This is a genomic window from Staphylococcus sp. ACRSN (assembly GCF_022346615.1).
GTDB lineage: Bacteria > Bacillota > Bacilli > Staphylococcales > Staphylococcaceae > Staphylococcus.
The window spans coordinates 57672-115342 of sequence record NZ_JAKRNS010000005.1; the positions used below are offsets into that span (position 1 = coordinate 57672).

Below are 57671 nucleotides of genomic sequence, written 5' to 3' on the forward strand. Positions count from 1 at the left end.
AGTAACATTAATAATTCAGCATCGGTATTCCAAAATTGAATTGCTTTATAAAAGAAATCGGATAAAGATAAATCATTTACAGTTTCGAGTATGGGTTGTATTTTGTTCATTGTTTCAATTTGATATTTATAAGCTAAATCATATTTATCTTTATAATGGAGATAAAATGTCCCCCTGCTAATATGACCTTCTTTACAGATATCTTTAACAGATATTTCGTCAAATTTATTCTCTTTTAATAAGTTTTTAAGTGCATTAAGTGTATTACGTTTAGTCTTTAAGATACGAGCATCAGTCATGAGTTCTTCATTCATTATATTCACTCCTAAAATATTAATAGACACTATTTGAAAAGTGTCTAATAGCGATGGATTCGGTGTTGATTTTACAAATTACGGGTATATAATCACATTATGCAACGAAATTGACACCGTGTCTAATAAAGGAGAGGTAATATGAGTAATCATGTAATAGAGTTGAAAAATGCTACGAAATATTACGGTGATAAAAAAGTTTTAAATGATATCAATATAGAATTATCTTCTGGAAAAATTTTAAGTTTAATAGGACCGAGTGGATCAGGAAAGACGACAACAATTAAATGTTTAATGGGTATGGAAAGTTTAAATGAAGGTTATGCCAAAATATTTGATACTGATATACCTAATAGAAAATTATTAAATAATATTGGTTATATGGGCCAAAGTGATGCACTTTATGAATCTTTATCAGCACGTGAAAACTTAGTGTTTTTTGGTAACTTAATGGGTTTGAAAGGTAAAGAATTAAAACAAGCAATTACAGATAATATGAAACTAGTTAATTTAGAGAATGAATTAGATAAAACTGTATCTAACTTTTCAGGTGGTATGAAACGTAGATTGTCACTTGCAATTACGCTGCTCGCTAATCCAAATTTAATTATTTTAGACGAACCAACTGTTGGTATAGACCCAAGTCTTCGAAAAGAAATTTGGAAGCAATTACGTGAATTAGCAAGTGAAGATAAGTCAGTGATTGTAACTACACATGTTATGGACGAAGCAGAACGTTGTGATTATGTTGGTTTAATCGTAAATGGTAAATTATTTACAATTGGTACACCACAAGAATTGAAAGAGAAATTTAAAGTTGATTCTATTGAAGAGGTATTTATTAAAGCAGAAATGGAGGTGAAATCATGAGATTTAAAGCAATATTTTTAAGAGTGACGAAAGAGTTACTGAGAGATAAGCGTACATTAGCACTGATGTTGCTCGCACCTGTATTGGTACTGACTTTGATGTATTTCATTTTCGATACGAATAATGATGTAAATTTAAAAATTGGTGTAGATGAAAATGTTCCAAATAAAATTGTAGATGCATTACCTTCAGATAAAGTTAAAATTAAAGAATATGACTCACCAAGTTCGATTAAAAAGACAATTGTCAAATCAGACTTAGATGCATATATTGAGAAAAAAGATGACAAGCTTGATGTTACTTACAAAAATGAAGATCCTTCAAACACTGGAACAACAAAACAATTACTAGGTAGCGCAATGCAAAAAAATAAATTACAAGATATGGCTAAAGTAATTAATAAAATACCAAGTAATTTGAAACAAGGTAACTCAGCCCAAGGAGAACAAATTACAATAGATAGCCATTATTTATATGGTGATGCTGATAGCACTTATTTCGATAAGATGTTCCCAATTCTAATTGGATTCTTTGTATTCTTCTTCGTATTCTTAATTTCTGGTATTGCGTTACTTAGAGAACGTACGAAAGGTACTTTAGAAAGATTGTTAGCTACAGCAGTTAAAAGAAGTGAAATTGTGTTTGGTTATCTAGCTGGATATGGCTTATTTGCAGTACTCCAAACATTAATTATCGTATTTTACGCTATTTATTTATTGAAAATTGAAGTTGCTGGTAGTATTTGGTGGGTATTACTTATCAATATACTCATTGCTTTATCAGCACTTGCTATAGGTATCTTTGTATCAACGTTTGCAAACTCAGAATTCCAAATGGTGCAGTTTATTCCATTAGTCGTAATACCTCAAGTATTTTTCTCAGGAATTATTCCATTGGATAGCGTTGCTGATTGGGTAAGTTCAATTGGTTATATCTTCCCATTACGCTACGCAGGAGATGCGTTAACAAATGTTATGATTAAAGGTGAAGGATTTAGTTATATCTGGTTCGATATATCAATTTTATTAGTGTTTATTATTGGCTTTACGATTTTAAATATTATAGGACTGAAACGCTACAGAAAAGTGTAAGAAACGTATTTTGGTAAAAGGATTTTAATGATAATATGCAGCCTATCATTACTGAAAGATCTACAACAGAAAATTTCCAGTCAATAAAAACCAGTAAATGAGATTTAGATCATTTACTGGTTATTTATATGCAATATTTCTTATTGTTTAATCGCTTTCTTAGGATGCATTGTTTCTACAGGGTTTTCACAAAATACTACACAAATAAGTATAACTTTATTTTGAGAATGGTGATTTTTATCCCAGTCACTTTAACTTTGACTAAGAAAAATTAGACTCTAATTGATGAATTTGATATGTAAGCATTTGATTGATAGGTGTAGCTATACCTAATTCTTGACCATATTTAACAATTTGACCATTTAGGTAATCTATTTCAGTAGGTCTACCATTATTTAAATCTTGATACATAGATGGGAAATGTAATCCTTGTGCAGAATTTGGATACATTGCCGTAATAATATTTAATAATGTGTCTGCTTCAATTTGTATATTTTTGGCATGTGCAACTTCGACAATTTCATTAATAACCAAGGAGACCATGTTGTTAATTTGAGCATATGCACCAAATTCACCGATACGTTGATTTAATATTGTACAAAGTGGATTCAGTACACAGTTAACAGTCACTTTTGTCCAAATTGCTTCAAAGACATTTTCACTGATAACAGCATTTAAATTGGCATCGTTTAAGACCTGTGAAATGGTCTCGCTAATTTTATTATTAACGCCATTTGCGCATTGAAAATTGATTGATCCCGTGCCTTCTAATAGTAAATGACCCGGACCTTTCAATCCTGCAGACCACATCGTTACAGCTAAATAAATTTGATGAAGTGGCACAATTTTCGATAAACGTTCCTCGTGGCCTAAACCATTCATCATACTTAAAATTGCCGTATCTTCATGAATAGCGCCACCATTTTTTAAATGTTTTAACATTGATTCGGATTGCATTGACTTCGTTAATAAAATAATTAAATCATATGTATCGGTTACATTTTTAGATAAGATGGCCGGAATTTCTACAGAATATAAATCTGTTTCAGTTTGAATTTTCATGCCGTTTTTATTTATATTTTGCACATGCAGTTCCCAATCATCGATCAGTGTTACATTGTGACCAGCTTGATGTAAAGCGACGCCAATCCTACCGCCCATGGCTCCTGCACCAGCTACTGCAATTCTATACATAATTGAACACCCCTTATAATAAAATGTTGATTTCAGAAAAATTAGATAACTATATATAAAATAATAATAATATAGTGAAGTTTATTTTTGAAATAATTGGTTTGCTAATTGGGATAATAGTGAAAACGAGTATAAAATGATTTAATAGCAAAATATCATTAATAGCGTATATCTAATGTTAAATTAAAAAAAGTTTCATGTGAAACCTAATATAAAAAATATTAGTACTTTGAGGTTTATTGAGTTGATATAGAAATTTGACACTGTATGAAAAAAGTAATAAATTGTACTTGTAACTAAAAACGATACATGTAAAAGGGGAGCGCTAAATGAATATTTTACTAACAGGTGCAACTGGAAATCTGGGTACACATATAACGGAACAGGCAATTGAAGCAAAGTTAGCGAATTTTAAAATTGGAGTTCGCAACATGGATAAGGTTCCATTGCAGTGGCAAAAAGAAGTGTCAGTTAGACAGTTGGATTATTTTAATGTGGATAGCATGGTAACAGCATTTAAAGAAATAGATTTAGTGGTATTTATCCCAAGCATTATCCATCCATCATTTAAAAGGTTGCCCGAAGTTGAAAATTTAGTAACTGCGGCGAAAATAGCAGGTGTGTCTCATATTTTATTTATTGGATATTATGCAGACCAACACAATAATCCGTTTCACATGAGTCCATACTTTGGATATGCCGAAAGATTACTTGCATCCAGTGGCATTCCATACACATATGTCCGAATGGCAATGTATATGGATCCGCTTGTCCCATACCTTACAGAACTTAAGAAAATTGGTAAGTTAATCTATCCTGCAGGTAATGGAAAAATCAACTATATTGCTAGAAATGACATTGCTAAAGGTGTTGTTGCAATACTGAAAAATAAAACGTATTTAGGCTCAAGATATTTACTTTCAGGTTATAGCTATACGATGGAAGAATTAGCTAAAATATTAACGCATGTAAGTGGAACAAAAATTAGTTATGATCCAGTTTCATTAGAAACATTCGGAGAAATGTATGACGAACCAAAAGGCTTTGGTCCTTTACTTGCATCAATGTATCAAGCTGGAGCAATGGGTCTGCTCGATCAACAATCAAATGATTTAGAACATTTGACTGGTGACAAACCAGAAACATTTGAAAGTTATTTAGAGAGAAATTATAGAGAATAGCAAAAGCAATTTTTCATCATAATTTAAGTCAATGATTTGCCTAAATATGATATAAAGTAAATCAATATAAATAATCTAATTGTTTATAATTTTAGACTATAATGTAGAAAAATATATAAGTTAAGACATATAAAAAAGCTAGTGATGAATGTTTCCATCACTAGCTTAATTGTATTTATATCTTAAAATTTATCTTTTAAATCTTTCGCTTTATCAGATGCTTGATCTTTTAATTGTTCTTTTTTCTCATCGTCATTTTTAACCTCTTCGGCTTTATCTTTCGCTTGATCTTTGAATTCATCAAATTTACTCATTATAAATGCCTCCTTTAAAAGTTATACTAATGTGTTTCCACTTTTAAAAGAAGTTAAACATTTTATATTAAAAATTAAATTAAAGTTTTTAAAGTTAGTCTTTTTGATTATCTATAATATAAACCAAATATGACAAATGTCACATTTAACTAATGACATATGGGACTAATATATAAACGTTAATCTTGATAAAGTTAAAGCGAATTAAGAAAGGATGATTATGTATGATATATGTTGAAAATATATCTAAACGCTTTGGAGAGCATATAGTATTAAGTGATATAACGTTTAATATACAAAAAGGTATTTGTACAGCTTTTATAGGTAAAAATGGTGCTGGAAAATCTACATTACTTGATATTATCGTAGGTAACAAACAGCTAGATACTGGAAAAATAAGAGATGAATATAATTTATTAAATCCAGAACGTATGGCGATACTTTTCCAAAAATCACAATTTCCAAAGATGTTAAAAGTAAGAGAGTTGTTTAAACTGCATCAGTCTTTTTATAAAAAAGTAATTTCAATCGCGAAATTTCAAGAAATTACACAATTTGATGAACGACAATTAGATCAAATGGCGGATAGTTTATCTGGAGGGCAGAAACGTCTTTTAGACTTTGCATTAACTTTAGTTGGTAGACCAGATTTTTTGATTATGGATGAACCAACAGCAGCAATGGATATAGAAACTCGTGAACATTTTTGGGATGTTATTGCAGATTTAAAAAGTAAAGGTATGACGATTTTATATACCTCTCATTATATAGAAGAAGTAGAGAGAATGGCAGATCATGTGGTATTACTGGACAAAGGTATTATTCAAATTAGTGATACTCCAGAAAATATAAGAAAGAATGGTAGTCATTCAATAATCAACATACCAAACCATTATCATAAAGCATTAGAAAATGTAGAGCATGAATGTCAAATCATAACAAATGGTCATTACTATAAAATTGAAACAAAGGAAGTGGATAAAATAATCCATTATTTAATAGGTGAAAATGTTAATTTAAATGATATTGAAATTCATAAATCGTCACTATTGGATGTTATGTTTAATAATAAAGATGGAGTGATTGAATTATGATGTTAGCGTATCTACAGACTGAAATAAAAGTATTGTTTCGTAAGAAGTTGTATTTAATCATGTCGATATTTTTGCCAGTAGCATTTTATTTATTATTTACTTCCTTATTAGATTTACCATCATCAGAAGCACAGAAATTTTATAAAGAATATATGTATAGCATGACAGTTTTCAGTTTAATGAGCTTTTGTTTAATGTCTTTTCCTTTAGATATGATAGAGGAGAGATCAAATGGTTGGTTTAAACATTTAATGTCCACTCCATTAACTACCACTAAATATTTTATAGTTAAAATATTACGAGCTATGATTCAATTCGCTTTAGCTATAATGGTTATTTTTATGGTGGGACATTTTTATAAAAATGTCACGATGAGCATACAACACTGGATATTATCGGGATTAATATTATGGCTTGGTGCAAGTCTATTTTTAACTATTGGTTTAGTTATAGCACAGTTTAAAGATACCCAAAAAGCCAGTAGCTTTGCGAATTTACTTAATTTAAGCCTAGCAATAGTAGGTGGTTTATGGTTTCCAGTCAATACGTTTCCAGAGTGGTTACAACATATTTCAACTAAAACACCAACATATCATTTGAAATTAATTGCATATGACTTAGGTAAGGGAAAAGGTGTTAACGTTGAATCTTTCAGTGTATTGATTATCTATAGTATAATTTTTCTGTGCATAGCATTATATATTAATAAAAAAAGAGATGTGGAATAACTATGAAAAAAAGAGGTTGGGGGATACGTCTAAGTGAAATATCTACATTGATTTATTTACTATTTCCTATTCTATCAATATTTGATGAAAAAAGAGGATTTCAAGTAGTTTATATAGGTGTGCTATTAATATTTAGTATTACTTATTTGATTTTAGTGCTGTGTCATCACAAATTAAATAGAAATAGTATATATATCATGTTAATTATCCATTATCTAGGAATTATGTATTTTGTATATAGTGTTAATCCGATGAACAGTTTATTCTTCTTTTTTAGTGCATTTGCTTTACCGTTTATGATGGAAGTATCTGTGAAATCTAAAGAATTCTACACTTTTATAGCCACAATGGTGAGTAGTTTAGTAATAACTTACTATGTAATACCAACTATGGTTATCTTATTATTTGTATTCTACTTAGTCATTTTAATTGTTACTTTAGGTAATTTTAAAGCGAAAGCAGATCGGAAAGTTAGAGAAGAATTAGAAGAAAAGAATAAATATATTAATGTTTTAATCGCTGAACAAGAACGTAATCGTATCGGGCAAGACTTACATGACACGTTAGGACACGTATTTGCGAGTATAACCTTAAAATCAGAATTAGCGGAGAAACTGATAGATAAAGATGTGGAAGCGGCTAAAAAAGAAATGACATCTGTTACTGAATTATCTAGAGATGCTTTGGAAAAAGTAAGAAGTATTGTTGAAGATTTGAAAGTGCAAACTTTTGAGGAAGAAGTCAAATCAGTAGAAACGATTTTAAATAATGCTAACTTAAAATTTGTTTTTCATAATAAAGGTGGAGCAAAATCACTCAATCCAGCAAAACAATCGATACTTTCCATGATTTTGAGAGAGGCAATCAATAATATTATAAAACATGCACAAGCGACTGAAGTTGTTGGCGAATTGCAAGAGGAACAAGATACATTGAAAATGACGATTCATGATAATGGGGTTGGCATAGATAAAGGAAAAGTACAAAAGTTGCAGAGTATCGAGGAAAGAGTGAATTATTTGAATGGTAATTTAGAATTTCACTCCAACAATGGCACGACACTATTGATAGAAATTCCTAGGGGTGATATAAAGTGATATCAATTGTAATTGCAGAAGATCAATTAATGCTCAGAGAGGCTATGGTTCAATTACTCAATTTAAATGATGGTTTAAACGTATTGGCCGATGTTGATAATGGTAAAGCTGTTATGGAATATGTTAAAGATGAAGTGCCAGATGTTATTATACTAGATGTGGAAATGCCTCAAATGACAGGGTTAGAAGTATTGGCGGAGATTAGAGAAAGACAAATTGATACTAAAGTAATAATTGTAACGACTTTTAAACGACCCGGTTATTTTGAAAGAGCTGTAGCAAATGATGTTGATGCATATGTATTAAAGGAGCGCTCAATTGAAGATTTAGCATCGACTATCCATAAAGTAGTCGCAGGGGAAAAAGAATATAGTACATCACTCATGACTTCACTATTTTCAGATTCTAATCCACTGACACATAAAGAGCAAATTGTATTACGAGAGATTGGTGAGGGTCTTAGTAGCAAAGAAATCGCAACGAAACTGTATCTATCAAATGGAACGGTTCGAAATTATACTTCTATCATTATTGAGAAATTAATGGCTGAAAATCGCTTTGATGCTTGGAAAAAAGCAATTGATAAAGGTTGGATATAATTAAATATAGAATGATTTGAAAACTGTACATCTAACTATGTACAGTTTTTATTTTTTTGGTTAGTTTTGCTATGCTTAATAAATTTATTAAAAAATAATGTAGTAATTTTCTTGTGTTAGTATTAAAATATTAATGGTCTTTTTAAATTGATGATAATGATAGTTATTTGATGGTGTTGGAATATTTGATTTAACAAAAATAGGAAATTACAAATGAGGAGGGAATATACATATGAAATATTGTTCGAATTGTGGAAATAAAGTAGAGAATGATCAAGTGTTTTGTAATAAATGTGGGAAAAAAGTAAGCGGTGATGTTGATACAAATCAAAATAATAGTAGACCAAATGATAACAGTGGTTCTTTTTCAAATAGAGAAAAGGGTCATTATTACTTAAAAGAAGATAAAAATAAGTCTAATGTTGTTGTTATCGTATTATCTATCATTGTAGCAATTATATTGCTTGGAGCATTAATTGTAGGTAGTTATTTTCTTTTTAAAAATTTAAATATTAATATAAATAATGGAGATAGTTCAGAGAGTAATGCGAACAATCAAAGGATTTCTATAAATGTATTATCAGATCAATTTAGTTCTGATTTTATGAAAAGTGACAATACTGATGGATATGATAGATTTAATGTTGGAATGTCGAAGAATGATATAAAGGAAGAATTTGGAGAACCTGAGAATGTTGAAAGTATGGACTTTGGTGAAGTAGAAAAATATGGAGATATAGGTGTTGTTTATGACAGCGATAATACGGTTTCTAGTGTTTATGTCTTACCTGAAGATATTTCAGTAAATGCTTTCAAACAATTCCATGGTGAACCAACGATGCAATCTAAAGATCAATTAATATATGATGACAATACTGATAATGGTTTCACAATTTTTATAAATGTAAAAGATGGTGAGATTCAGTCTATTGAAAATGGCTATCAGATGGATAGAAATTAGATGAATATAGAGTAGCTATTAACTTTAAATGATTGTCAATTTTTAATTATGAAGTGCCAGAAAGTAGTATTGTTTTATGATTTGTTAGGGAGAAGGGTAACTAAATGAAATGTGGAAAATGTGGCAGTATTGTCAGTGAAAAAGATAACTTTTGTAATAGTTGCGGTCATCAATTAGTACACAATAATAAAAAACAAAGTGATGAAAATTTTGTTAATCAATGTCCAAAATGTAAATCGGAAGTGGGGAAGCAAGATAAATTTTGTATGTCCTGTGGGCAATCATTAGAGCAAAATCAAATCAAAGATAATGTTAGTAATTCAGAAATAGCATATGATTTTGAGAAAATTGATAAAAACGATTCAAAAATATATACAGATGGTACAGCCAAGTCATTAGAGAAGAAGTCTGTCGATGAAATTGATTTAAAATCTGAAGCTAAAAATTTATTTAATAATACTACAAAGTCGATAGGAAAATTAGCAGGTAGTGAAGAAAGTTTAAAATTGAATTTGAAAGACATGTTTTCTGAAGTATTTAAATCTCATACAAAAGATGAATCAGATGAAGTATTTATAGCTGGTACGAAATCTACGACACCTGATTTAAATGAAGTATCCCAAGAATGGGGTAAGCCGTGGGTATTTTCCAGGGTATTCTTAGCTTTTTCAATTACTTTTGCAGCGTTATTTTTCTTTTTTGAATCTAATGCTTTCAAGAATATTAGTTTATTTGAAGTATTGAAGATGTTCTTTATCGGTGGTGTATTTTCATTGATAAGTACTATGATTTTATATCAATTTATATCTTTTAGTGATGATTATTATTTATTTGGTACAATGACCGTAACGGATGCAATTTTAGTTGGTCTCGTTGAAGAGACAGGAAAAGCATTAATCATTATATATTTTATAAACAAATATAAGACAAACAAGATATTAAATGGTTTATTAATTGGTGGCGCTATTGGTGCAGGATTTGCTGTATTTGAATCTGCTGGATACATATTGGAGTTTTCTTCAGATGTTGAAAATGAAATGATTCATATGGTTTTTCTTCGAGGTTGGACAGCAATAGGAGGACATTTAGTTTGGTCTGCGATTGTTGGTGCAGCAATTGTAATAGCGAAAGAAGACAAAAATTTTGTATTTAGTAATGTAATAGATAAAAGGTTTTTATTTTTTTACTTTACTTCCATTATATTGCATGCCATTTGGGATACGTCATTCTCATTCGAAGAAACAGGCATTTTAAAATATATAGTATTAATAGTAATAGTGTGGACTTTTATCTTCATATTGATGAAGGCGGGATTGGATCAAGTAAATGTCTTACAAAATAAAGTTAAAGAGAGCTAATCTATTAGATTAGCTCTCTTTATTATTAAAATCTTTTGAATGTGTATGCTTATCTGTGAATATGTGTCGAACCTATATGCTCTCACTAATACTACTCTTTCGGGTGTTAACTCCCTTAAAAATTTTATTTTTTAAATGACTACGTTGAAAGGTGCATATAGATAACAACACATATACTGGTTACTTTTCTATGATTTATGTCCCCGAATACTGAAATTAAAGATTATAGTGATTTAAAAAATATTATTCTGGATCGCCATTTTCATCATATTTAGTTACGTCACCATCTGAATCGATAATATAAGAACCTGCAAGTTCTCCATCTTTATCAGTGAATGAGAATCCCCAGTCGCCATTATCTTGTTGTTCCGGTTCTTTGTAGGTATATTCTGAAGTATCTAAAGTATGTCCTTCGTAATCTTCAACCTTATCAATTACATTTTCTCTAGTTACACTTCCGCTATCACTATCGTTACTACTGTCATCTGAACTGCTACTTTCACTAGAACTATTAGACTCTGAAATAACACTTGTCCACGCATTTATTTCATTTTGAGATAGATCTTGGAGTTTTACAGTTTTAGGATTATTTAATATACGGTTAGATTCACTTTGGGAATAATCATCCTCATCCCAACGCTTATCTTGGAAATGACTCGGTACATTGTAAACATCAACAGTACCATCGTTGTTATCTTTATAAATAACTTGTCCAGCAGCAGTTGGTGAACCATATAATGCTTGTGTACCATTTGGATATGTAGCAGAAGCACTTTCGTTGTAAGGGTTTAATACCTCACCCGATACATCTTTATGTTCAATTTTAGTTTTTGAAGCATCTACACTGCCACCTTCATTTTCAAGTACGGACACCCATACTTTTGCAAAATGTTGTGGAGAATTTGTACTTTCATTACTATTAGTATTTGATGACTGGTTATGATCATTATTCTTAGTATGACCACTTTTCTGATTTTGCTTGTTTGCGCTTTTAGAATCATCATCAGACCCCATATTAATATTGATATCACAGGCAGATAATATTAATGAAGCAGCAATTGAACCTATTGCCAAATATTTTAGTTTCACAAATTTGTCCTCCTTATTTATTTGAACTATTCACTTATTTATTATACACAAATAGTTGTGCGAAATCTTATATATATGAATATATTCGAAAAATAAAACAATAGCTTGGATTTGTGGTGGGAGAATATAACAAACACCTACACAAGAAAACTTTGTGTAGGTGCTTTATCGCATATTGTAGTTATAATTAAGACATTTCCTGGAAAATAATTTAGTTTTCCGTTTTTACAATGAGTTTCTCCAATGAATTTCAGATTTAATAATGTTTGGCATATCGATTTTCTCTAATGGTTTTCCGTTTAAAATTTGATTGAGGGATGCGGCTACGGTTTCTCCTATTAATTTAGATGGCTGGTTGATGCTCGTAATACCAGGGCTAATCATTTCCGTCACATTAAAATCATCGAATCCTGTGATGCCGATATCATTTGGAATGTTTAATTTATTGTCGTTTATTAATTTAATTGTATCTAATAGAACAGTACCATTCAGTGCAAATATTGCAGTTTTTCCCGTTTGAATAAGATTTCTCACTTGTTGAATATTTATGTGATGTGCGTCATTCACTTCAATTAAGTCAACGTTGAGATTGTTTGATTTCGCTATATCGACAATCGTGTTGTAACGCTTTTCTCTTGTGTTGACACGATGGATAGGTTGGGAAATAACAATGATATTTTTGTAGTGTTTTTCAATAATTGAGTGCATCAGTTTTGTCACAATAGCTTCATTATCTGTTGTAACGGACAACCAAGGACTATCCTCAATTTCACGGTCTACTAATATCATAGGGATTTGATTATTTGCGATAAATTGATAGTTTGATGGATTATCATTCGAAGGTTGAATAATAATACCTTCTACATTTTGGTCCACAAGTTTCTGTAATATTTTTTGTTCTTTAATTTCTGAGTTAGCTGCTTCAACAATAATTAAATGGTAATTCGTATGTTCGAAATATTGGCTAATACCTTTTAGTAATAATGAAGAATACATATTGGATATATCAGCCACAACGACACCGATTAAATTGCTCTTTCGTGTTGTTAAAAATTGTGCCTGTTTACTGGGTCTATAATTTAATTTTTCAATAGCATGTTTTATCTTTTTACGTGTATCGACTGACATTTTTTGATGGTTGCCATTAATATACTGAGATACGGTGGATTTAGATACACCGACATATGTTGCGACATCTGAAATTGTTGTTTTTTTCTCCATTTTACGTTCAATCCTTCCAATGGAATCTCTTCTAATCATACCAAAGTTTAACATTGTTATTTATAAATAACTAAATGTAAGCGTTGACATTTATGGTAAACCGGTTTACTATAATACACAAGTTTAGAAAACCGGTTTACCAAATAACTGACAAAGGGATGAGGATATGAAAAATAATGAATTGGTTTTTAACACGTTAGTTGCTCAAACGCAGATTGAGTCAGGTTTAACGCAATTGGAACTATTCGACTATATAGTTGATTTGGGATTTAACAGCATCGAAGTACGAAGAGAATATTTTAAGAATATTGATAGTGAAATTGCAGCAATTGCCGACTTTTCTACAAAACAAAATATAACAATTCTGTACAGTGTTCCAGATGTAATCTTTTTAGAAAATGGTGAGATTAATCCAAATATTTCAAGATACTTTGCAGAAGCAAATAAACTTCGAGCAACACATGTGAAGATGACAATTGGAAATTACCAGAATAGCGCACAATTGCAGAATCTGAGTTTAATTAATAATCAAACATTTACTTTTACGGTTGAAAATGATCAAACTATGCAATCTGGAACAATTCACAACATTTTAAATTTTTTAACTGAAGCAAAACAAGCAGAAATCAAAATTGGTTACACATATGATTTAGGAAACTTTAAATATGTCGGAGAAAGTGAGATTACTGGTGCGGAAAAGTTAAAAGATTATGTAAGCTATATTCATTTGAAAAATGTTGCACGAGTTGAAGAGGGACTACAAGCGACTGCTCTGGAACAAGGGGAAATTGATTGGCGTAAAGTAATGTCACTGTTACCTAAAGACGTGCCAGTTGCACTAGAATATCCGTCGAACGTTAAAGAAAATATTTTAACAGATAAACAATCAATTGAGGTGTTAGGTTATGGAAAATAGAAAAACAAATGTAGATGCTGAAAAGTTTGCTTATAAATTTATGGAATCCATACAGCGTGATACGCATGGTTCTGAAGATATACAGAAGTCAGCAAAAGAAGCATTAGCTGCATATTTAACTGCTTATTATGTTGCATTAGATTTCAATAATCTTGAAAATTCATTTTTCTATGAGGAGAAGAAAAAGAAAAATGTATCAACGTATCAAAGAATTTTAAGTGAGTTAAACAAATATTAGGTGGTGAGGTTATGGGTGCAGCAATCACTGGCATATTACTATTATTAACATTTATTTTGTTTGTCATTTTTGTCATGCGAGGCGGGAATTTAACTTTAGGATTTTTAATAATGGCCATATTATGGACAATTATTGGTTTAGTACCATTGGATGTAGCAATTAAAGAAATATATACAGAACCTGTACTTAAGTACGGAAGTACCATTGTGAATATTATATTTGGTTCTTGGTTTGGTCGTGTATTAGTTGATACTGGTATAGCTGGTAGTATCAGTAGACGGACACAAACAGTGGGTAATCGTTATCCTGTGCTAGCTACCATTCTTATAGCTTGTGTACTTGCATTAATTTTCTCAAGTTCTTATGGCGTTGGTTCAGCGATTGCGATTGGTGTGATTATTTTTCCAATTATGTATTCCATAGGTGTTCCCAAGCATATCGCTGTTTTAGTCTTTACGTTATCGATTGGTGCGGCAATGTATATCAATAATGTATTGTTTGTACAATTCCAAGTATTTTTCCCGAAAATTGAATGGGGATTAAGATATCAAAAATTTGGTTTTACGGCAATGTTAGTACAAATGGCAATAACAATAGCATTTATATTGTTTAATCGTAAAAAAATTCAAAATGGTAAATCGAAATTAGTTGTGGATGAAGATGAAAATACAGAAGTTAGAGAAGTTTCACCTTGGACATACATATTGCCGATTTTACCTGTAGCACTAAATATCATTTTAGGTTGGGATGCAGTTCCAGCATTATTTTTATCAATAATAATTGCCTTACTAGCGACTGGAAATATGCGAACATATACTGGTTTAATCAAAATGATTAATAATACAGCGTATAACGCAATCAGTGATATAGCTGGCCTTATTATTATGTTATTTGTGTTAAACATGTTCCAAGCAGCAGCAGTTCATGCAATGGCTGACTTTAACGAGGTGTTTAAGCATATTATTCCTGATAATACATTATTGTTAACAGTAATTATGATTTTCCTAGCGCCATTAGCGTATTTTAGAGGACCGCTATTCTTATATGGTGCAGGTGCAGCGACGGCAAGTATTTTTGTGAGTACTGGATTATTTGACCAATACTTTTTATATGGCTTACTCGTTGTACCATCTATGGTCGGTATATCAGCATGTATCACACAATCATGGAATTTATGGGCTGTTCAATATAATGAGTTAGATACGAAAACATTCTTAATTACTGGTTTGCCATGGATTTGGATGGCAACGGCGATTAACTTGTTCTTAGCATATTTTATTCTATAAGGAGAGAGTGCAGATGAGTAAATTTTTAACTATAGGAGAACCAATTGCATTGTTTGGGTCGGATGAGCAAGATAAAAGTTTAGAAGAAGCACAAAAATTCACTAAATATTTAGCAGGTGCAGAAGTAAATGTAGCAGTAGGTGTATCGCGCTTAGGTCATAGTACCCAATATGTGACAAGATTAGGCGACGATCCATTTGGTGGATTTATTGAAAAGGAATTATCTAAAAATAATATAGGGACAGATTATATTGAAAAGACAGATGCCTTTTGGACAGCATATCAATTAAAAAATCGAGTGAGTGAGGGAGATCCGGATATTTATTATTTTAGAAAGGGCTCTGCTGCATCTCATATTAATGAAGACATATTAAGTGAAATTGATTGGTCGGAAATAGAACTTGTGCATTTATCTGGAATTTTCCCAGCTATTTCATCTGAATCATTATCGGCGTTTAATAGATTAATCGAAATGATTAAACAGAATCAGATCACTTCAACGTTTGATCCAAACTTGCGTCCGCAGTTATGGAATTCTGAAGAAGAAATGAGAGAAACCATTAATGATTTAGCAAAACATGCAGATATTATTTTACCAGGTATTAGTGAAGGCAAAATACTTGTTGGTAGTGAAGATCCAGAAGTGATTGCTGACTTTTATCTAAAGCAAAGTGAAATAACGAGTACGGTAATTGTAAAATTAGGTGAAGCAGGTGCTTATATAAAGCAAAAAGGCAATACGGTGGGAATGACAATTGCTGGACAGAGAGTTGAACAAGTTGTAGATACGGTAGGTGCTGGCGATGGATTTGCGGTAGGTGTTATTACTGGATTGCTGGAAGGTATCGATATCAAGTCCACAGTAGCAAGAGGCAATATAATTGGAGCACTTGCGGTACAATCCTCTGGTGATAATGATGGCTATCCAGACAGATCTAAGCTGGATGCAATAGAAAAGGAGTATGAATCATGAAACTACAAGTTGCATTAGATCGTATTTCATTAGAAGAAGCGATTAATCTAGCTTTAAAATTGGATGGTAATGTCGACATTATAGAAATTGGGACGTCGCTAATTAAAGATTATGGAAATAAAGCTATTGAAAAAATAAAGGCAGTAACACTAAAAAGTCAGTTGTTAGTTGATAGTAAAACAATTGATGAAGGTGCTTATGAGTTTAAACAAGCATTCAAACATGGTGCTGATATTGTGACCGTAATGGGGGCAGCAAGTGTTCAAACATTATCGGCTTGTTATGAAGTGGCTCAACAACACGGTGGCACAATGATGATTGATTTACTTAATTTGAATCATGAACAAATTGCAGAAATTGATAACTTTTCAGAAGCAATATATCTGTTACACCATTCAGTGGATACAAATGAAACAGTACAGGCAGTAACTGAAATAGCAGAATTTCAAAAATTACATGAACATATTGAACATATAGCAATAGCGGGTGGCATAGATTATGACACAACAGAAGAATTAGCGTTACAAGGAGTTGTTGAAGCTGTTGTCGTTGGATCTAAAATCATTAAATCAGAAAATATTATTGAGACAGCAAAAAAATTTATGGAGGTATTAAAAGTATGAGTACGATTACTACAGTTATGAATGAAATTCAAGAAGTGATGAATTTAGTAGATGAAAATGAAATAGATAATGTGGTCGAAAATTTAACAAAGGATAAGAGAATATTTGTTGTTGGTGCGGGAAGAAGTGGCTTTCAAGGCAAGGGATTTGCGATGAGATTAATGCATATCGGTTATCAAAGTTATGTAGTTGGTGAAACGATTACACCTTCCGTTCAAGCAGGAGATATATGGATCGCGATATCTGGCTCAGGGACAACCGAAAGCATTGTGACACAAACAGAAAAAGTGAAAAAATTAGGTCTTAGTGTCATTGCATTAACGAGTGATGCTGATTCCAAATTGGCGCAAATTGCAGATACGTCAATAATCGTTCCAGGAGCAACTAAAGTCAATACAGGAGTGAAATCAACACAGCTATTATCATCTTTATTTGACCAAACCGTACACATCACTTTAGACGTGTTAAACCAAAAATTAGCAGAACGTGATGAAACAACAAATCAGAGTGCTAATGCACAGCATACAAATGTTGAATAGGTTAATCATAAAAAATCAAAATTGAAGTTAGTAGGTGCTATAAATTGAAATCACGCAAAGTATTAACTGAAATAGAACGTAACCAATTTATCGCAGTTTATAGAACTACAGATAAACAAAAATTCATTGATATTGCTCAAATTTTAATAGAAAATGGATTAAAAACAATTGAAGTAACTGCAACAACACCACACTCCAATGAAATTATAAGAGAATTATCTCAATATAAGCATGCCGTTGTTGGGGCAGGTACTATATTAGATAGCGAATCGGCAAAGTCTGCTATCGAAGCGGGGGCATCATTTATCGTAAGTCCGGGATTTGATAAGAATTCAGCTAAAATAGCAAACAGTTATGACGTGCCTTATATTCCAGGATGCATGACTGTGACAGAAATGATGAATGCGAGTCAATACGGATGCAATATCATTAAGTTGTTTCCTGCGAATCAATATAACTCCAAAGCGATTAAAGACTTTCAAGGCCCGTTACCTCAATTAGACTTTATCCCAACAGGTGGTATAGGTATAGCTAACGCAAAAGATTGGTTAGATTCAGGAAGCTTTGCAATGGGAATAGGTAGTGAAATTACAAAAATTTACGATAAAGAAGGATCTAACGGTTTAAGTAAATATGTACGAGAATTACTAATGCAAAAATAATGAGTAAATAAAATAAAAATGACCACTTTTGAGAAGTGGTCATTTTTTAATAACTAATAAAATTTCCTAGGTAATATTTCAATGTATTATTTATTTGAAAAATATTAAAACAATAAAAGTTATGTTCTTTTTGGTTATTTATTGTGTTAAAATACAATTACAAATCAAAGACAATAGGGGACAACGTAAATGAATATTGACGAAAAAACTTATATTGAGCAAAGAGTTGCAAATAATTCGAAATCTACAGGTGTAGCATATCTATTGTGGTTCTTTTTAGGTGGTTTTGGTGCTCATAGATTTTATTTAGGCAAAACAGGATTAGCGGTAGGGTTGTTAGTATTAACATTACTAACATCTTGGTGGACCTTTGGAATTCCTACTTTTATTTGGGTTATTGTAGATGCATTTCTAATTCCAAGTATAATTAGAGAACATGCACATACAGAACGTAACCTTGCTACGACAGAAGTTCAACTGATGAAAAATAAGTAATGATTAGTTATGCAAAATTATAGTGGATTTTAATATAAAGCTTTTGAAACGTTAATTGTTGTGGTCAATGATTAGCGTTTCTTTTTTATTATTACAATTAAAGATGGATATATAAATATTATTTATAGTTAAATTATATTCAATGTATAAACATTTAAATTTTTGTGTTGTAATATTGCTATATAATTGAAAATGTAAAAATAGTAGCGTACCATTAAATTATAATGTATGAGGAGGTAATACGATGAAAGCTGCAGTATGGTATGGTCAAAAAGATGTTCGAGTGGAAGATCGCACTCAAAATGAATTAAAAGATGGAGAAGTTAAGGTTAAAGTGTCTTGGGCAGGTATTTGTGGAACAGATTTACATGAATATTTAGAAGGTCCAATTTTTATTTCTACAGATAAACCAGACCCATTCCTCGGTGGTAAAGCGCCAGTTACTTTAGGTCATGAATTTGCCGGTGTTGTTGAAGAAGTAGGGGCAAATGTTAAAAATTTTGCTAAGGGTGATAGAGTCGTAGTTAACCCAACTGTTTCAAACCGTGAAAAAGAAGAGAATATTGATTTGTATGATGGTTATTCATTTGTTGGCTTAGGTTCTGATGGTGGTTTTGCAGAATTCACCAATGTACCAGAAAACAATGTATATAAATTGCCAGATAATGTCTCTGATAAAGAAGGCGCATTAGTTGAGCCTACTGCAGTTGCTGTACAAGCTATCAAAGAAGGTGAAGTATTGTTTGGTGATACGGTAGCAATTTTTGGTGCTGGACCAATCGGTTTGTTAACTGTAGTTGCGGCTAAAGCAGCTGGTGCAAGCAAGATATTTGTCGCCGATTTATCACCAGAAAGATTGGCAAAGGCTAAGGATTTAGGTGCAACACATGTTATTAATTCTGGAGAAGATGATCCGGTTGAAATAATTAAAAATAACACAGATAGTGGTGTAGATGTTGCATTTGAAGTTGCCGGAGTGGCACCAACTTTAAAACTTTCTATTGATGTGACTAAAGCGCGTGGTACAGTAGTCATTGTATCTATTTTCGGTCATCCTATTGAATGGCATCCAATGCAATTAACGAATACAGGTGTTAAGTTAACTTCAACAATTGCATACACACCTACAACATTCCAACAAACCATAGATCTGATTAATGAAGGTAATTTAAAAGTAAAAGATGTGATTACTGATGAAATTCAACTAGAGGATATTGTGGAGTCTGGTTTTGAACAATTAGTAAATGATAAATCACAAGCAAAAATTTTAGTGAAAATCTAAAAAGGTTAGTAGTGAATAACAAAATAACTTGAGATATAAAATAGCTTAATTAACAAGAAACGACAATATCTATTATGATATTGTCGTTTTTAATTAACAGTAAAAATATTTTCAAATTAGTAGGTTATGTTCTTTACTTGTTAGAAAAGTTTATACGGTATTTTGATGCGCTTATTTCAAAGTGTTTTGTGAAAATTTTTGAGAAAAGTAAAGGATCTTTATATCCTACTTTTAACGCAATTTCACAAATCATCAAGTTGGTATTTATTAATAATTGAGAAGCATGATACATACGAATATAAGTTAAATAATCTTTAGGAGAACAATTTAAATTTTTCTTAAAGAGTTTAAAGAGGTGACTACGTGTTATATTGACATGATTTGCAACATCCACAACCATAATATTGTTATTATAATTCGTATTAATAAAATCTACTGCATGTTGGATATCTTCATTTATAATTTCTATTTCTGTTGAGAAAGTTTTAGGGAATAATTCTTGTAACTTATAAACTAAATGATATAAGTTTTGCATAATTAGAATATCTGAAGCATTTTGTGATCCTATTGTTTTAGATAATTCACAAACAGTTTGAATAATTTTTTTGATGTCAGAAGTGTCTTTATTCACTATCACATAGTTATCAATAATTTGACAACGATTTAGATAATTGATAATTTGTTTTCCACTCATTCCAAGCCAGTAATATGTCCAAGGTTTTGAAAATGAAGGATAATATTCGACTGCTTCATCCTTCTTTAATAAAAACATATCACCCTTTTTTAACTTATGTTCTATACCACTACATTTAAATGTACCTTCACCCTCAGTTACGATATGTAAAACAGCATCCTTTATTACAGTGTAACGATAACCTACATTTGGAACGCCAATCTCAATACCACACTCAATTAAATTTGCATCAATGTGTTTCTTTTGGAATTTTTTCCAAAGTAATTGCATAACAGTACACCTCGTTTTCATGGGAATTATATCCCTTATGTTTATAAAACCATAAATCTAAGCAATAATGAAACATTTTTCCATATATTATCATCATTATGCTATTCATAATATTTGTTTCGTACAAGTAAAATAAACATAAGAAATATGTAAGCGCTTCATATTATATGGATAATAGAGGTGGATAAGATGGATAGACATTTGACAGGTATGCAAAAATTTTCATTTGGTTTTGGTGCTATAGGTAAAGATGCAATATTCAATATTGTTAGTGTGTTTTTAATGTTTTACATAACGGACATTGTTGGACTATCACCAGCTTTTGTAGGAGTTATGTTATTTATTGCACGAATTTGGGATGCAATTAATGACCCAATAATGGGGATGATTGTAGATAATACGCGTAATAATTTTGGTAAATTTAAAACGTGGTTAACAATTGGAACGTTAGTTAATGCTGCTATCACAGTGTTGTTATTTACTAATTTTGATTTACCACAAAGTACTATGTATATTTATATATCTATTTTGTATATTTCCTGGGGAATGAGTTACACAATGATGGATATACCATATTGGTCTTGGTTGCCTAATTTAACTCATAATCCAAGGGAACGTGAAGAGGTATCGGTAATTCCTAGGTTTTTTGCAAGTTTAGCAGCATTTACTGTTGGAACTTTTGGGTTGTTCTTTATTCATAAATTGGGTGATTTATTTGGCAAGGGCAGTGATTCTGTAGGTATATTTGTCTTCGCAATTATTTGTAGTGTGGTTTTTATTTTTACAATTGCTGTAACGATTATTAAAGTACCAGAAGATAAAGATATGGAGCAGCAAGTAGGTATTAAGGTTAACTTTAAAGATATTGGACGTATTTTATTTAAAAATAAAGAATTACTAGCAATAATGGGTGTTTTACTGACTTTTAATTTATGTATGCAAACTTTAAATGGCTCTATTATTTATTATTTTAAATATGCGGTTAATGCAGAATATTTATTTTCCATATTTAACTCAATGATTTTATGTGAAATGGCTGGTTTGTTATTCCTTCCAAGGTTTATCAAATGGGTGGGACGAACTAAAGCTTTTAATACTGCAATCATTTTAATTGTTTCTGGTTTGGTAATCATCCTGATTGCAGGATTTATTGTCCCTAAAGTCACTATTCCTGTCATTGTTGGAGCTGGTCTATTGAGGATTGGTTCAGGATTTATGACAGGGATAACAACAGTTTCTTTAGCTGATGTTATTGATTATAGCGAAGTGAAGTTTGGTCAAAGAAACGAAAGTATTATCACATCGACAAATACATTTTTAACTAAAGCTTCGCAAGCAATCGCTGCTTTAATTGTCGGAATGGGTTTAACTATCTTGGGTTATACGCCTAATGAATCACAAACAGCACTTACAATTAATGGTTTGAGAATAATGATTATTGTAGCACCGGTCATATTTGTTTTTCTAGCTGCATTTTTATACCATAAAGCATTTAATTTAAAAGGCGATTTCTTAAAAGATGTAGAGCAAACACTCTATTACAAACGTCAGAGAGAACATAATGAACGTATGAATAAGGAGGATGTTAAAGATGTTACAACAATATCATGAAAATCTTGAGGTACAATATGTAAATAAATTGCCTAGACGTGCTTTTTATATTCCTTTTCAAAAGGGCGAAGTGCAATATAGTCTTGAAACTCGTTATCAAACATCGAATGTTACTTTATTGAATGGTAACTGGCAATTCGACTATTATGAAACGTTCGATAACTGTTTAAAACATTTATTCAATGAAACGAAAAAGGAGTTATCTGTGCCAGCAGTTTGGAATTTATATGGATATGATCAATTACAATATTTAAATACTCAATATCCAATACCATTTGATCCACCGTACGTACCTAAGAACAATCCCTGTGGGCGTTATCAACGCACGTTTGAAATTAACCAATATAGTAAAGATAGTGATTATCATTTGAACTTTGAAGGTGTAGATAGCGCTTTTTACGTTTGGATTAATCAACAATTTGTAGGATATAGTCAGATTGCTCATTCTATTTCTGAATTTGATATTACTGAATATCTACATGATGGCGTTAACGATATTGAAATAATCGTATTAAAATATTCAGATGGAACGTACTTTGAAGATCAAGATATGTTTAGACATTCAGGTATATTTAGAGATGTATATATTTTAAAAAGAGCAAAGTCACGTTTGAATGATTTTAAAATTGAAACATATATTGATAAAGATTCAGATACAGCTACTTTGTTAGTGAATCTTATAGATAAACAACATTTAGAAGATGTTAAATTATCATTATTTGATCCTACGGGCAATCTTATATTTGAAAAAACTGTCAGTAATTATTCTAAATTTGTATTAGAAACACCACAATTATGGTCTGCTGAAAATCCATTACTTTATACGTTAACATTTACTACAGATGATGAAGTGATTAGTCAAAAAGTTGGTATACGGCAGGTAGAAATAAAAAATAATCAATTTTATGTAAATGGACAGTCTATTAAATTTAGAGGTACGAATTACCATGACAGTAATCCAAATACGGGATATGTTATGAGTGAAGCACTGTATATTAAAGATTTGAAATTGATGAAACAAGGTAATTTTAATGCAATCAGAACGGCACATTATCCAAAATCGCCTTTGTTTTACGAACTGACTGATAAATATGGATTTTATGTTATGAGTGAAGCGGATATAGAAACGCATGGTGTAGTACGACTATATGGCGAAGATAATAATGATCATTTTAATCTCATAACCGACGATCCCAAATATCAAAAATCTATAATTGAACGTATTGAAGCATCCATTATTCCACTTAAAAACTATAGCTCAATTGTTTCGTGGTCGATGGGAAATGAGTCAGGATTTGGTATTAATATGGTTAAGGGATTGGAATGCGCCAAGACATTGGATCAAACAAGACCATTACATTATGAAGGGGCGTATTATCGAGATTGTGATAAGCATTATGACTTATCCAATGTCGATATGATTAGTAGAATGTATCCTTCTCCTGAAGAAATTGAGGAAACATATTTAAGGAACGAACATTTAGATAAACCGTTTATCTTGTGTGAATATGCACATGCCATGGGTAATTCCCCGGGAGATTTACATGCATATCAAACACTTGTTGAACAATATGATAGCTTTATCGGTGGCTTTGTTTGGGAATGGTGTGATCATGCGATTCAGACCGGGATAAAAAATGGTGAAGCGGTATTTAGATATGGCGGTGACTTTGGCGAAAAATTGCATGATGGCAATTTTTGTGTGGACGGAATTGTCTCTCCAGATCGTAAACCACATGAAGGATATTATGAATTCAAGCATGAACATAGACCATTGAAAGTAATTAAGTATATTGATAATCATGTAACATTTAGAAATCAATTAGATTTTACAAATATTGATAATCATTTATTGGTTGAAGCAATACTGACAAATTTAAATGGGGACAAAGAAAAAATAGTAATTCATTTTTCAAACTTTGAACCACATAGTGAACAAACGATAAACTTATCAGATTATACAGATTGCGATAAAATCAGTACAGTCACTTTTAAGTACAGTTTATTGAAGAATGAACCACTTCGTTCGATACATTTTGAATTAGGATATGATCAAATTATATATAAAAGAAGAGATATTGAATTAGATAAGCATAGACAAAGTAACATACGTTATGAAGAACTTGAGCAACAAATTACCATATCTGTGAGTGATTGCTATTTTACGTTCAACAAAGCGGATGGTAGTTTACATTCAGTGATAAAATCAGGTCACAATATCTTAAATGAACGTACGAAAAACAATGTTTGGCGTGCTCCAACGGATAACGATGTTCAATTAGTGTCGAGATGGCAATATTCAGGTTACGAAGATGCTGTGACACGTGTTCGTGATTGCCAAATTCAAGAAAGTAAGAATGAGGTCAGTCTTAAATTTGATATTGTAGTCGTTAATGATGTTGTACCACCAATACTATGGGGTACACTGACTTGGACAATAAATAACGAAGGCCTGTTAAAAGTTGATTATCAGTTAGAAAAGGATGATCTTGCTCCATTTTTACCAAGGTTTGGCTTAGCTATAACACTTTCTAATGAGTTTGAACAGTTATGTTATTACGGTAAAGGTCCATATAGTAGTTATAGCGATAAGGGTGTTGCAGCATATTTAGATTACTTTAACACTACTGTTACAGAAAATGGAGATAGTCACATAAAACCGCAAGAAACAGGCAGTCATAATGAAACTACATTTATGCAAGTTGAGAATAATAGCAACAAAGTACGAGTAGCGAGTGATCAACCATTTAGTTTTAATGCGAGCCACTATTCATTAGCAGAATTGACTCATAAAAAGCATAAAGATGAATTAATAAAAGATCAGCATACGTATTTATATATTGATTATGCACAAAGTGGTATTGGATCAAATAGTTGTGGTCCAAAACTAAAAGAAGATTACAGAATAAATGATAAAGAGATAAGATTTAAGTTTGAAATCAGATTTGAATAGCAATACTAAAAGCAACAGAAACATAGTTTTTCTGTTGCTTTTAGTTTAATTATTTATATATTGATTGGCATATCGTTTTATTTGGATTAATGCAGTTTGAATATTCTCTTCTGTTTCATAGGCAAATGATAGACGGATAGTATTATCTTTGCTGCCATAAATATAGCCAGGATTAATAAGGATGTTCTCTTTATTTATTAGGTCAAAAAAGACTTGTTTGATATTAATATTTTTATTGAAAGTCACCCAAATGAAAAATCCACCTTCTGGTACTGTCCAATTAGCAATATGAGAAAAGTGTTGATTTAAAATAGCTAACATGTAATCGCGTTTATCTTTTAGCATTTTGCGTAGGTGCGTAACATGTGCATCAAAATCCCCGTTTTTCAGAAGTTCATATATCACCATCTGAGATAAAATGCTAGAGCCATAATCACTTTGCATTCTTATGTCAGCAAGTTGTTCAATCACTTTTTCAGAAGCTGCTATCCAACCAATACGAAGGGCAGGAGCAACAGATTTTGAAAAACTACTAATGTGAATAACGCTCCCATTTTTATCTAAAGATTTGATGGAAGAATTGGGTTTTGGTGTGAAATATAAGTCTCTATAAATGTCATCTTCAATTACAGGTATATTATGAGTTTGGCAATATTTCATTATATCTTTTTTGGTTTCTGTCGATAAAGATTTTCCAGTTGGGTTATTGAATGTAGGTTCAATATAAAGCGCGCCTTCAGTTGTATGGGAATAATTATCAATAATCTTTTTGAAATTATGTAAATTTGTATAGGGAATTCTTAATTTTTTCATATGAAAACCATCGAAAGCATGCGTTGACTCAATATATGATGGTGTATTAATGAATATAGTAGAATTTTGACTTAAAAATCCTGTTATTAATAATTGAATTGCATGTAAAGCGCCAGAAGTTATTAAAATATTTTCAAAACTAATATCTATACCATCTTTTTGTAATCGTTGAGCGATTAATTTACGTAAATTTAAATAACCGTAGCCATTATTGTAGCCAAAGGATAAATCTCCGATGTACTTAGATACAGAGATCATAGCTTGTTGCAATTTATTTTCAGGAATTAAGTCCTTTCCTAACTCCCCTTTACTTATATGTATATAATTTGAATCTGTTTCAAGTTTATTGATTAGTTGTACTGTATATTCACTTCTTGATTTAGCAGACCACTCCATTGTATGCGACCAGTTATTCAATGTTGAACGATAATTTAAGTAATCATTTACGTATGTCCCGCTCCCTTTCTTAGTGAAAATAAATCCTTCAGATTCCAATAATTCAATACTTTTTATGATAGTAACTCTATTTACATTGAACTGTTCAGCTAATTTTCTGTGGGAAGGAATTTTCATTCCCAAGAACCAATCACCTTTTAAAATTTTGTTTCTGATATATTTAGCTACAATTTTATATTTAATATTAATCACCATCTTTAAATTGGTTGGGTTTTTTTGATATAAATTGGTTGTACTTATACCATCGTTATTTGCTTAATATTAACACAAATTAATAGTAAAGGTGTGTTAATATTGAATGGTTTTAAAGACGGAATCAAAGTGAATGTAGCGTTTAGTATCACTATATTATTATGGGCATCTGCATTTCCAATTATTAAAGTCGCATTGCAAGATTTCAATGGTCCAAACTTAGCAGCGTTGCGCCTGTTAGTTGCAGCTATAGTACTATTACTATATTCTTTTTTAAAAAAATATCCACTTCCAAATTGGAAAGATTTGCCTATAATTTTACTGTTAGGCTTTTGTGGTTTTACAGTTTATCACATAGCACTGAGTTATGGAGAATTGTATGTTAGTTCAGGAGTGGCGAGTTTATTAGTATCTCTCACACCAATATTTTCAGCTGTGTTGGCAAAATATTTTTTAAAAGAGCGTTTCACAATTTTAGGATGGTTAGGTTCACTTATTGCATTTATAGGAATTTTCTTTATTACAATTGGAGAAGGTGGAAAAATCACTTTAATGATTATAGGCGTCATAGCAATATTGATAGCGACATTAGGTGAAAGTGTGTATTTTACATTTCAGGCGAAGTACTTGAAAAAATACGGTTTTATACCATTTACAATATATACAATAATAGCCAGCAATCTCTTTACGTTTGTATTTATACCAAATGCAATATTCGAATTCGGTGAGGCCAATATGAATTCTATTATTGCTGTTCTATATTTAGGTATCTTTCCTACTGTGTTGCCTTATATAGCTCTTGCTTATACGATACAAAAAGTTGGTGTATCAGATGCTACAATTTCACTCTACATGACACCTGTAATATCAATTGGCTTGGCCTATATAATCATTGATGAGATACCTACACTTACTTCTATAATAGGTGGTGCAATTACTTTGCTAGGTGTTTCTATGATTGTTTTTAAGGAAAAATTTCAGGTGAAAAATTGAAAACTAAGTAATTGATAATACAATATGTTTGTGTTGCTAAATTATCATTTCATATCGATAACAGAAATTCCAATTCATGAATATGAATGTATGTTATATAATCTAAATATAATATAGATTGGGTGATCAATATGAGATTTATAAAAATATTTGGAATGCTTGTTTTAGGTTTATTAATTATGGGGATAACGCAAGCTATAGCCATGATTTTTGAGAATTTAATACCTTTTTGGGGAATCGGCAGCATTATATTTGCAGCAATTTATGTGATTTTAGCTTATTTTGTAGTGAAGTGGATTATTGTAAGAAGATTTAAAGAAAACTTACATATTTATAGAATTACTAAGCCTAAATTTAATAAAGAGTTTATTTTATGTGCTATCTTACTACCTATTATTGTTTATAGTATTTATATATTGTGTATACCTGGTTCATTTTTCACTCCCAATTTCACTTCTAAAAATGAATATTTAAAAAGTATTTTCTGGGTAATATTTGTGAACGGTTTTGCAGCTGCAGTTGTTGAAGAAATGGTATGTCGTGGGTTACTAATGCGTTATATTCAATAAAAGACTAATATCACTATAGCAATATTAGTCACATCCATATTTTTTGCATTGATACATATACTGAATGGGGCACTGAATATATGGAGTTTAGTTATGTTACTCCTCAGTGGTATATTAGTTGGCATGATGTTTGGTATAGCTACTTACATGTTTAATTCAATTTGGGCCAGTATAGCTATACATTTTTGTTGGAATGTAAGTCAATTCATTTTGATAACTGATCATAAGATAGATGATCAACCGTTTCAATATGTTTTAGGTACTGATAATATGCTTATAACAGGCGGAGAATTTGGATTTGAATCTTCATTGATTAGTATATTGGGATATAGCGTTGTTATCCTAATATTGTTAGTAATACATAAAAAGAAAAATAATGAGAGTAAATTCGAATAAAATGTATTAATATTCTTAAAGTTAGCTTAAGGTTTGAAGTATTTGAATTCTCTTTAAACTAATATATTTTAAATATTTAAATTTTAATAAGCTATGGAAAGATTAAGTTTATTTTATTAAAATTGATATATATTTATTACTTAAAGGAGTATTTGATATGGTTAATCGAACTGCAGAAAAAGTACTTACTTGGATTGGGAATGGGCTACATGCTTTGTCTTTCTTGATGTTCGGCGTACTCTTACTTTTGTTAAACTTTAATTCAACTGAATTTAAGCAAAGTATGTTAGATAGTGAAACGACGATGGCAGATGCAAATGGTGTATTTATCGTTTTTAATGTCATTTTAATTGTAGGATTGATAGTTGCAATCATCTTTTTAGCTTTAGGTATTTTATCAGCGTTATTGATTGGCAAGAAAAATAAGGCAGCAGGTATTATATTAATTGTAATTGGTGTGTTTTCATTATTTGGTAATGCGTTAGTAGGCGTATTATGGATCGTAGCAGGTATAATGTTATTAGTAAGAAAACCTAGATCTGATATTTACAGTAATGAACCACATGCTTTCGAATCATTTAACCTTCAACAACAATATGATTATGAAACTAAAGATGGACAACAAAATTCAACTAACAATGTTGATGATGTACAAAAAAAGAAAGATCCTTATAAATACTAAAGAAATATAAAAAGCGCTTGGAATATTCCAAGCGCTTTTTATATTATTGCTTTCTCGTTTCTTTTAATAGTAAGGCACAAATTAGACCAACGATTAATAAAGCTGCAGCTAGATAGAAGCCTGTTGCCATTTCACCTGTTATATCTGTTAAATAGCCTGTAAGGTATGGTGCTAATATGGAGGCTGTCATACCAATAAAGTTATAAACACTGAAGGAAGTTCCTAGCGCATTTTTCGGGGCGTTGTCTGCAACAACGGCTATCAGTACTGGATTGGTACTTATTTTACCAACAATTCCATAACCAATTAAAGCAAGGTATAATATCCACATATTATTGAATAGAACGATTGAGATCGTAAATAGAAATGCCATAAGTAACATCATAAGTAATACGGGACGACGCTTACCTAATTTATCTGATAACCAACTAAAAAATAAGGAACCTGGAATTGCTGCCCATGGTACTAGGGAAGCAACGAAAGCAACTTGGGCACCGTTGATGCCTCGTTCATTTTCTAAGTAATATGGTAGCCAAGTTATGATCATAAAGAAACCATAAATCGAACAGAATATGATTACATAAGCAAGTAATAGGTTTCTGTTTTTAAAAAGTGTACTGAATTGGAATTTGGGTTCAGTAGTCGTTGACTGATTTGCTAAGTGTGTTTTTGGATATTCTTTGATTATTGTATACATTAGAAAAGATAGAATGAGTATTGGTATAGCCATTATAAAGAACGGTATATGCCAATTCAAATTGAATTCATGCACAGTATAGCTAGAAATAAAGTAGCCAATGGATGTACCAAAAGCCATCCCGCTATTGATGAGTGCACTTCCAAGTGTAATGTGTTGTTTTGGTATAGCTTCAGAAGATAGTGCATACTGTGGTCCGTAAAACATACCTTGCGCTGAGCCAACGATGAACCAAGCAATCATAAAAAGTAAGAATGTAGGCATTATGCCAGTAATTGCAGTGAAGATCCCAAAAATAATCATACTTGGTATCAATATTTTTTTGCGACCCATTTTATCACCCAGTATACCAGAAGGGATTTGGGTCAATGTATAACCAATAAAGAAAATGCTCATAATGAGTCCGAGTTGAGCATTCGTCAAAGTAAATGCATCTTTAATATTTCCCATAATAGGATTAAGTATTGTACGAGCAGCGTAGATAACGAGCCATCCTAATGTGAAGATGGATACGAGTTTTACCCAGTAGTATTTGCTAATGTGCGTTGATTCTTGATGCATGTCTTAAATACTCCTTTCAAAAGTTGTGCTATTATTTATAATCATACATTTTAATATTGTGTGATACCTTGTGTGAAATGACAAAAAATTGGATGATTTTGAGTGAAATTACTATGAAGTAATATTAATTATTAGTGATTTGATGTTGCGAGAGCTTTCAAATGAATAATGAATTGGTTAAAGTGATAATAATATAAATGGTGCTATATCAGCATTTAACACATACCTTCAGTATTCGTTCAGACAAACAGTAGACTAACCTTTAAAGTTTATATGTTACATTGGCAAATCAATTTTTAATATAATAATTGTGTGGTCTTACGATAAATCACACAATTTATTTAATGATTCCTGAACTAATTATTAAATCAATTAGTTATAAAAAATATCGTTTTATAATAAGATATTAAAAAGTAATGTTATATTAACAATTATATGAAAGAAATTTACAATAAATTAAACCTTCTTATATATAATAGGATTAATTACGATTAAGGAGGTTTATTTATGAAAGCAGAAAAGTCGATGTTGAAGTTATTTACTACTGGGGCAGCAAGTGTGGTACTGATGATGTCACTTGGAATTGGTAATTTTGCCGAAGCAAGTGCACCAGGAGAGGGACCGCAGACAGAAAGTACTAAGCAAGGTAATCAAGAACAAGGGATAAAAATACTAAAAGATAAACCGGATGTTGCGCCAGTTCCGGTGAAGAATCAACCTAACCGTATAATTACAAATTTTAATGGTGATACAAAATCTGAAATGGCATTCAATTGGTATACTACGGATGAGTTTAAAGATGCGAAAGTATGGGTTTCAGAAACAGGTGATTTTAGTGATGCTAAATCATTTGATGCCACTCCGAAAAAAGTGATTTCTAAATACATAGAGAGGGATAAAAATGGGAATTTCATCTTTGCAGATGTGGAAAAAGATGATGAAGGAAAAGCAGTAAAGGATAAAAATGGCCAAGAAAAAATAAATGGTTACTATACAGATGAACATGCAAGTGGTCCTGAATGGACAAGAGGAGACTTGCAAGGCAAGACTGAAATGACCAACATAAAAGAATATAACTATAAAGCTAAAGCGACTGGACTTAAGCCTAATACAAAATATTATTATAAGGTTGGAAGTGCAAGTGGCACACAGAGTCAGGTAGGTCAGTTCCAAACATCTGGAGCTAAGGGAGATCCTTTTAAATTTGTGCAATATACAGATACACAAAATGCATTTTGGAATGAACATGTTAGAAATGAGGCACAGTTTGGTGCGGATACTTTAAACCAAGCGATACAAACTGCAGGTAATCCAAACTTTGCTTTACATACAGGCGACTATGTAGAAACTGCAGAAGTAGAAGATGAGTGGTTAGACCTATATGAGCAATCACGACCATCATTTATGTCATTACCAATCGCAACTGCTGCAGGTAATCATGATGAATATGCTTTAAGTGAAGAAGATGGGAAATTACTAGATTCCTTTAACCAGCATGTGAATGTGCCGAAAGAAAACAATGCTGTTAACGGTGGTTCATATTACTCATTTGATTATAACGGTGCGCATATGGTAGTAGCCAATACGAATGATAATAAGAAATCTAAAGATAATCCAGATGAAAAAGCAATAGGAAAAGAACAGATGGAATGGATTAAATCAGATATTAAGAAAGCCAAAGCCAATGGGGCTAATTGGATTGTGCTAAATCTTCATAAACCAATGTACTCAAAATCATACCATGCATTATCAGATGAGGATGTACGTAAAATTCGTGATGAGTTAACGAAACAAATAGATGAACTAGATGTTGATTTAGTATTGCAAGGACATGACCATGTATTATCACGTACGCATCCGTTGGAGCATACTTCGACGAAAAATAGTTTTGTAAATGCGAAAAAAGAAGATGCGAAACAAGTACTCGGTGATGATAATGTAGAATATTATGATAAGCCTAAAGGTTCTGTATATGTACTACCTAATACAGGAGGAACGAAAGCGTATGACAATATATACGATAGATCTTTAGAGCACATTAAGAAGGTGCGTCCAGAATTAAGTGACCTAACACAAGATAAATTAGATCACTATAATAGCTTGTTCGCATTAGGTAAACAGCCACATAAATCGAAAGCATTTGAAAAGAGTCATGAGAATGATAGAAATGCATCTGAACAAAACTTTTCTGTTTATGAAGTTGAAGGAGATAAACTTAAAGTTAAGATTTATCAATTGTATGGAGATATTAGCAAAGGTGAACAACGACAAGTGAAATTAGTAGACGAATTTGGAATATTGAAAGGTGATAAATCAGAAAAGTAAATTATTATATACAGAATTCTGTTACCATTTTGAAAAGATAATCCAATTGTTGCTAGTGACTGTAGTTAGGAGTTTTTGAATGCATAAAATCATTTATAGTCTTATATTTATTGTTATGATGGTGACCATTGCAGGATGCCAAGAACAACAAGGCGCTGCTAAGACTAATACGAAAGATAAAATATCTCAAAATAAGAATTTAACACAAACAGATAAAGATAAATTAAAAAAGATGATAACCAATCAAGTAGCTGCATATGCTAAAGAGCAAAAATTAGCAGTTACGAATCGATATGTAAGTAATGGGAGATATAGCGAAAGTGACTTTTATGCGACAACGACTGATGGTGAAATACAAGTTATTGATAATAATAAGCCAGGGGCTAAACACTTTAAATTGCATAATGTTACGGGGTTAACGGTTTATACATCTGAAACTGGAAACATAGGATTGGATGATTCAGCAAAACAACTGTCTAATATTGAAGGATATAAGTCTGTTGCAAATATGAACCGTCCAATTAAGAAATACTTATTTGCAGATAACGGTAAGGTATATGAATATAATTTTAAAGGTGGTAGTGATGCAACCTTATCGTCTGGTTTCGCATATAAAGATAGTAATGACAAAGATCCTAATTTAAAGCCCAATGTCATATTTAAAGAAACTGAAAATGATACAATTCGTAAAAAGTGGTCGAATGTATTCAGAAAATATGAATAAATGAAAAAATGGTTAACGCGTGATAATTATTGTTATAGAACTTATTCAGTTCTTGTAACAAATTATTTTCCCAGCAATCATATCTAAAATAAACCGTACACTATGCATAGTCCTATTATTTGGAATAGCATTGGATGTACGGTTTTTGTTTGTGATAATAAGTTTGACTAATAAACTCTATAGTACGATGTTTCGTTTCAATTTTTTAGGTTTTATTCTTGGTTTGCGTTCAAATTATGATATTGTTGCACGGAATCAGTAAGTTGAACTTTATCAATATTATGACCAATCACGACTAAATAATCTTCGATACTAAGGTGAGACGATACAACATCTAGATGATGGTTTGCATACTGAACTAAACTTTTCACTGCACTATCATCAAAGGTTAGAAAGCCTTTAACCCTGTAAATATTATCAGGTAAGTCTTGTAGCCAATTAATAAAGGACTGTTTATGCCAGGAGTGTGAAAAATAAAATATTGAGTGACCTATTGTACTATGGATTATTTTTCCACCTTGAAATTGTTCATCTTTTGTTATTTTATTGCTCTTTATATTATCTAGAGTTACCTTACCATGACTTGTAAGGAAATAAGGTGTATTTGGATGACGTTTAGTTATGCTCTCAATAACCTCTAATAATTGATCAGAAGTAATTAAATCACTCTTATTTAATACAAAGTTTGAACAATGTGACATTTGAGCGATTATTAAATGCTGTATATCATCTGGTAATTGTTCTAATTTACTATATAGTTGAACATCAATTACACTGGTTAAACTTACTACGTTACTAAATGGAGTTAATATGGGTGTTAAACATGCATCGAGAACTTCAAGTGGGTGTGCGATACCACTGCATTCAATAAATACAACATCGGGTTGATAATCAATATAAATATCATGTAATTGATCAGTGACATTTGATTTCATTTCACAACAAATACAACCATTAATAATCTCACATAAACCTATTGAGTCATCTATGAGATGACTATCTACACTTCTACTACCGAATTCATTCATAATTACTGCAGGTGTTTGACCCTGAGACTTAGCACTATTAATAAAGTGATTGAGAGTGGTAGTCTTACCTCCACCAAGAAAGCCACTAATGATGACAATGTCCATATGTGTTACACATCCTTTGCTTCTTTGTCTTTAAAGCTCATACTTCCAGTCGTAGTGGCTTGTCCCTGGTATTTACCTTTATATGGCTTTGTACTAGGAGATTGAGTCTTAGCAATAACAACTTGGCATATTCTTAGATTTTCTTGGATTGTTAAATCGAAGTTATTGGCATTATATAATTCTAAAGTGATATTCCCTTGGAATCCTGGGTCAACCCAACCAGCGTTTTGTATAAAGAGTCCTGCACGTCCAATTGAACTGCGACCTTCAACGAATGCTGCAAGTTGATTATTTAATTCTATATATTCATTAGTTGTAGCTAGAACAAATGATTTTGCAGGTATAGTAATTTCATGTGCCTGAATTTCTTTATAGTGAAAGGGTTCTAATATATTTTGACTTGATTCTTGTGATGATTGTGGAAATAGGTAGTGTTTGCCTAATGTTAAATCTATGGATGCAGGTTCAATATGATTTTCGTGAAATGGAGTGATTTTAATTTTTTCTTGTTGTAAATACTGTTTAATGTCAGTATCTGAAAGTATCATATAAATGCTCCTTTTTGTTAGAATAATTTTAAAAATATAATTGCAACACAAAGACAAATAATAGCTGTAACCATTTGCTTTAAAATAAGTTTTATACCTAATGAAAGACCTAGTTTTTTAATGATCATGGTGATCGTTACCGAGCACGGAGCGAATGTGGAACTGAACAATATAAGTAAAAAAGCACGTTCAGGTGGAATCGAGCGTAATACAGCTCCATTATCTGCATTAAAGAGCAACATTCCGTCTTTTCTGATAAGCGAAAATAAAATTCCTGATGATAAACGATTAGGTATGTTTAAGCCAGATGAAACAAAATTAAATATATGAGCAATCCACGTCATTGTTGATGTCATAGTTAATAAACTTGCGAATAAGCAAATTATAAAAAATATGGGTAATGCTTGTACTAAAAATGATTTGATTATAGTTAAAACTTGTTTAGTTGTTTGGCGTATATTTGGCATTTGTATTGGAGACATTTGAAAATAATGTGTCGGCAAATGTGTATGTCTATGCCATAATCGCGTGTGAATTAATCCACCTATAAAAACAATGAATAAATAAGGTATAAAAAGCCAAGGCATATGCATTACGCTAAATAGTGAAGCGGTGGCTCCAATTTGATAACTACACGATGAACCGAAACTGATCAAACTTATACAGTTCTGTTGATGACACGCTTTACAATGATGTTCAGTATTAACAATAGCCGCAGCGTTACAACCAAATCCTTCAATGACGGGAACAATGTCGTAGCCGGATAGACCAATTTGCTTCATCACTGGATCAATACTCCAAACAATATAAGATTTAACATTAGATTGTTTGATCAAAGATGTGGCAATACCTATAAAAATAACGACGGGTAGTGCCCATACAATTGAATATGTACCGAGTGAGATTATACCGTAGCTATCAAAGAGTATTTGGTCTAAGAAATAAGACCACTCTATTGTGTTAAATTGAAGAAAATGTAGCAGAGGGTCTGCCCAATAACTTTGTAACTGGTTTGAAATATAATAAGCCAAATATACTGGGACAATAAACATCAATATAATTATTAACCAACTAATACATTTATCAACAAATGTAGGTGAAGGTGTCATAATATGTTTTCTAAAATAAAGCAAATGACCTAAAGTTTCTTTTAAGTTTAATTGCTCTGAAGTAATAGGTTTAGTTTGTCCATTGAACGTAATCGGTAGTTGTTTTTGAACAATGAAATGTCGTAACTGTAATCTGTCATTTATGGATAATTTATGTTGATTTGTAATAATGAATTGAGGAGAATCATGATCTTGTTGTGTATATTGCCCATTACTAATGTCATAAATTATTTTTAACATGAACAGTTCACTTCACAACAATTGTAATCATCTAAATACATTTGATTTTGTTTATAATAATCGATGATTTCTTCTGAAACGACTATATCTTCTCTATGCGCAACTAAATTTGCTAAAACTGCAAAGCGTGCTCGAAACTTATAGATATAACAAAGTATTGCTGTATCATGTTCCACGGTAGAACCTACTAAAAAAGTATTTTTAAAAATTGTAGATTCATCATCATTAGTCAGTTTGACTATATGTTGATTCGTTTCAAAAAGTGATTGTATTAAAGGGTTCATAGCTGGCCTGAATCCTGTTGCTTGTATTATTTCCTCGGTAATATGTTCATCCGTTTGTTCATTAATACTTAATCGATAACCTTCTATACACTTTTCAACATTAGTAACAGTTCTATTAATCAATAGCCTAATTGGATAACCATCATTTAAAACTTGTTTGAATCTTTCATTTGTATATGGCGAGAGACTTATACTTGGATCTGCAACGTTTCCATTGAAACCAGTAGATTTTGATATAATAGTTACTTTTTTACCTAACTTCGCTAAATTTATTGCGGCATCAATACCACTTTCATTAGCGCCAATTATGGTTACATCTTGTGATTTAATATTTTTAAAATCATTAATTTCGGTATAATGTTGACCAAATTCAAATGGCTTATGTGGAAAACTAAAATCACCAGTTGCAATAAATAAGTATTTACATGTGAAATTACCTTTATTTGTTGTAATAACATAACCATTAGTATGAGTATTAACATTTGTTACTAAAGTTTTTGTGTGAATTTTGATTTTATATATATCGGTGATAGCTTTTAAATATTTTTGATATGATTGGCCATTAAGATGTTCTTCTTTAAAAGTAAATCCAGGTGACGTATCGGGAGTTATCGCATTTATATCAGGCATCCCAAATCCGTTAGTTGTAAAAGATGGTGTGATAAAGCGTGTAGATGACGGCCATTTTTCAAAGGAACTGCCGATATCTGATTTTTCAAGAATTAGTGTATCTCTAATTCCAAATTGATTTAAAGCTATGTTTAGGCCTATACCAGCAGGGCCAGCCCCTATAATGATTGCTGTCTTTTGTACCAATTTCTAAACCTCCTTTGGATAGACAGGTTGATTAGCATTTATTACATATAATAAAGATAAAATCGCAGATCCGCGTAAAGATCTACGATTTTATTGAACTAAATAAAAATTCCTAGAAGGAAATGTATAAAAATGAATGTAACAATCCTGTTTTACAAATAGGAATGATTCCTGTTTGTAAAAGCAATTATAGATTTTAAATTTAAATAAGTCAATATAGAAATTAATATTTATTTTAAAGTGATTGTTTTATATCTATTTGCTATGTAAGGGTATTTTAAGTTGGGGATTCTTACATATGTAATGAAAGTGACGAATGTATATGTCAGAGTGAAAAAGTATTTAGTTTACATGTGTCAAACGATGTTAAACGCGTTCTTATGCTTGTTATCAAAGTCTTTTGATGTATAAAATAATTAGGGTGTTAACATGTGTAAAGTTAAAATTATTCAGGGGAATTATGTGTAAATGGTGATTGTTCATTGATAATTAGAAACAGATATTATTATTAGGTGACAGTTTTTAATGCATAATGATTTCTAGTACCTAATAAGTGTACCTTAGTTTTATTTTAATTGTATGGGAATAAAGTAATTAATAACATCATAAGAATATAAATATTTAAGTGGCTAAAACATAAAAAGTTAGAAAAAGAAGTATGTATATTTAAGATAGAGAGAAAAATATTTTATGCTTAAGATTGTTGATTATTGTGATTTAGTTAAAAATTAGCGAAGAACGAAATTTAAATAATATGAAGTGAATGCAGAGAAACTATAAAAATTAAGTAATTTACAAAACAGTATGAAAAACCTTATTAAATAAATGATAAGACTCCTACTCATTTTGAGGGAGTCTTATATTGTATAAATTATTGATATTCAACCCATTGGGATCCTTGGTCAGCTGAAGCGACACAATTTTCAATCCAACGGACACCTTCGATACCGGAATTGATATCAGGATAGATAATTTCAGAAAGTGCTTCTTCGTCACCACGATTTTTTGCATCTATTGCTAGAGCGATATTTAAGTAAATGTTACCCCAAGCTTCTGTTAAACCTTCTTGGTGTAGAATGCCGAGTCTTTCGTTTTTTAATGCTAAGTTGTCTAAGTACTCAGCGCCACGATAGAGTATTTGTGTTGGCGCCCCTTGAGGTTGGTATTGTAGTTCATTTGGTGCACTGTCCCACCATTCAAGACTTCCCTTAGACCCCACGATTCGAATGCGTTGTCCATCCATTTGTCCTGAATCTACGGCGGACGTCCACATACGTCCTACTGCTCCATTGTCATAATGCATCATAATATAGGCATTGTCTTCTAATGGATAACGGCTGCCGACAAAACTTTGACGATCACAAAGTAGTCTTTTTATATTTAAATTTGGCAGGATTAATTTAGAAATATAGTACGTGTGAATAGATAAGTCACCAATCACAAATGTCGGACCGGCAATTTTAGGATCGACACGCCATTTTTGTGCAGCATTGTCTTTATCTCCTTGAGCATTGCCAGCATAACCATGTGTATATTGCATTTCGACTAAGTTGATATCACCAATTTTGTTTTGTTCAATCATTGCTTTCATTTGAAGAATAATTGAATTACCTGAATAGCCATATGTTACACCAACTATAAGGCCTTGCTTTTCAGCGAAATCTTTAATTTCTTCAGCTTCTTCTGTTGTAAATACGAGTGGCTTTTCACAAATCACATGTAGACCTGCCTCTAATGCTGCCATAGTTATTTCATAATGTGTACCGTTTGGTGTGGCAATAGAAACTACTTCGACGCCGTCGTCACGTTTTGCTTCTTCAGCTAATAAAGTTTTATAATCGTCATAACAACGTGTCTCATCTACACCTAAATTTATGCCAAATGATTTTCCACGTTCTGTATCAATATCAAATGCACCTGCAACGAGTTCATAAGTTCGGTCTCTCAATGCACCACTGCGATGTTTATATCCTACTTGACTCGTTCTTCCGCCACCAATCATACCCCAACGTAAAGCGTTACTCATTTTCTTTTCACCGTTATTCATTTACAAAACTCCTCTCGTAATTTGATTGCTATTTTTATTTATACGACAACTTGTTGCAATGCTTTTATGGAAATATTCACACCGTCCTCTGGCTGCATGGTAAAGTCTTCCATTTCTAAAGATACAAAATCGTCATAGCCACACATGCGTACAACAGAGAAGAAAGTCTTCCACCATTGCAAATCGTGGCCATGGCCAACGGCAACATAATTCCAAGCCCTATTTTTAGTATCATAAATATCTTTCGTTTCTAAAATTGTATTTAAAGACACCGGGGCGTCTTCAATCCTTAAATCTTTACCGTGCATATGGTGAATAGCACCTTCTAATTTACGTGCAGATTGAATGGGGTCTCCTCCCATCCAAAACATGTGGCTTGGATCTAAGTTCATACCAATTATAGAATCTACGCTATTTCTCAATCTAAGTAATGTTTCAGAGTTATATACCAGTTGCGTACCATGATTTTCAAGTGCGATTTTTTTAATACCATGTTGTTTAGCGATTGGGACAAGTTCTCGCCAATATGGAATAGCAACTTCTTCCCACTGATAAGTTAAAGCTTCTTTTAACTCAGGTGGCCAGCTCATAGTAGTTGTTATCCAATTTGGCATTTCATCTTGAGGTGAAGCAGGTGGCAGTCCACTCATCATTACTATTTTTTTAACACCAAGTATTTGTGCTAATTTAAATGTATTGATTGTGACTTCCCTATGACGTTCACCAATTTCTCTAGGATCTAGTGGATTGCCGGAACAGTTTAAAGCAACAATCTCCACCTGATAGGTATCTAACAAATTTTGTAATTTTAAGACTGCCGTCTCACTAGAGAGTAATTCTTGGAGGTTGATATGTGGAGCAGGGGACCAACCTCCCGTTGCTAATTCAATATGGAATACGCCTTGTTTTGTAATGTGCTGTAATACTTCTTCTAATGATAGGTGAGCGAGACTATCAGTGTAATATGAAAGTTTCATGTAACCCCTCCAATTATAATTTGTATTCTTTTGCTACATTTTTGTTGCGAGGAGGTTGCTTATTAATTTGTGATTTGAAGTGATCTTCGATTTCTTCTAGAGATTTCCCTTTGGTTTCTGGTAAGAATTTTTTTACAAAAATAATAGAAATTATATTCAATAAGGCGAAGATAATAAATGTATTTGATAGACCTAGATGTCCAAGTAAGATTGGAAATACAAGACTAACAGTGAAATTTGCCATCCATAAGAAAAAGACACTTGCCCCCATGCCAAACCCTCGCACTTTTAATGGGAATATTTCTGATAACATCAACCAAGTTACTGGTGCAATAGCACCTTGCATAAATGCTAAAAATGTAACTGTTAATGAAAGTACAATAAATGGGAAAGCCGGACTATTTTGTAGAATTAATGGAAAAATACCTAGTAAGACTAACGTCACTATTACCCCGGCTTGCCCAACTAGTAACATTGGCTTTCTTCCGAATTTACCAAGTAGCCAAATGCCAACGAAAACGGCTAATACTGATACGATTCCATTTGCAATATTCCCGATAAGTGCAGCTTTTGTTGCTAGTCCGGCATTTCGTAAAATTTCTGTTCCGTAGTACATGATTGAATTTACTCCAGTCACTTGTTGAACGATCCCGATACCAATACCGATGTAAAGAATTCGTCGTACCCATGCTTGTTTAAAGGAGATGTTTGAATTGGCTTTCAAACGCTGTTCGTTTTCGATATGGGTTTTGATTTCACGTACTTCTGACTCAGCGGTCTTTTCATCTCTTAAAGAACGTAAGATGTTATATGCTGGCCAATATTTATGCTTACTTGCAAACCATCTTGGACTTTCAGGTACTGTTAACATACCGAACCATAGAAAAATTGCTGGCAAGGTTGCAACGAGTAGCATGACACGCCAAATGCCAGGATTATCTACTAGATTACCTAAGACTGCATTGACTACGTAGGCTGACAATTGTCCAATAACGATCATGAGTTCGTTTTGAGTTACCATTCTTCCACGTTGTTCTTTAGATGCCATTTCTGATAAAAAGGTAGGAACAATGACAGAAGCACCACCAACTGCTATCCCTAAAATGATTCGAAATGTAACCATGGAAATAACATTAGGTGATAATCCACATCCGAGCGTAGCAAAGAAGAAAATAATCGCTAAATACATAATCATTTTCTTTCTACCAAATGAATCAGCTAGTTTACCTCCTGAAATTGCACCAAAAGCAGCACCGAAAATTAAGGAACTTGATACTAAACCTTCAGTGGCAGGTGTTAAACTTAATTGGCTTGAGAGGGACATGTAAGGCAAAGCACCATTTATAACACCCGTATCAAAACCGAAAAGCAAACCTCCCAAAGTGGATATTACTGTAATTTTGAGCATCTTTCTGTTTTTTCTATCAATATCTGAGTGTTTTATAATTAAAACCTCCATCCTTTATAAGAAAAACCAATAAATAACTAAAAAATAATCAACAGTTGATATTAAAAACAACTATAATTGTAAACGCTTTCCTAGTCAAACGTTTTCTTGTTAAAAAAGTAGTTTTTAAATAATTAATAAGCTTCAAATGTTGTTGAATAGAGGATGTCTAGCATTAAAAAAAGAGTAATATTACTTCGTTAGAAATGAGGATATTTATAGAAATGGGTAGTTTTTGGTAATGTTTTGGTTGTGTAAAAATACAGATGTACTTAATAGTTAGCATTCTTAAAAATTATATTAACCAAAAAAAAGACTGGACATTAATAATGTGTCTCAGTCTGTATATTATTTGTCTAGTATATGGATGATATTTAAGTAGTTTGTAAATAAAAATTATTATTGGTAAAGGATAAGGATTAAGTATATTGTATTAACATGTTTAGTCCTTAACGATATAATGGTGTTCATTTAAATCTCTTACAGCATTATCTAATATTTTTTCCGTATGTGCAGAAATTGTATGTATGTGTAATCCATTTGTAAGATTTGCCAACATCTTCCCTTGATATTTCTCCATCTGTTGTAAGAATTGATGTAAATCTTCATGACTTTCAATCATTAAATCTTTTCTTATTTCACCGTATAAAGGATGTTCTATAGAAACATCATCGACCATAGCGCCGTTATCAAGAATAATATGTAATTCTTCTGCCATTTGTTCTTGTGTATGTTGGCAAGTGATGGTGCGTTTGAAATGCTTTCCTTGTGGCTCGTAATCTATGACATAGCCTCTACTTGTAGAATGAATGGTATGATTATGTGATTTTAATGTAGAGATGTCTTTGACAATAATTTGTCTTGAGACCTCAAACCTTTCACTTAGATGTTTTCCACTGATAGGTTGTTTTGAAGATTTAAGCAATTGCAAAATTTGTGACCTGCGATAATCTGGGGTATCCATATTAATCCCTCCTTAATTTAAAACGTACTAATTATTTATAATAGCTATGAGCATATTGTAAAAGTGAGTGCAGCTATGCTTATTTATGGATTTTACTAATAAAGTTATTTTAACCTGTAAAGAGGTTGTTAACAATCATATAAGTGCCGATTTATAGATTAAGTTAAAGCGTAATGCAGAATTTATAGATAAACAAATGATTTAGCTTATGTTACATGTGTAAAGTAGGATGGTATTGAGCGATTATTCGCTTGAAATAAAAAGTACTAAAATTATATTATATTTATGTAGTAGTTGTAACAGCAAGGTTTTCGCAAGGTTTACATATGTAAAATTAGATGCTCTGTATTTATTAAGTATATACTCAAACATAAAGTCCTCTATTTATTGAAAATGAAATTTATCTCATAATGAAGCATTTACAATAGAAAAAGCAAGCATTTCCTAATATATGAGGTAATGCTTGCTTTTATTTTTATGCAATTAAGCATACATATTTATTTATTTAACAATTGATAGACTTTATAGTAGAAAGGGCGAATCGGTTTTACAAAATCCCCGATAAACTCTTCAACGTGTGCGTCAAACCCTTTTTTAAACTGTTGTACACCAAAGTCTTCTGCATTTTCATTGAAGTCTCCTGTAATACCATAGAAATTATAGCGTGGGATATTGTGTTTCTTAGCATATTCAATCATTTCCCATTGTAGTCGATATGCTCCCATAAATTGATTATATTTAGGATTGGATCCACTTGATAAATAATAAACTTCATCTTTAGTACAAATATATAATGCGGCAGCTAAATTGAGTACGTTACCTTCACTTTGTATCAAGGCTTTGGTTTCATCTAGTTTTTTCAAATTACTATCTTTTTGCTGTTTTAACTGTGCTAATTTTGTTTTATTTTTTTTGGAATTTGGTGAGTCTATTAATTTATTTTCTAATTCAGTTACTTGTAGTGAAAGTTCTGAATTTTTATTCGCTAATTTCTCTGCGTATTTATCAAGATCAATGTATGCCATTTTTAACATTGCACTTTTGGGATACATCTTTTGAGTTTCTTGGAAGTAAGTGTTAGGATCTTGCTTAAATTTAAAACCATGCTTTTCCTCAGCCATTTTAAATAGCTCATAAAATGTGTCAGTTTCTGAGTAATCGAGCGTGCGGACGTCTACTCCCATTTCAAATGTTTTTTTGATATTTCGTCGTGTTTGATAGTCCATAGATTTTAATAACTGTTCAGCTGTTTTATCTTCAAGGTCTAAGACGGACATCCAACGTATTTGGCTTTTGTCAGAATATCCGACAGAATAGCCTTGATGTTTATAACCTAATTTATCGAGTTGTTGTATCAAATGCTTATTGTCGAAAGATTGAAGGATTTCACCTTCAGCATTGCGTTTACTCTCTAAAATATAAGGATCGACCATTACAAATAATGTATTTTGCTGTTTCAAATATTTAGTTAATCCTTTGAAAAAGCACTCAACAATTTCTTGATTATTGTAATCAAGGACTGGACCTTTATGAGAATAAAAATATTTGAAAAATTTAAGTGCTTTAGCCTCAGTTAGTAAACAAGCAGCTAAAACCGTGTTGTTGTCTTTTACTCCTACCAAATGAACATCATTTTTCTTCTGGTGTCTATATTGATATTGTTCGACTGATTGAGTGTAGTGTACGAAATGATCATTTATGAAATTATCATACTCTTCCTCACTTAGTTTGGTAAAATTCATGAAAAATTACTCCTATTCATTTTTAAAGTATGTATTATATCCTATTACACATTTTTATTGCATTCAATTTAAACGCATGAAGTAATATTACACACTTTTGAATTGTGTAATCTGCAATACTTTGATTATTGAAAATTGTTTCACGAAAAACATCTGCTAATTTTCAATAAGATAAGGTGATTGTCATTATATAGGATACAAAATAATTTAAAGCGTAGGAGTAGTAATAAAATGAATTGTAATCGTTTTTTATGCAAAATAAAATACGCAAAGTTGTATTAATCTGATATTAGTAAAAGGAATATACTAACCAGTTATAATTTCAACAATGCGTATTGTGTATTAGACTTATACAATAGTACTAATAATTAAGAATTAGATGGTTCTATTTTTTGCCCTTCTTGTAAATCATCATTTGGTTTTTTGATTATTTTTTCTCCTAATTTTACACCTTGCTTAACAATGATATTACCTTGTGAATGCCCAGTAATAATTGGACGTTTATGTACCTTATTTTGTTGGTCAACTACAAACACACAATTATCTTTGGTTAAAGCACTTTCTGGTAATTGAGCTGTATTTGCGTGTACCTTCATGTTAACGGTAAAGCCATCTTTAATAGGAGAAGAAAGATTACCAATTGTGACCTCGTATTGAGAAGCTTTTTTGGAATTATTGATTGGTGTAGATTTGTTTTTGCTAGCATGGTCTACATTTTTTTGAGATTCTGTAGACAAGTCAGCGATTTGTATAATCTTACCTTGAGATTTTATACCACCTTTATTTGCATCTACATCAACTTTATCGCCTTCTTTAAGCTTATCGATGTCATATTCGGATACAGTAGTTTTAATCTCTGGTTTATTCGAAATAAGTTGAAGAATGTTGCCATTTTTATCTACATCTTTATTTATATAATTTACTGTACCATCGAAAGCTGCATAAATATCTTTGCTCGATTGATTGTCGTGTAAGTTTAATGCATGTTGGGCTTGAGCTAATTGCTGTTGGTCTTTTGTTAAGCGTTGTTGATTACTTTTGTCATTAGGTCGTTTATTTAATGCTGTGTAATCTTTTTCAACATAAGATTGAAACTTCTTAACATCACTTTGCAACTTAGGTCTGATACTGCTATTTGTATCATAGTAAACGAGCGGCGTCCCTTTTTTGACTACTTGGTTATTCTGTATTTGGGGACGTATGTATGATCCAATTTCACGGTTCTCTTGATACACTTTAATCGTTTGAGGAGATGATTTTCCCTTCAAATTTAAGGCATCTGCTTTTTTTATTGTATAAGTCTGATACGAATCGTGCTTGTTGTTATCTATTACGTTCATTTGTCTTAGGATAAAATAGGTAATTAATATAATTAAGACAATAAGTACTATAATAGAGAGCCATAATTTTTTGTTTTTCATTTATAACACCTGCCAACTTGTCAGTACCCATAGAACGTAAGGCGAAACGTTGTTTGCAACTGGTTTTAGACCTTATTTTAGAAAAAATACGCTTGGATAAGCTTGTTATATACAATAATTATGTGAAAATATTTTTAATTTTATTATTATAGGTAATATTAATTCTTGGGACATTAACGTTTTAACAGTTAATATAAGAAGGGATAGTGTTAAATCAAACATACAAAACTGTATGAAGAAATATTTTGAATCGAAGGCTTTTGATAAAGCGAATAGCACTATTTTAGTCGATGAATATATTACAACTACAACACAAGCATTAAATAAAGTTTGTATTGTTGTGACACATGATGAGCGATTAAAAGCATATTGCGATAAAGTATATAATATGCAAGACGGCATACTTAAATTAGAAAAATAAATTTAAAACCACTTCTTTGTTCATTATTATATGACAGAGAGGTGGTTTTAAAAATATAATGTAATAACAACCATACTAGGGTTGGGTAGTCTAGAGTCAGTCTTAAGGCGTGAAGATAACTTTATCAAAATGGCGTTTTTTATTCACTAAAGCATCAAATGTTTCTGGTCCATTTTTTAAAGATAAGACATCGGAAATGATAGGCTTTATGTCGAGTTCTCCTGTAGACATGTAGTGTAATGTCGATGACCACTCTTTACCTGGAAATGGTGCAGACAAGCCGTTCCATGAACCTATAACATTTAATTCATTGCGCAATATTTTTTCGAATTGTATGCGTGCCATTTGAATATCAGCATAAGGAATTCCTAGGAGTAGTACTTCTCCACCTTTTTTGGGCAGTGTTAATACAGGACCAATTGTAGACAAAGCACCAGCAGATTCTACTGCAACATCTATATGATATGGAAGTGTATCTATGATTTTCCCCAAATTTTCACGAGTGCTATTAATACAATAGTCTGCACCTAATGTACGTGCAATGTCCAATTTGTGGTCATCTATATCTATTGCCACTACATGACTAGCACCAAAGATACGAGCCCATTGGATAGCTAATAATCCTATACTTCCACAACCCATAACTGCTACTGTTGCACCTGGTTCCATGCTCGTTTTATAAAATCCATGGGCAACAACTGCAGAAGGTTCTACCATCGCAGCGGTATTAAAATCAACTGTGTCAGGTAACCTTAAGACATTACTTTCAGGTAATTTAACATATTCAGCAAAACAACCAGGTTCTAATGAGCCTATAACATAAAGAGACTCACATCTTGAATAATTTCCTTGTTCGCAATGTGTGCATTTGTGACATACGATAGCAGGGCAGCCGGTAACGCGATCTCCAACTGACACAGAAGTAACTTGAGAACCTACATCTGCTACGATGCCCGAGAATTCGTGGCCAAAAGTCATCCCTTCTTGATAAGGGCCCAATTTTTTATAACGGGAAGTATCTGAACCACAAATACCCGTAGCTTTAACTCTAATGATAACGTCTGTTGGTGATGTAATCACTGGTTTATCAATTTCTTCATAACGTAAGTCTTCGATGTCATATAAATTAAGTGATTTCAATTGCCACATCTCCATTTCATATAATTATTCGGTAGTTGCTTTGTTTCTTTTAAATAATTTAGCTATGAAGTACATTGATAGTACAATGCCATTACTAACTAATAAGTGATCCATATAAAAGTCTGTAATGCCACGCATAGGTCCAAGCATGAAATCTAATAATGTTTCAGTCATATTTCCCAGCTCCTTTAAAATTGATAGACTGTATTTTAGTATGTTAACTTGCTAAAAGTTTTCTTACTAATCTAGCTAAATATTTTCAAGACTTTTAGGTTCTAGCATTCGTCTACAGGGCGAAGTAATACTTTAATACCGTCGCCACCTTTAATATGCTGGTAGCCTTCGTCCCATTGAGTAATATCCAGTTCGGTCGTTACAAGTGTTTCCGCATTAACTGCACCAGAGCTTAACAATTGTAATGAAGGTTCCCAATCCGCTGGTTTTTGGCTTCTGCTACCGACAACACGTATTTCCTTTTGTATAATTTTATCTAAATCAAAAGGTATTTCAGGATCTTTAAATATACCGATTTGAACATAAGATCCTTTTTTACGTAAAATATCTAAACCTTGTCTTGCTGCTGGAACTGCACCAGAACATTCTAAAACGATGTTTGCACCGTATCCATCTGTGATGTCATTAACGTATTGCTTTAAATCATTATGTTGTATGTTAACGACATGATCAAGATTAAGTTCTTGTGCTTTTTCTAACCGCTCTTTGTCATTATCTAAACCAGTGATAACAACGGTTGCACCCTTACTTTTAACTACTTGTGCTACTAAGAGGCCAATAGGTCCTGGGCCCATAATTACAGCGATATCTCCTTGTGATACCTCGATTTTTGAAACGGCATGATACGCACATGCTAATGGTTCAGTCATTGCTGCAGAACGGTAACTTACATTATTAGGTAATATATGAACGCTTTCTGCTCTTGCCACAAGATATTGTGTAAATCCACCATTTTGCTGCGTTCCTAAACCCTTTCTGTGGTTGCATAAATTGTAATCTTTAGTCTGACAGTATTCACATTCTCCACAAATATAAAATGTTGTTTCTGATGTAACACGATCACCAACTTTTAAATTTTCAACATTTTCACCAACTTCAATGATTTCGCCGGCAAATTCATGCCCTAATGTAACTGGGAAATTCACTTTATAGTGACCTTCATAAGTGTGTACATCTGTACCACAGATACCTGCATAATGCACTTTTATCTTTACTTCATCTGCTTTGGGGGAAGGGTTAGGTTGGTCTAATAGCTCTAAGTTACCAAATCCAGGTTTAGTTTTAACGAGTGCTTTCATAGTTCAATCAACTCCAAGTTTGTTTAATTAAAAATGCTAAAGAATTTGAATATTATATAGTTTAAAATGTTGCCACCTTGGTCTAAACTAGAAATCTGTGAAGAACCTGAAGGCATTTTTACATTTGTGCCATCTGCCATACTTGTAAAAATTGGAGCAATATCAGTTGCGATATAAAGGGAAATAGCAATCATGATTGCACCTACAATGACAGAGTGGATGATATTACCTTTTGCTGCTCCGACGATAAACGCTACAATAAATGGAATCGTTGCTAAGTCACCAAATGGTAAGACTTTATTTCCTGGTAAAATCACTGCCAGTAATACAGTAACTGGGACTAGAATTAATGCCGTAGCAATAACTGCTGGATGACCTAGTGCAACTGCTGCATCTAGACCAATGTGTATCTCACGATCACCAAAGCGTTTGTTTAACCAATTTCTTGCAGATTCTGATACTGGCATCAATCCTTCCATAAGAATCTTAACCATTCTAGGCATTAAGACCATAACTGCTGCCATAGACATACCTAAATTAATCACTTTACCTGCATCATAACCAGCTAAGAGGCCAATAAGTAGTCCAAGTACTAAACCTACGAAAATAGATTCTCCAAATGCGCCGAATCTTTTTTGAATTGTTTCAGGATCAGCATGTAACTTATTTAAGCCAGGAATTTTTTGAATACCTTTGACTAAAAATATACCTGGAACATAGGAAATTGTACTACCAGTAGCAATTGAAACACCTGGCAAGTCATAAAATTCACTCATCATTGGTGCTGTCCAGTCTGCTACTTTTAAACAGACAATTTGGAATATCGCAGCTGCAACAAGCGCTTGCCAAATACTATCTGATACGGCATAAACCATGGCACCACAGAATGTATAATGCCAAAAATTCCAAATGTCTACGTTCATTGTCTTAGTGGTTTTAGTAACTAACATTACGATGTTAATAATAATACCGAGTGGAATAATAAATGCTGCGATTACTGAAGCCCATGCGATAGATGATGTTGCTGGCCAACCGACATCTATAACATGAAGACTTACCCCTAAGTTCTTGACCATAGCTTGTGCTGCAGGCCCTAAATTCTTAACCAGTAAATCAATGACTAAGAATATACCTACAAATGCTACACCGATTGTCAGACCAGATCGAAATGCGGCTCCAATTTTTTGTCTGAAAAATAAACCAAGTAAAAATATGACAATTGGCAAGATTACTGTTGCGCCTAAATCGAGAAATGCTTTAATAAAATCCACAAATCCACTCATCTTTACACCATCCTCTTTGGTTTGAAATGACGTGAAGATAAAATGTAAAGTGGCTAATGTAATCTTACCTTCACGGAATATTTAAATTGTAATAGTCAAACTAGCTTTGTAATGCATCTAAAATTTCTTTTTTAGTATCTTCAACACCAATACCAGTTAGGAAATTACGTGCATTAATTACTGGGAAATCGTATTCTTTTTGCGTCATAGCTGTTGTTACGAGCAAATCTGCCGTATCTACATACGCGCCGACTTCAGAGATTTTAATTTGCTTTAAATCTACTTTTATATTGTGTTCCTTTGCCATTTCTTCGATTGCGTTATTGACTACTGTTGATGTTGCGATACCTGCTCCACATGCTACTAATACTTGTTTCATAATAAATTCCTCCTAATTTGCGTACTTTTACGCTATTTATAAATTTTTAATATTAACTATGCTTCTTCATTTAATTCAGATTTAATTAATGTGACAATTTCTTGTTTGTGCTTTGCATTGACAAGTGTGGTCAGTGTTTGTTCATTTTGAAAAATGCCCATTAACTTTTGTAACAGTGATAATTGTGCTGCTTCTTTATCCATGGCTAGCATGAAAATCAACTTTACATCTGTTGTTTCTTCAAGTTCTCCCATAATGACAAAGGGTACGGTATTTTTAAGAACTGCAATACCAATTGATTTATCATTAACATGTTGTATATCTGTATGTGGTATAGCTACAGCATAAGGTGCGGTAGGTAAACCAGTTGCAAAAGTGCGTTCTCTTTCTATTACTGCATCTGTATAAGATGACTTAACGTCACCGTTGTTATACATTAAATTAGATAACTTTTTTAATGCTTCTTCGCTTTGATTTGCTTCTAAATCAATAATGATATTAGCTGCATCAATCTTTATATCATGCATTATTGTCATCACCTCTCTATCAATCTATATTTGAAAAACTGTGAATAATGTCAGACACTGTTTTTTTAGTGTTTGCTTCTAAGATGTGTTGAATACCTTCTTTATTTTGTGCTAAATCGCGTAATTGCAATAATGGGCGTAAATGTTTGAATTTATCTGTTGCTGCAATAACAACAAAAACACTGACTTTATATTCGGTACTTAAAGTGATAGGTTCCTCTAATATCAACATACTCATTGAAGTTCGATGCACATTATTTTTATTTTCTGCATGAGGTATAGCAATGTTTTGATTAATTACCATATAAGTATCATCAAAACTGTATATCATTTGATCAATATAACTTTGATCGATATAACCTTGCTCAACTAATGGAAATGCAGTTATTCTAATTGCTTCATTAACATTATCTACTTGTTGAATAAATTGGATATGCTTGTATGTTATTAAATCCTCTAGGTTTAAAAGATTATTGATTGCAACAGATGAGGCATTGATGGAAGCATACGTGTTCATTTCATTAAATTGAGCTTTCATATCATGGACAAGCGCAGCTTCATCATGAATCTCGGTGTGTTCACGTATAGTAGCTAATAGTCTTTCAATTTGCACATCTGTTTCAAAAGAATTGTTTAATTGACCTAGTACATGTTGCCGCAACTCTTGCTTTTCTCGCGTTGTTAAAATTGCTTTAGTAATATGCAATTTCTTATCAGTGGTGATATGCATAGGAGAAAAAACAATGTCAAAATCTAAAGCATAATGATTAAATTCTCGTAGTGATAACGCGTCTAAAAATATAAATTCAGGAAACACATTTCGTAACTCTTGTAACATGAGCTGAGAGATAGAAGTGCCTTGTGTGCAGACGACGACAGCTTTAACCTTACTGTCTATATCTTCATCTTGGTTCCTTAACGTGCCACCAATTAATATGGTCAAATATGCAATTTCATTATCTGGAATAGGATGTTGTAAAAATTTTTCCATGGGTTTGGATGAGATTTTTACAAGATGGAAAAGTTCTTTATAATCCTCTTTCAGATTATTCTGTAAACTTTCGATATCTGAAAGTTCATATTTTATTCTGTAAAATGCTGGCTTCATATGCAGCATTAACCGATTAATCAGAGACACTTTATCTTCAAAAGTAATACATGTTAGTTTCTCAAAATGTTCTACCATTTCTTCCAAAGCACTTTTCAAATCAGGTAAGTATGCAGCATCACTTACATCTGACCACTGAACACTTGTAGATAATAATTGTAAAGTGATAAAAAGTTTTTCTTGTCTAGGTATAGCTTGTTGCTCTGAAATGAGTAATTCAGTAGCTTGATACTCTTCAGTATCTGACAAGGCTTCATATTCGATAGAAAATGGAGATACAACTTTCTGATGTTGAATTCGTTTTATAATTAGAAAGAGTTTGTATCGCAAAGTTTCCGTACTCTGATCGATAAATTTACTTTCTAGATATTGTTCAATTTTACTGATTTGTCTATCAATAATTTCTAATTCAGCTTCAGTTATATTTAAACATTTTAAAATCATACCTTTTGAAATATTTAAAAGAAAAACTTTGTCTATGAGTGCAGTTAATAAATTTCTTAGCTTAAATTCACTACCTTTTAAATAGTATCCATCTTGTCTCGTATATTTCAGTTCAATATTATAGGAAGACAATAGTGATTTAGTCCGCTTTAAGTCATTTAATACGGTGTTTTTACTAACTTGTAAATCGATAGCAAAATGATTTAAAGATATTAGGTCATCTTCTCGAAATAAGATTAATAAAATGAGATAAGCCCTTTGTTCTGATGTGTAAAAACAATCTTCATTAGAAGAATTAATAGTTGTTGGCACATTAATCCAATGTTTCACTGTTTCATCCACGATAAAAAAACCTTGGCTAGTACGTTCAATCTCTGGGAAATCTTGTTCAATTAACCAATCGTTTATTTTTTGTATGCGATAACCAAGTTGTCGACGAGAAATTTTAAATTTTTTCTCTAACTCTTTGCCTTTAACATTCGGATTATTAACCATCTCAGTTATAAGGCTTAAATTTTCGGATTGTATCTTCAACACCTCCTACTTTGGGATTGGTTTAAATTTAGCATAGGTCATCCAAGAGTTGTACAAGTGTTAGGCACAAAAACTTATTGCGATTGTGTACATTGTTGTGATGATATAGTGAGAAGATTGATATGTAGGTGTTTGAGAGATGGATAGTATTATTATAAGATTTTGATGGAAAATTTTATAAATAGAATTTATAGCTAAAATTAATAAATATAACCATGAAATAGCACTATGTAATTGCATGCAATTACAATGTTTAATAATATGAATGTAAATTTAAAGTAAATAAATCATATTTTCTATTACAAATATTTTCTATTAATCAAAATTTAGATTGCGCAACTCATAATTAAATGATATCGTATTCACAAAGGGTAATTATTCTTTTCAAAATATGTAATTAGGGAGGATATTTGATAAGTGAGAAAGTCTAAAAGATATGATTTTTTACCAAACATCAATAATAAGTATTCAATACGTAAGTTTACAGTGGGGACAGCATCAATATTAGTTGGTGCAACTTTAATCTTTGGTACAGCACATAATGAAGTGAAAGCAGCTGAAGATAATAAGACAGAAGAAGGTACTACGAGTACTACGGAAGATGAAGGTGTATCTTCAACTGATGCAACAGACACAGGGGTAGAAACTAACGAGCAAGAAACTTCAGAGGAAGCGGCAAGTACTGAAGACAGTACAAAAGAAGAAGTAACTTCAGAGGAAGTACCAAAAGCTGAAGATAGCACAAAAGAAGAAGTAACTTCAGAAGAAGCACCAAAAGCTGAAGATAGCACAAAAGAAGAAGTAACTTCAGAAGAAGCACCAAAAGCTGAAGATAGCACAAAAGAAGAAATAACTTCAGAAGAAGCACCAAAAGCTGAAGACAGCACAAAAGAAGAAGTAACTTCAGAAGAAGCACCAAAAGCTGAAGACAACACAAAAGAAGAAGTAACTTCAGAAGAAGCACCAAAAGCTGAAGACAACACAAAAGAAGAAGTAACTTCAGAAGAAGCACCAAAAACTGAAGATAGCACAAAAGAAGAAGTAACTTCAGAAGAAGCACCAAAAACTGAAGATAGCACAAAAGAAGAAGTAACTTCAGAAGAAGCACCAAAAGCTGAAGACAGCACAAAAGAAGAAATAACTTCAGAAGAAGCACCAAAAGCTGAAGACAGCACAAAAGAAGAAATAACTTCAGAAGAAGCACCAAAAGTGACTACAAATAATGCTGATATCACAAAAGTGACAGATGAAAAATCAGCTGTTGAATATTATGCTCAAACTGCTAGGGTAACTCAAGATGAGGCAAAACAAGCAGTGAATGACTTGAATTTGGATTCAAAAAATTTAACTTCTCAAGAATTACAATTTGCTCTAATTAATCAATTAGCCAATGTGCAAGATGCCAACACAACATTAGCTACGGCAGCAAGAGTTGTTCCAGAAAATGAGGAAGCAATTACATTAGCGGAAAATGATAAACTAACAACATTAGCAGCAACAAATAACTCACAAATTATAGAAGCAGATGCAATTGCTAACGGTTATATTAACTCAGCAACTGATGCAACTAATGCTAAAAATACTTTATCAGGTCGTGCTTGGATTATTGATAAAGGTACTCCATCTACAATGTCAAACGGATTAACTGCTGTGCCAGAAGGAACGAATGTATACTTACAATGGATTGATAAAGATGGCGCAGTATCGCCAACTTATGTAGCTAAAACGACTAACCAATTAAGTAATTTAGATGGTTCTCAAGTAGGACCAGGCGCATATGCATTTGATTTAAGAGATGGATGGACAGATGCTTATGGCACACATCACTTATATACTGCTAATGATGGACAATATTACCGTTTATGGATTGAAGATTTCAAAACAGCAAATGGTAATACTGCAACTATGATTCGCCAAGCTGGTGGCTTCTTCCCTGGTTCTTATGTTAACTCTGTAACAAGTTCTAACCTAGGTCAATTTCCATTAATTGGTACGAATATGCAACGTACAGGTATTTATATGGGAATCGAACCTGAAGGTGGATACATGACTACTGACCGTTCAGAGTGGATACATGATACAGAAAGTCCTCTTAAATCACCATCAGTATCATTAAGTGCGAAAAACAGTATCTCAGGTCAAGTTTGGTTTGAAACAGGTGCTGGTGACAGAGCTAACTCTGGTACAGGACCAAATAATAATATCGATGACCCAGAAGCTGCAGGATATACAGTTGTAATGTCTTCGTTAACTAAAGAAGGCGCTCAAGCTTATAAAGATCAAGTTGAAAGTTTACCTGAATCTGAAAGAGCAGATGCTGCAAAAATTTTATTAACAGATCATCCTGAATACATTTCTGCTACAGTTTATGGTGAAACAGATGAAGATGGTAGATACACTTTACGATTCCCATCAGGTACACTAGACGATGATTATATTTATGGGTATGTAATGAATCCTGAAGGAGAAGTAGTCAGCTCTTATTCATCATACACAAACCCTGAATTTAGAAAACCAAATAGCAATTTATCATGGACACCACAAACAGCTCCTGCTCAAAACTTAGTTCAAAATCCAATGTGGTATAACGTGAATTTTGCATTAGTTCCTACAACTGATTTGGGTATTGAGATTTTAGATTTTAATAATACTGATAAGCCTGCAATTGCTGGTGATGAAGTGCACATCGATTTAACAGGTACAAAATTATCTCCATTACCAACACATATTGAGTGGAGAGATAAAGATGGTAATGTGGTACAAAAAACTGGTGACATTACATCATTAGAAGATGGTGAACAACAAGCTACATTTGTAGTACCTGACACTGCACAAGAAGGTGATATCTATACTGCTGTTATTGTTTCAGGTGGTAACGATGTTGCGGCAGATTCTTTCGTAGTAAAAGTATTAGAAACACGTAATTACGATCCAACAACAACAGGCGTAAACAAACCATATGGTGAAGCAACGACAACAGATGATGTAACAGGTGCAGTCACAGTTCCTGGATACTCAACAGATGGACAACAACCAACAATCACAGTGGATGATCCAACACAATTACCGGATGGAACAACACCAGGAACATCACAAGTAGATGTAACGGTAACATATCCAGATGGTTCAACAGACCATATTCAAGTACCAGTAACAGTAGGTGAACAAGCAGATAATGATGCTTATGAACCAACATCACCAGGTGTAGAAAAACCATACGGTGAGGCAACAACATCAGAAGATGTGACAGGGTCAGTGACAGTACCGGGCTACCCAACAGATGGTGACCAACCAACTGTAACAGTAGATAATCCAACACAAATACCAGATGGAACAACATCAGGCACAACAGAAGTAGATGTAACAGTGACATATCCAGATGGAACTACAGATCATATCAAAGTGCCGGTAACAGTGGGTGAACAAGCAGATAATGATGCTTATGAACCAACATCACCAGGTGTAGAAAAACCATACGGTGAGGCAACAACATCAGAAGATGTGACAGGATCAGTAACAGTTCCTGGATACCCAGCGGATGAAGAACAACCAACAATCACAGTGGATGATCCAACACAATTACCAAATGGCATAACACCAGGCACAACAGAAGTAGATGTAACAGTGACATATCCAGATGGAACTACAGATCATATCAAAGTATCAGTAACAGTGGGAGCTGATACAACAGCACCAGATGCGCCAACAGTGAACGTACCAGAAGCAGGAGCAG

Annotated in this window: 53 protein-coding genes (2 of these 53 cut by a window edge); 28 read left to right on the plus strand and 25 right to left on the minus strand. The window is 32.2% G+C overall.

Translation table 11 applies throughout. From position 1 onward, the window contains the following. Positions 1-314, minus strand: partial view of a TetR-like C-terminal domain-containing protein gene (locus tag MHZ36_RS06225; RefSeq protein WP_239230345.1) — the 5' portion only. 262 nt of this gene lie to the left of the window's left edge; the window shows 314 of its 576 coding nt (coding positions 1-314); its start codon is at positions 312-314; the stop codon falls past the left edge of the window. A 141-nt stretch (positions 315-455) separates the two neighbouring features. Between MHZ36_RS06225 and MHZ36_RS06230 the strand changes: the two genes are divergently transcribed. Together MHZ36_RS06230 and MHZ36_RS06235 are read left to right on the plus strand one after the other, a co-directional pair. Then, positions 456-1184: an ABC transporter ATP-binding protein gene (locus MHZ36_RS06230; protein ID WP_239230346.1), complete on the plus strand. Its 729-nt coding sequence runs from the start codon at positions 456-458 to the stop codon at positions 1182-1184. After that, positions 1181-2275: an ABC transporter permease gene (locus MHZ36_RS06235; RefSeq protein ID WP_239230347.1), complete on the plus strand. Its 1095-nt coding sequence runs from the start codon at positions 1181-1183 to the stop codon at positions 2273-2275. Before MHZ36_RS06230 ends, MHZ36_RS06235 begins: the two co-directional genes overlap by 4 nt. A 261-nt stretch (positions 2276-2536) precedes the next feature. Here the strand turns inward: MHZ36_RS06235 and MHZ36_RS06240 are convergent, their stop codons facing one another. Beyond that, positions 2537-3469 (minus strand): ketopantoate reductase family protein, encoded by a 933-nt coding sequence (locus tag MHZ36_RS06240; RefSeq protein ID WP_239230349.1) that lies wholly within the window; start codon positions 3467-3469, stop codon positions 2537-2539. Between the two features lie 329 nt (positions 3470-3798). Between MHZ36_RS06240 and MHZ36_RS06245 the strand changes: the two genes are divergently transcribed. Next, positions 3799-4650 carry an SDR family oxidoreductase gene (locus MHZ36_RS06245; protein WP_239230351.1) on the plus strand — a complete coding sequence of 284 codons (852 nt, stop codon included), beginning with the start codon at positions 3799-3801 and terminating at the stop codon, positions 4648-4650. Between the two features lie 182 nt (positions 4651-4832). On the opposite strand, the gene MHZ36_RS14290 is transcribed toward MHZ36_RS06245, so the two are convergent. Continuing rightward, positions 4833-4964: a hypothetical protein gene (locus tag MHZ36_RS14290; protein ID WP_275432149.1), complete on the minus strand. Its 132-nt coding sequence runs from the start codon at positions 4962-4964 to the stop codon at positions 4833-4835. Positions 4965-5188: 224 nt separating this feature from the next. Here MHZ36_RS14290 and MHZ36_RS06250 point away from each other — a divergent pair, with 224 nt between their 5' ends. The 6 genes from MHZ36_RS06250 (at position 5189) to MHZ36_RS06275 (ending at position 10801) form a co-directional block, all read left to right on the plus strand. Continuing rightward, positions 5189-6058 carry an ABC transporter ATP-binding protein gene (locus tag MHZ36_RS06250; RefSeq protein ID WP_239230353.1) on the plus strand — a complete coding sequence of 290 codons (870 nt, stop codon included), beginning with the start codon at positions 5189-5191 and terminating at the stop codon, positions 6056-6058. Beyond that, the gene (locus MHZ36_RS06255; RefSeq protein ID WP_239230354.1) at positions 6055-6786 is read left to right on the plus strand and encodes an ABC transporter permease; all 732 of its coding nucleotides are present in this window, start codon (positions 6055-6057) and stop codon (positions 6784-6786) included. Before MHZ36_RS06250 ends, MHZ36_RS06255 begins: the two co-directional genes overlap by 4 nt. A gap of 2 nt (positions 6787-6788) precedes the next feature. Continuing rightward, complete coding sequence (locus tag MHZ36_RS06260; RefSeq protein WP_239230355.1) at positions 6789-7883, plus strand: sensor histidine kinase; 1095 nt, start codon at positions 6789-6791, stop codon at positions 7881-7883. Then, positions 7880-8482: a response regulator transcription factor gene (locus tag MHZ36_RS06265; protein WP_239230356.1), complete on the plus strand. Its 603-nt coding sequence runs from the start codon at positions 7880-7882 to the stop codon at positions 8480-8482. Before MHZ36_RS06260 ends, MHZ36_RS06265 begins: the two co-directional genes overlap by 4 nt. Positions 8483-8714: 232 nt before the next feature. Next, a complete protein-coding gene (locus MHZ36_RS06270) occupies positions 8715-9443 on the plus strand; it encodes a zinc ribbon domain-containing protein (protein ID WP_239230357.1) in 729 nt (242 codons plus the stop codon). A 104-nt stretch (positions 9444-9547) separates the two neighbouring features. Continuing rightward, positions 9548-10801: a PrsW family glutamic-type intramembrane protease gene (locus tag MHZ36_RS06275; RefSeq protein WP_239230358.1), complete on the plus strand. Its 1254-nt coding sequence runs from the start codon at positions 9548-9550 to the stop codon at positions 10799-10801. Between the two features lie 243 nt (positions 10802-11044). Here the strand turns inward: MHZ36_RS06275 and MHZ36_RS06280 are convergent, their stop codons facing one another. Both MHZ36_RS06280 and MHZ36_RS06285 read right to left on the minus strand, forming a co-directional pair. Next, positions 11045-11890, minus strand: coding sequence for a hypothetical protein (locus MHZ36_RS06280; protein ID WP_239230359.1), 846 nt, complete (start codon positions 11888-11890; stop codon positions 11045-11047). A 225-nt stretch (positions 11891-12115) separates the two neighbouring features. Beyond that, positions 12116-13111: a LacI family DNA-binding transcriptional regulator gene (locus tag MHZ36_RS06285; RefSeq protein ID WP_239230360.1), complete on the minus strand. Its 996-nt coding sequence runs from the start codon at positions 13109-13111 to the stop codon at positions 12116-12118. 166 nt (positions 13112-13277) lie between these two features. On the opposite strand from MHZ36_RS06285, the gene MHZ36_RS06290 reads away from it, so the two are divergent. From MHZ36_RS06290 to MHZ36_RS06330, 9 genes are all read left to right on the plus strand, one after another. Further along, positions 13278-14027 carry a sugar phosphate isomerase/epimerase family protein gene (locus MHZ36_RS06290; protein ID WP_239230362.1) on the plus strand — a complete coding sequence of 250 codons (750 nt, stop codon included), beginning with the start codon at positions 13278-13280 and terminating at the stop codon, positions 14025-14027. Then, a complete protein-coding gene (locus MHZ36_RS06295; protein ID WP_107607459.1) occupies positions 14017-14265 on the plus strand; it encodes a hypothetical protein in 249 nt (82 codons plus the stop codon). The genes MHZ36_RS06290 and MHZ36_RS06295 overlap by 11 nt, the downstream gene beginning before the upstream one ends. An 11-nt stretch (positions 14266-14276) precedes the next feature. Then, positions 14277-15551, plus strand: a complete 1275-nt coding sequence (locus MHZ36_RS06300) for a gluconate:proton symporter (protein ID WP_239230364.1) — start codon at positions 14277-14279, stop codon at positions 15549-15551. Between the two features lie 13 nt (positions 15552-15564). After that, the gene (locus tag MHZ36_RS06305; RefSeq protein WP_239230366.1) at positions 15565-16524 is read left to right on the plus strand and encodes a sugar kinase; all 960 of its coding nucleotides are present in this window, start codon (positions 15565-15567) and stop codon (positions 16522-16524) included. After that, positions 16521-17147 carry an orotidine 5'-phosphate decarboxylase / HUMPS family protein gene (locus tag MHZ36_RS06310; protein WP_239230367.1) on the plus strand — a complete coding sequence of 209 codons (627 nt, stop codon included), beginning with the start codon at positions 16521-16523 and terminating at the stop codon, positions 17145-17147. Before MHZ36_RS06305 ends, MHZ36_RS06310 begins: the two co-directional genes overlap by 4 nt. Beyond that, complete coding sequence (hxlB, locus tag MHZ36_RS06315) at positions 17144-17686, plus strand: 6-phospho-3-hexuloisomerase (RefSeq protein ID WP_239230369.1); 543 nt, start codon at positions 17144-17146, stop codon at positions 17684-17686. Before MHZ36_RS06310 ends, hxlB begins: the two co-directional genes overlap by 4 nt. 44 nt (positions 17687-17730) lie before the next feature. After that, a complete protein-coding gene (locus MHZ36_RS06320; RefSeq protein ID WP_239230371.1) occupies positions 17731-18348 on the plus strand; it encodes a bifunctional 4-hydroxy-2-oxoglutarate aldolase/2-dehydro-3-deoxy-phosphogluconate aldolase in 618 nt (205 codons plus the stop codon). 189 nt (positions 18349-18537) lie between these two features. Further along, entirely contained in the window at positions 18538-18843 is a 306-nt protein-coding gene (locus MHZ36_RS06325) for a TM2 domain-containing protein (protein ID WP_239230373.1), read from the plus strand. 244 nt (positions 18844-19087) lie between these two features. Further along, positions 19088-20125 (plus strand): 2,3-butanediol dehydrogenase, encoded by a 1038-nt coding sequence (locus MHZ36_RS06330; RefSeq protein ID WP_239230375.1) that lies wholly within the window; start codon positions 19088-19090, stop codon positions 20123-20125. 133 nt (positions 20126-20258) lie between these two features. Here MHZ36_RS06330 and MHZ36_RS06335 read toward each other — a convergent pair whose 3' ends face one another. Beyond that, the gene (locus MHZ36_RS06335) at positions 20259-21089 is read right to left on the minus strand and encodes an AraC family transcriptional regulator (RefSeq protein ID WP_239230377.1); all 831 of its coding nucleotides are present in this window, start codon (positions 21087-21089) and stop codon (positions 20259-20261) included. Between the two features lie 189 nt (positions 21090-21278). Here MHZ36_RS06335 and melB point away from each other — a divergent pair, with 189 nt between their 5' ends. Next, a complete protein-coding gene (gene melB, locus MHZ36_RS06340; protein WP_239230379.1) occupies positions 21279-22700 on the plus strand; it encodes a melibiose:sodium transporter MelB in 1422 nt (473 codons plus the stop codon). Continuing rightward, positions 22681-25653, plus strand: a complete 2973-nt coding sequence (locus MHZ36_RS06345) for a glycoside hydrolase family 2 TIM barrel-domain containing protein (protein ID WP_343237201.1) — start codon at positions 22681-22683, stop codon at positions 25651-25653. Before melB ends, MHZ36_RS06345 begins: the two co-directional genes overlap by 20 nt. A gap of 45 nt (positions 25654-25698) precedes the next feature. Here the strand turns inward: MHZ36_RS06345 and MHZ36_RS06350 are convergent, their stop codons facing one another. Next, positions 25699-27117, minus strand: coding sequence for an aminotransferase-like domain-containing protein (locus MHZ36_RS06350; RefSeq protein ID WP_275432150.1), 1419 nt, complete (start codon positions 27115-27117; stop codon positions 25699-25701). Between the two features lie 90 nt (positions 27118-27207). Between MHZ36_RS06350 and MHZ36_RS06355 the strand changes: the two genes are divergently transcribed. From MHZ36_RS06355 to MHZ36_RS06370, 4 genes are all read left to right on the plus strand, one after another. After that, on the plus strand, positions 27208-28107 hold the full coding sequence (locus MHZ36_RS06355; RefSeq protein WP_239230383.1) for a DMT family transporter: 900 nt from the start codon (positions 27208-27210) through the stop codon (positions 28105-28107). A 131-nt stretch (positions 28108-28238) separates the two neighbouring features. Beyond that, the gene (locus MHZ36_RS06360; RefSeq protein WP_239230385.1) at positions 28239-28676 is read left to right on the plus strand and encodes a hypothetical protein; all 438 of its coding nucleotides are present in this window, start codon (positions 28239-28241) and stop codon (positions 28674-28676) included. A gap of 21 nt (positions 28677-28697) precedes the next feature. Beyond that, positions 28698-29072: a CPBP family glutamic-type intramembrane protease gene (locus MHZ36_RS06365; protein ID WP_343237203.1), complete on the plus strand. Its 375-nt coding sequence runs from the start codon at positions 28698-28700 to the stop codon at positions 29070-29072. Between the two features lie 157 nt (positions 29073-29229). After that, complete coding sequence (locus tag MHZ36_RS06370) at positions 29230-29754, plus strand: DUF4064 domain-containing protein (RefSeq protein ID WP_239230389.1); 525 nt, start codon at positions 29230-29232, stop codon at positions 29752-29754. Between the two features lie 43 nt (positions 29755-29797). Here the strand turns inward: MHZ36_RS06370 and MHZ36_RS06375 are convergent, their stop codons facing one another. Next, complete coding sequence (locus tag MHZ36_RS06375; protein ID WP_239230391.1) at positions 29798-31012, minus strand: MFS transporter; 1215 nt, start codon at positions 31010-31012, stop codon at positions 29798-29800. 507 nt (positions 31013-31519) lie between these two features. Here MHZ36_RS06375 and MHZ36_RS06380 point away from each other — a divergent pair. Together MHZ36_RS06380 and MHZ36_RS06385 are read left to right on the plus strand one after the other, a co-directional pair. Further along, positions 31520-33337: a purple acid phosphatase family protein gene (locus MHZ36_RS06380; protein WP_239230393.1), complete on the plus strand. Its 1818-nt coding sequence runs from the start codon at positions 31520-31522 to the stop codon at positions 33335-33337. A gap of 79 nt (positions 33338-33416) precedes the next feature. Then, entirely contained in the window at positions 33417-34061 is a 645-nt protein-coding gene (locus MHZ36_RS06385; protein WP_239230395.1) for a hypothetical protein, read from the plus strand. A gap of 212 nt (positions 34062-34273) precedes the next feature. Here the strand turns inward: MHZ36_RS06385 and MHZ36_RS06390 are convergent, their stop codons facing one another. The 10 genes from MHZ36_RS06390 to MHZ36_RS06435 all read right to left on the minus strand — a co-directional run bounded on the left by MHZ36_RS06390 (position 34274) and on the right by MHZ36_RS06435 (position 46789). Then, positions 34274-35194, minus strand: coding sequence for a CobW family GTP-binding protein (locus tag MHZ36_RS06390; protein ID WP_239230397.1), 921 nt, complete (start codon positions 35192-35194; stop codon positions 34274-34276). Between the two features lie 5 nt (positions 35195-35199). Beyond that, positions 35200-35742, minus strand: a complete 543-nt coding sequence (gene dcd / locus MHZ36_RS06395; protein ID WP_239230398.1) for a dCTP deaminase — start codon at positions 35740-35742, stop codon at positions 35200-35202. 17 nt (positions 35743-35759) lie between these two features. Beyond that, positions 35760-37091, minus strand: a complete 1332-nt coding sequence (locus MHZ36_RS06400; protein ID WP_239230399.1) for a nucleoside recognition domain-containing protein — start codon at positions 37089-37091, stop codon at positions 35760-35762. After that, positions 37085-38191, minus strand: coding sequence for an NAD(P)/FAD-dependent oxidoreductase (locus MHZ36_RS06405; protein ID WP_239230400.1), 1107 nt, complete (start codon positions 38189-38191; stop codon positions 37085-37087). Before MHZ36_RS06405 ends, MHZ36_RS06400 begins: the two co-directional genes overlap by 7 nt. 871 nt (positions 38192-39062) lie before the next feature. Further along, positions 39063-40238 (minus strand): Gfo/Idh/MocA family protein, encoded by a 1176-nt coding sequence (locus MHZ36_RS06410; protein WP_239230401.1) that lies wholly within the window; start codon positions 40236-40238, stop codon positions 39063-39065. Positions 40239-40276: 38 nt separating this feature from the next. Beyond that, the gene (locus MHZ36_RS06415) at positions 40277-41215 is read right to left on the minus strand and encodes a sugar phosphate isomerase/epimerase family protein (RefSeq protein ID WP_239230402.1); all 939 of its coding nucleotides are present in this window, start codon (positions 41213-41215) and stop codon (positions 40277-40279) included. Positions 41216-41228: 13 nt separating this feature from the next. Further along, positions 41229-42674, minus strand: a complete 1446-nt coding sequence (locus MHZ36_RS06420; protein WP_275432152.1) for a sugar porter family MFS transporter — start codon at positions 42672-42674, stop codon at positions 41229-41231. Positions 42675-43104: 430 nt separating this feature from the next. Then, on the minus strand, positions 43105-43626 hold the full coding sequence (locus MHZ36_RS06425; protein WP_239230404.1) for a transcription repressor NadR: 522 nt from the start codon (positions 43624-43626) through the stop codon (positions 43105-43107). 497 nt (positions 43627-44123) lie between these two features. After that, positions 44124-45368 carry an aminoacyltransferase gene (locus MHZ36_RS06430; protein WP_239230405.1) on the minus strand — a complete coding sequence of 415 codons (1245 nt, stop codon included), beginning with the start codon at positions 45366-45368 and terminating at the stop codon, positions 44124-44126. 368 nt (positions 45369-45736) lie between these two features. Beyond that, positions 45737-46789, minus strand: coding sequence for an efflux RND transporter periplasmic adaptor subunit (locus MHZ36_RS06435; RefSeq protein ID WP_239230407.1), 1053 nt, complete (start codon positions 46787-46789; stop codon positions 45737-45739). A gap of 232 nt (positions 46790-47021) precedes the next feature. Between MHZ36_RS06435 and MHZ36_RS14420 the strand changes: the two genes are divergently transcribed. Then, on the plus strand, positions 47022-47210 hold the full coding sequence (locus MHZ36_RS14420) for a hypothetical protein (protein WP_481867125.1): 189 nt from the start codon (positions 47022-47024) through the stop codon (positions 47208-47210). A 102-nt stretch (positions 47211-47312) separates the two neighbouring features. Here MHZ36_RS14420 and MHZ36_RS06445 read toward each other — a convergent pair whose 3' ends face one another. The 7 genes from MHZ36_RS06445 to MHZ36_RS06475 all read right to left on the minus strand — a co-directional run bounded on the left by MHZ36_RS06445 (position 47313) and on the right by MHZ36_RS06475 (position 53941). After that, complete coding sequence (locus MHZ36_RS06445) at positions 47313-48350, minus strand: galactitol-1-phosphate 5-dehydrogenase (RefSeq protein ID WP_239230409.1); 1038 nt, start codon at positions 48348-48350, stop codon at positions 47313-47315. A 24-nt stretch (positions 48351-48374) separates the two neighbouring features. Then, positions 48375-48524, minus strand: a complete 150-nt coding sequence (locus MHZ36_RS06450; protein ID WP_239230411.1) for a hypothetical protein — start codon at positions 48522-48524, stop codon at positions 48375-48377. 101 nt (positions 48525-48625) lie between these two features. Continuing rightward, entirely contained in the window at positions 48626-49663 is a 1038-nt protein-coding gene (locus tag MHZ36_RS06455) for a zinc-binding dehydrogenase (RefSeq protein ID WP_239230413.1), read from the minus strand. A 23-nt stretch (positions 49664-49686) separates the two neighbouring features. After that, the gene (locus MHZ36_RS06460) at positions 49687-50946 is read right to left on the minus strand and encodes a galactitol-specific PTS transporter subunit IIC (protein ID WP_239230415.1); all 1260 of its coding nucleotides are present in this window, start codon (positions 50944-50946) and stop codon (positions 49687-49689) included. Between the two features lie 100 nt (positions 50947-51046). Then, a complete protein-coding gene (locus MHZ36_RS06465; RefSeq protein WP_239230417.1) occupies positions 51047-51325 on the minus strand; it encodes a PTS sugar transporter subunit IIB in 279 nt (92 codons plus the stop codon). Between the two features lie 56 nt (positions 51326-51381). After that, a complete protein-coding gene (locus tag MHZ36_RS06470) occupies positions 51382-51852 on the minus strand; it encodes a PTS sugar transporter subunit IIA (protein WP_239230419.1) in 471 nt (156 codons plus the stop codon). Between the two features lie 19 nt (positions 51853-51871). Continuing rightward, positions 51872-53941 (minus strand): BglG family transcription antiterminator, encoded by a 2070-nt coding sequence (locus tag MHZ36_RS06475; RefSeq protein WP_481867126.1) that lies wholly within the window; start codon positions 53939-53941, stop codon positions 51872-51874. A gap of 414 nt (positions 53942-54355) precedes the next feature. Here MHZ36_RS06475 and MHZ36_RS06480 point away from each other — a divergent pair, with 414 nt between their 5' ends. Next, positions 54356-57671: the 5' portion of an Ig-like domain-containing protein gene (locus tag MHZ36_RS06480; protein WP_239230423.1), read on the plus strand. 1139 nt of this gene lie beyond the right edge of the window; 3316 of the gene's 4455 nt are visible here — the first part of the coding sequence; its start codon is at positions 54356-54358; its stop codon lies off the right edge, out of view.

Coding starts and splice junctions, on each gene's coding strand:
- MHZ36_RS06230 (WP_239230346.1), top strand. CDS start 456: ATGAGTAATCATGTAATAGAGTTGAAAAATGCTACGAAATATTACGGT.
- MHZ36_RS06235 (WP_239230347.1), top strand. CDS start 1,181: ATGAGATTTAAAGCAATATTTTTAAGAGTGACGAAAGAGTTACTGAGA.
- MHZ36_RS06240 (WP_239230349.1), bottom strand. CDS start 3,469: ATGTATAGAATTGCAGTAGCTGGTGCAGGAGCCATGGGCGGTAGGATT.
- MHZ36_RS06245 (WP_239230351.1), top strand. CDS start 3,799: ATGAATATTTTACTAACAGGTGCAACTGGAAATCTGGGTACACATATA.
- MHZ36_RS14290 (WP_275432149.1), bottom strand. CDS start 4,964: ATGAGTAAATTTGATGAATTCAAAGATCAAGCGAAAGATAAAGCCGAA.
- MHZ36_RS06250 (WP_239230353.1), top strand. CDS start 5,189: ATGATATATGTTGAAAATATATCTAAACGCTTTGGAGAGCATATAGTA.
- MHZ36_RS06255 (WP_239230354.1), top strand. CDS start 6,055: ATGATGTTAGCGTATCTACAGACTGAAATAAAAGTATTGTTTCGTAAG.
- MHZ36_RS06260 (WP_239230355.1), top strand. CDS start 6,789: ATGAAAAAAAGAGGTTGGGGGATACGTCTAAGTGAAATATCTACATTG.
- MHZ36_RS06270 (WP_239230357.1), top strand. CDS start 8,715: ATGAAATATTGTTCGAATTGTGGAAATAAAGTAGAGAATGATCAAGTG.
- MHZ36_RS06275 (WP_239230358.1), top strand. CDS start 9,548: ATGAAATGTGGAAAATGTGGCAGTATTGTCAGTGAAAAAGATAACTTT.
- MHZ36_RS06285 (WP_239230360.1), bottom strand. CDS start 13,111: ATGGAGAAAAAAACAACAATTTCAGATGTCGCAACATATGTCGGTGTA.
- MHZ36_RS06290 (WP_239230362.1), top strand. CDS start 13,278: ATGAAAAATAATGAATTGGTTTTTAACACGTTAGTTGCTCAAACGCAG.
- MHZ36_RS06295 (WP_107607459.1), top strand. CDS start 14,017: ATGGAAAATAGAAAAACAAATGTAGATGCTGAAAAGTTTGCTTATAAA.
- MHZ36_RS06300 (WP_239230364.1), top strand. CDS start 14,277: ATGGGTGCAGCAATCACTGGCATATTACTATTATTAACATTTATTTTG.
- MHZ36_RS06305 (WP_239230366.1), top strand. CDS start 15,565: ATGAGTAAATTTTTAACTATAGGAGAACCAATTGCATTGTTTGGGTCG.
- MHZ36_RS06310 (WP_239230367.1), top strand. CDS start 16,521: ATGAAACTACAAGTTGCATTAGATCGTATTTCATTAGAAGAAGCGATT.
- hxlB (WP_239230369.1), top strand. CDS start 17,144: ATGAGTACGATTACTACAGTTATGAATGAAATTCAAGAAGTGATGAAT.
- MHZ36_RS06325 (WP_239230373.1), top strand. CDS start 18,538: ATGAATATTGACGAAAAAACTTATATTGAGCAAAGAGTTGCAAATAAT.
- MHZ36_RS06330 (WP_239230375.1), top strand. CDS start 19,088: ATGAAAGCTGCAGTATGGTATGGTCAAAAAGATGTTCGAGTGGAAGAT.
- MHZ36_RS06335 (WP_239230377.1), bottom strand. CDS start 21,089: ATGCAATTACTTTGGAAAAAATTCCAAAAGAAACACATTGATGCAAAT.
- melB (WP_239230379.1), top strand. CDS start 21,279: ATGGATAGACATTTGACAGGTATGCAAAAATTTTCATTTGGTTTTGGT.
- MHZ36_RS06345 (WP_343237201.1), top strand. CDS start 22,681: ATGTTACAACAATATCATGAAAATCTTGAGGTACAATATGTAAATAAA.
- MHZ36_RS06350 (WP_275432150.1), bottom strand. CDS start 27,117: ATGGTGATTAATATTAAATATAAAATTGTAGCTAAATATATCAGAAAC.
- MHZ36_RS06360 (WP_239230385.1), top strand. CDS start 28,239: ATGAGATTTATAAAAATATTTGGAATGCTTGTTTTAGGTTTATTAATT.
- MHZ36_RS06370 (WP_239230389.1), top strand. CDS start 29,230: ATGGTTAATCGAACTGCAGAAAAAGTACTTACTTGGATTGGGAATGGG.
- MHZ36_RS06375 (WP_239230391.1), bottom strand. CDS start 31,012: ATGCATCAAGAATCAACGCACATTAGCAAATACTACTGGGTAAAACTC.
- MHZ36_RS06380 (WP_239230393.1), top strand. CDS start 31,520: ATGAAAGCAGAAAAGTCGATGTTGAAGTTATTTACTACTGGGGCAGCA.
- MHZ36_RS06385 (WP_239230395.1), top strand. CDS start 33,417: ATGCATAAAATCATTTATAGTCTTATATTTATTGTTATGATGGTGACC.
- MHZ36_RS06390 (WP_239230397.1), bottom strand. CDS start 35,194: ATGGACATTGTCATCATTAGTGGCTTTCTTGGTGGAGGTAAGACTACC.
- dcd (WP_239230398.1), bottom strand. CDS start 35,742: ATGATACTTTCAGATACTGACATTAAACAGTATTTACAACAAGAAAAA.
- MHZ36_RS06400 (WP_239230399.1), bottom strand. CDS start 37,091: ATGTTAAAAATAATTTATGACATTAGTAATGGGCAATATACACAACAA.
- MHZ36_RS06410 (WP_239230401.1), bottom strand. CDS start 40,238: ATGAATAACGGTGAAAAGAAAATGAGTAACGCTTTACGTTGGGGTATG.
- MHZ36_RS06415 (WP_239230402.1), bottom strand. CDS start 41,215: ATGAAACTTTCATATTACACTGATAGTCTCGCTCACCTATCATTAGAA.
- MHZ36_RS06420 (WP_275432152.1), bottom strand. CDS start 42,674: ATGGAGGTTTTAATTATAAAACACTCAGATATTGATAGAAAAAACAGA.
- MHZ36_RS06425 (WP_239230404.1), bottom strand. CDS start 43,626: ATGGATACCCCAGATTATCGCAGGTCACAAATTTTGCAATTGCTTAAA.
- MHZ36_RS06430 (WP_239230405.1), bottom strand. CDS start 45,368: ATGAATTTTACCAAACTAAGTGAGGAAGAGTATGATAATTTCATAAAT.
- MHZ36_RS06435 (WP_239230407.1), bottom strand. CDS start 46,789: ATGAAAAACAAAAAATTATGGCTCTCTATTATAGTACTTATTGTCTTA.
- MHZ36_RS14420 (WP_481867125.1), top strand. CDS start 47,022: ATGAAGAAATATTTTGAATCGAAGGCTTTTGATAAAGCGAATAGCACT.
- MHZ36_RS06450 (WP_239230411.1), bottom strand. CDS start 48,524: ATGACTGAAACATTATTAGATTTCATGCTTGGACCTATGCGTGGCATT.
- MHZ36_RS06455 (WP_239230413.1), bottom strand. CDS start 49,663: ATGAAAGCACTCGTTAAAACTAAACCTGGATTTGGTAACTTAGAGCTA.
- MHZ36_RS06460 (WP_239230415.1), bottom strand. CDS start 50,946: ATGAGTGGATTTGTGGATTTTATTAAAGCATTTCTCGATTTAGGCGCA.
- MHZ36_RS06465 (WP_239230417.1), bottom strand. CDS start 51,325: ATGAAACAAGTATTAGTAGCATGTGGAGCAGGTATCGCAACATCAACA.
- MHZ36_RS06470 (WP_239230419.1), bottom strand. CDS start 51,852: ATGCATGATATAAAGATTGATGCAGCTAATATCATTATTGATTTAGAA.